Genomic DNA, 50,423 nt, shown 5'->3' on the forward strand with positions numbered 1-50,423 from the left:
GAGCCTTGGACTTGCGGCATAAAACCAGTCCAAGTTTTTATCCGCACCCCCTTACTGCTTCAACTGGGTCAATATTCAGTGGAATTCAACAGGATGCACTGCCATTCCTTCGCCAGTTGATTGAAAACGAACTCAACAGCGCCAATGACAACCCTTTGATCGACCCGGAGGGCGAGCGGGTACTGCATGGTGGGCACTTCTATGGAGGACACATAGCGCTTGCCATGGATACCCTGAAAAATACGGTCGCCAACCTGGCGGACCTCATGGACCGGCAATTGGCGCTGCTGGTCGACCAGCGCTACAACCATGGGCTACCGTCCAATCTGTCGGGCTCCACCGGTCCTCGCGCTGCCATCAACCATGGCCTGAAGGCCCTTCAGATCAGCGTGTCGGCCTGGACCGCAGAGGCGTTGAAGCAAACCATGCCAGCGTCGGTCTTCTCGCGATCCACCGAATGCCACAACCAGGACAAGGTCAGCATGGGAACCATCGCCGCACGCGATGCCTTGCGGGTGCTGGAGCTGACCGAGCAGGTCGCTGCCGGCATGCTCATTGCGGCCCGGCAAGCGCTGGAACTGCGTCTGCGGATCAGCACGCTCCCACTGCCAGCCCCTCTCAGGGACTTCCTGGACGATCTCTCAGGGGCCATTCCACTGGTGGTCGAAGATCGGGCACTGGACAAGGAATTGCAGGAACTGATGCACGGCCTGCGCACGGGCAAGTGGGAGGTCTACAGCGCTTGAGCAGGGCACCGGCGCCAATCAGGTGAGCGCAGCTGTCAGGCAGGGGGCTGCCATGGGTTTCTCGCCGCGGATCGATGCGGGAGCGGGGGTTGCGACTGGCAATGGGCGGAACACGCCGAGGCCCTCATCTGCGGCCAACCGATATGGCGGGGCAGGCTTTCATGCGGCTATTTGCAACGGGAATGACCGAGGCCCGGTCTCTGTGCGATATTCACGGGACCTGTTCTAGAACCCGTCATCCCGCAGCACCAGGCGCCATAGACCATGGAACGCACAGACCAACTTCTGGCCGACCTGCAAGACTGCGAAGCAGCCAGTCTGGTGGGGGCGCACGACGCCGGGGCCGAGATCGCTGCGCGGGCCTTGCAAACCGCCAGGGAATGCGGGCTGCGGCCCGAAGCCGCGCTGGCGTCCGCTTGGCTGGCCGAGCACCAGCTGCGCCGGGGCGAGAGCGAAAAGGCGGCAGAGAGTGCCCACGCAGCCCTGGCGGAGGCCGACGCGCTCGAATTGCATGGGGTCGGTATCAAGCTGCGCAACACCCTGACCCGGGCCTGGTGCCAGCTCGGGCGGGCGGACGAGGCGCTGCCCGAGGCGATGTGGGCACTGGGGCGGGCACGCACCCTGGGAGCGCCCGGGCTGGTGTCGCGCAGCCTCTCCAGCCTGGCGGGCGTGGTGGAGTTGCTGGGCGACCCTGCGCATGCGATCACCCTCTTGCACAAGGCGGATGAAGAGGCCCGACGTGACGCTGACAAGGTGGCGCAGTTCGCCGCGGTCGTCAATCTCGCAGGCGCACTGTGCCGATCCGGGCGCCAGCTCGCCCATCTGCCGGGCCCGCTGGCTCCGACCGAAGCGCAGGCTGCGCATCTGCGCGAGGCCCTGGCCGTGGTGCAGAGGGCGAAGGTGCTCGCGCGCGGGCATGTACGCTGGAAAATGGTCTGCGCCGAGATCGAATGCCTGGCCCTGGAGGCCCTGGGGCGGCTTGCGGAGATGCGTGTCGCGGTCGATCGGCACCGCGCATTCGCCATCGAGGCGAAGGCCCCTGATGCCCGTGCAGAAAACGAACTGCTCAACGCGGACTGGCTGTTGGCCAGCGGGCGCGCGGCCGAGGCCTGCGAAGCGCTGGACCACCGGGTGGATGCGGCCGCGGCCCAGCGCAACGAAGGATGCCGCCGGTGGTGGTGGAGATCCCGGTACCGTGCCTTCAAGGCCGCTGGCTCCGATGCGCAGGCCCTGGCGGCACTGGAGTCCATGATGGTGCAGGTGCGCCGCGACCGGGAGCTCAGCCTGAATGCCCAGGCGCGCGTGCTGTTGGGCGAGGTGAGGATGGAAATCGCCCAGCAGGAACTTGCGCAGTTGCGGCTCGAAGCGGAAGAACTGCGCGAGCGCGCCGACGTGGCGACGCAGAAATCCCTGCTGGACCCGCTCACCGGACTGGCCAACCGCCGGGCACTGGATGCCCGCCTGATGGCCGTGCTCCCGATGGGGCATGGCCAGGCGGAGGGCTTTTCGCTGGCCCTGATCGACATCGACCACTTCAAGCAGGTCAACGATGGCTGGGGCCACGACGTCGGGGACGCCGTGCTGCGCGAGACCGCCAAGTTGCTGACCGGCGGCGTGCGAGGGGGCGACTTCGTGGCGCGCATTGGCGGCGAGGAGTTTGTCATTCTGCTGTGGGGACAGGCATTGGGTGATGCCTCCCTGGTGTGTGAACGGCTCAGGCAGCAGGTGCAGGCACATGACTGGTCCCGATTCGTGCCCGGGCGTGGGGTGACCGTCAGCATGGGGCTGACCTGTGCCCAGCCCCTGGACGATGCGGCCCAGCTTCTGCGGCGTGCGGACCAATGGATGTACGCGGCCAAGCGCGAAGGGCGCAATCGGCTGCAGGGAGGGTGAGGTGGGTGGCAGCCCCGTGGCCCGCATGCCCTGGCATGGCGGACCTGCAACTGCCGCACCACCTGCGCGCGCGGCAGGGAGTTTTGTATGGTTTTGTACGCAGCCATGGGCCGGCTACATTGGGTCAAGAAACCGCTGGGGCAAAGCGCCTTCCGGTTCAACAATCCGGCCGTCATTTCGACAAGCACACTCCCCCAAGGACCCCACCATGACTGCTGCAGCAAGCACCCAAGACAACGTTCTCTACACAGGCCGCACCCACACCATCGGCGGTCGCACCGGCGCCTCGCGCAGTGACGATGGCCGGCTGGACATCGCCCTCACGCGCTTCGGCACCGTGGGCACCGGCACCAACCCCGAGCAGCTGTTCGCTGCCGGCTGGTCGGCCTGCTTCATGGGCGCCATGGCCCGCGCCGCGCAGACCGTGGGTGTGCGGCTGCCGGACGACCTGGCGGTGGATGCCGAAGTGGACCTGGTGCAGGGGCCGGACGGCTTTGCGCTGGCGGCACGCCTGAAGGTCAGCGTGCCCGGCGTCGACCGTGACAAGGCCCTGGCCATCGTCGAAGGCGCGCACCAGCTGTGCCCCTATTCCAAGGCGACCCGCGGCAACATCGCGGTCGATCTGTCCGTCGCCTGAACGGCCTGCCTGCGTCCCGCCATGCCCTGGTCCATTTGCTAAGGAAGCCTGTGCCTTCATTCCTGCGGCGGCTCTGGCCGTCCACCCTGCTGGCACGCACCACGCTCCTCGTGGTGCTGGGCATGGCGCTCGCGCAGCTGCTGACCTATGTGGCCATCCGCTACGAGCGGGGCCAGACGCTCATGAACCTGATGGTCAGCGGTGTCGAGCGCGATATCGCCAGCTCGGTGGCCATCCTGGACCGGCTGCCCGCCAGCGAGCGGGAGGACTGGCTCCAGCGCCTGGAGCGGCCCAACTACACCTTCTCCCTGCAAGGTGCCGTGGACACCGCGCCCCCGGCATCGCCGGCCCTGTCGCGCTTCGTCGAAGTCGTGGCCACGGCACTGCGCCCGTTCCCGGTGCTGGCCGTGGGCCAGATCGAGAACATGCCGGAGACGGTGCGCATGCAGGTGCGCCTCGGTGATGGATCCTCGCTCTATGTGCTCGCGCGCCGGGTTCCGATGCCGGTCTCGGACTGGGTCACCTGGCTGCTGCTCGCCCAGTTGGTGGTGCTGGCGGCCTGTGCGTGGGTGGGCATGCGCCTGGTCACGCGGCCGCTGAAGCGGCTGGCGGCCGCGGCGGACCAGCTGGGCCCCGACCTGCAGCCCTCGCTCGTGGCGGAAAGCGGGCCGGCCGAGGTGGCGCAGGCCGCACGCGCCTTCAATGCCATGCAGCGGCGCATCGCCGGTTACCTCAACGAGCGCATGCAGATCCTCGCGGCGATATCGCACGACCTGCAGACACCCATCACCCGCATGCGCCTGCGTGTCGACCTCCTGGAGGGCATGCCCGAAGCCGACAAGTTCCGCCATGACCTCGATGCCATGCGCACGCTGGTCCAGGAGGGCGTGGGCTATGCCAAGACCCTTCAGGGCTCGCAGGAGCAGTTGCGCCGCCTGGACCTGGATGCCCTGGTGCGCAGCATCGCCAACGACTACGCCGACACGGGCAGCCCGGTCACCATGGCGGGCGAGGTCACCGTGCCCGTCACCACGCGACCCCATGCCTTGCGCCGCATCCTCACCAACCTGGTCGACAATGCGCTGAAATATGGCGAGCGTGCAGAAATGCGCGTGCGGCTGGAGCAGGACCACCTGTACATCGACGTCTGCGATGCCGGGCCGGGCATTCCCGAAGCGCAGCTGCTGGCAGTGCTGCAGCCCTTCTACCGCGTCGAGGGCTCGCGCAACCGCGAGACCGGCGGCTCCGGCCTGGGCCTGGCCATCGCGCACCAGCTGGCCCTGTCGCTCGCCGGAGAGCTCAGCCTGCACAACCGCCCCGAGGGCGGCCTGTGCGCGCGCCTGAAACTACCCGCCCATACCCCGACTGCATCCCCATGATGAGCACCACCGTTGCCCCCAGCGACCACATCCTCGTGGTCGACGACGACCGCGAGATCCGCGACCTGGTCAGCGCCTACCTGCAGAAAAATGGCTACCGCGTCACCACCGTGCCCACGGGGCGGCACATGCACCAGACCCTGGAGACGGCCGGCCCCTTCGAACTCATCATCCTGGACCTGATGCTGCCCGGCGAAGACGGCCTGACGCTGTGCCGCGACCTGCGCGCCGGCAAGTTCAAGGCCGTGCCCATCATCATGCTCACCGCCCGTGGCGACGAGGCCGACCGCGTGCTCGGGCTCGAGATGGGCGCCGACGACTACCTGGCCAAGCCCTTTGCCGCGCGCGAGCTGCTGGCGCGCATCAAGTCCGTGCTGCGGCGCACGCGCATGTTGCCACCCAACATGCGCAGCACCGAGGAGGCGCGCTACCTGGCCTTCGGCGACTGGCGGCTGGACACCGTGGAACGTGCCCTGCTGGACAAGGAGGGCACCATGGTGCCCCTGAGCGGGGCCGAGTACCGGCTGCTGCGCGTGCTCGTGGACCACCCGCAAAAGGTGCTGACGCGCGACCAGATCCTGTCCATCACCCAGGGGCGCGAGGCGGAGCTGTTCGAGCGCTCCATCGACCTCATGATCAGCCGCCTGCGCAAATGCCTGGGCGATGACGCGCGCGAGCCGCGCTACATCAAGACCGTGCGCAGCGAGGGCTATGTCTTCGCCGCCCAGGTCGAGGCGCTGGAAGGGTAGGGGCGGGTCATGCGCAGATGGCTGTTTTCGCTGCTGTTCCTGTTCGGTGGCTTGGCCTCGGAGCTCGCCCAGCCCGCGGGCCGGCCCTGTGCCGTGCCGTCCGCCAATGCCTCGCCGCCACCGCGGCGGCGTGGCGCCCTCCCGCCGCCCTAGTTTTCCGGTTTGTCTTCCCCGCATCGCACCACCGCCACCTTCAGGGTGGCGGTGGCGTTTTGGGAGCCCGTTTCTTTGCCGGCGGCGGCTTTGTATGGCTGTGTATCCGGCGTCGGTTTCGCTACACCACCATGCACTTGCAGGGGGTGCATGACACATGCCACATACACCGCGGCGGTGTACTGGAGCCAGCCGCCGACACGGTGTCGGCGCCCTTCACAACCCGCTGGAAAGAACCCACCATGGACACCACCCACACTCCCTTCGCCCGCCGCCGCAGCTTTCTTGGAAGCACGGCCCTCGGCCTGGCCATCGCCCCCCTCGGCAGCCTGCTCAGTGCCCCGTCGCTCGCCGCGGCGGGCAGCGGCGAGGCGACCCGCTTCGATGGGCTCAAGACCGTCGATGCCGGCGACCTGCGCGTCGAATATGCCGAAGCCGGGCCGGCCAACGGCCCCGTCGCCCTCCTGCTGCACGGCTGGCCCTATGACATCCATGCCTTCGTCGATGTCGCGCCGCGCCTGGCGGCTGCCGGCTACCGCGTGATCGTGCCCTACCTGCGCGGCTACGGTGGCACCCGCTTCCTGTCCGCAGACGCCGTGCGCAATGGCCAGCAGGGTGCTGTGGCCCAGGACATCATTGCGCTGATGGACGCGCTCGGAATCCGCCAGGCCGTACTGGGCGCGTTCGACTGGGGTGCGCGCACGGCCTGCATCCTGGCCGCCATCTGGCCCGAGCGCGTCGCCGGCCTGGTCTCCGTGAGCGGCTACCTGATCGGCAACCCCAAGGCCAATGCCAAGCCGCTGCCGCCGGCCGCCGAGTTCGCCTGGTGGTACCAGTCCTACTTTGCGACCGACCGCGGCCGCGATGGCTACGCCGCCAACCCGGCCGCGTTCAACCGCTTCATCTGGCAGCAGGCATCACCGCAGTGGCAATTCGATGAGGCAACCTACCAGCGCAGTGCCCAGTCCTTCGAGAACCCGGACCATGTGGCCATCGTGGTCCACAACTACCGCTGGCGCATCGGCCTGGTGGGCGGCGAGTCGCGCTTCGATGCGCTGGAGGACAAGCTGGTGGCAGCGCCCAGCATCGGCGTGCCCTCCATCACGATGGAAGGCGACGCCAATGGCGCACCCCATCCGGCCCCGGCCGCCTATGCGAAGAAGTTCACGGGCAGGTACCAGCACCGCCACCTGAGCGGCGGCATTGGCCACAACCTGCCGCAGGAAGCGCCCGCCGCCTTCGCGCAGGCGGTGATCGACGTTACCCGGCTCTGACCCCCGCCACCAAGCCGTCTGGAGCTGCTGCCATGACCCTCTATATCCTCGCGTTCGCCGGCGGGATGCTGACCCTGCTCAGCCCCTGCATCCTGCCGGTCCTGCCCTTCGTCTTCGCGCGCCATGACCGGCCCGCTGCGCAGGGCCACCTGCCCTTGCTCGCCGGCATGGTCGTCGCCTTCGCGTCCGTGGCCTCGCTGGGTGCGGTGGCGGGTGCCTGGGCGGTGCACCTGAACCAGGCCGGGCGCTGGATCGCGCTGGCCTCGCTGGCCTGGTTCGCGGTTTCTCTGCTGTTGCCCGGGGTGGCGGGCTGGTGGAGCCGCCCGCTGGTCCGGGCGGGTGAGCGCCTGCTGCGCGTCAAGACCCGAAGCACCTGGCTGGGCTCCGCGCTGCTGGGCGTCGCCACCGGCCTGGTCTGGTCGCCGTGTGCGGGGCCGGTGCTGGGCCTGGTGCTCTCCAGCGCCGCCCTGGCCGGCCCGGATGTGCACACCTGGCTGCTGCTGTTGTCCTACGGCGCGGGTGGCGCCGTCGCCCTCGCGGCCGCGCTGCGGATGGGCGCCCGGCCCCTGGCGGCCCTGAAGGCGCGCTGGTTGCCTGGCGTCGCCGGCCGCCGCCTCGCGGGCGGCGTGATGCTGGCCGCGGTGCTCGCGGTCGCCCTGGGCGTGGACACTGGCGTGCTGGCCCGGCTCACCGGCCCCGGGGCTGCAGGTGGGTTCGAAGCCCGCCTGCTGCAGCGCGTGATGCCGGGGGCCGAGGCGGCAGAGCTGCCACTGGAACGCAGTGGCGCGCCGCGCCCCTCCAGCCTGCCCATCGAATCCACGCGGGCCAGCCTCGATGGCGGCACCCGGTGGCTCAATGCCGCGCCGCAGTCCATTGCCGCGCTGCGCGGCAAGGTCGTGCTGGTGAACTTCTGGACCTACTCCTGCGTCAACTGCCTGCGCACGCTGCCCTACGTCAAGGCCTGGGCGCACAAGTATGCGGACCGCGGTTTGGTGGTGGTGGGCGTGCACACCCCGGAGTTCGCGTTCGAGAAGGACCCCGGCAACGTCCAGCGGGCTTTGCGCGATCTCGGTATCCCCTACCCCGTGGTGCAGGACAACGACTTTCGCATCTGGCGCAGCTTCAACAACCGCTACTGGCCGGCGCTGTACTTCGTCGATGCGCAAGGCCGGGTGCGGCACCACCAGTTCGGCGAAGGCGGCTACGCGGCCTCCGAGCGCGTGATCGAGGAGCTGCTGCGCGAGGCCGGTGCCTCCTCCCTCGCCAGCACCGGCGCCGTGTCACCGGATGCCAGGCCGGACACCCGGGGCCTGGGCATGGCTGCCGATGCGGACACGCTGCGCAGCCCCGAGACCTACCTGGGGTATGAAAAGGGGAGCCGTCCGCGCGTGGCCGGCAGCGTCGTGGCCGACCAGCCGGCGCACTACACCGCTGCACCGCTGCAGACCAACACCTGGTCGCTCGCCGGCAATTGGACGTTGGGCCCCGAGTTCGTGCAGGCCCAGCAGCCGGGCGGCCGCCTGGCGGTGCGCTTCGAGGCCCGCGACGCCAACCTCGTGCTGGGCGCTGCCACCGGGCAGCCCGTGCGCTTTCGGGTGACGCTGGACGGCCAGCCCCCCGGCATCCACCATGGCACGGACGTGGACGCCGAAGGCAACGGGGTGGCGGACGCGACGCGGCTCTACCAACTGATCCGCCAGGGCGGCGCGGTGAAGCCCCGCACCGTGGAGATCCAGTTCCTGGATGCGGGCGCGCGCAGCTATGCCTTCACCTTTGGCTGAACGGCCCTGCGGCGACCTGTTCAGTGTTTGCGCCATGCCCGCCAACGGACCCCGGTGCGGGGCCTCGCCGGTATTGAAGACAGACCTATCTGCTAGGCGCCATCTGGCGTAGCGGGCCGGGCACCGGCCGTTCAGAATGGAGCGGTACCGTCGCGGCCCGCGACAGGACAGGACGACAACGACAACGCCAGGAGACTTCATGCGCTTTACCTTTCCCCCCGCACGCCGATCGGTGCTGGCCCTGCTCGCCGTGCTGGCACTGCCAAGCGCCTGGGCCCAGGCGCCGGCCTACCCCGACAGGCCCATCAAGCTGGTGGTGGGCTACCCGGCGGGCGGTGCGGTCGACATCATCGCGCGCACGGTGGGCCAGGCCATGGCCACCAGCATGGGCCAGCCCATCGTCGTCGAGAACAAGCCCGGCGCCGGCACCAACATCGCGGTGAAGTCGGTGATCGGTGCTGCGCCCGATGGCTACACGCTGATGCTCGCCGCCAACGCGCTGGCGGCCAACATGGCGCTGTACCAGCCCGCGCCTTTCGACGCCGAGAAGGACCTGGTGCTGATCTCGCAGGTGGGCCGGGTGCCCGTGGTCATTGCCGCCAACCCCGCGGTGCCGTACAACACCGTGGCCCAGCTCATCGCGGCGGCCAAGGCCCGGCCTGGTGGCATCTCGTTCGCCAGCCCGGGCAACGGCGCCACGCCGCACATGGCCGTGGAGCTGTTCGCCAAGGCGGCCGGCATTTCCTTGCAGCACGTACCCTACCGCGGCGGCGGCCCGGCCATCACCGACACCATCGGTGGCCAGGTGCCGCTGGTGGCGGTCAACGCGCTGGAGGCCCTGCCGCACGTGAAGAGCGGCAAGCTCAAGGTGCTGGCCGCGCTGAGCGCCAACCGCACCAGCATCTTCCCGGACGTGCCGACCATCGCCGAATCCGGCTATCCCGGCTTCGAGGCCTCGGTCTGGTACGGCCTGGTCGCGCCCGCGGGCACGCCCAAGCCCATCACCGACAGGCTGCATGCCGAAGTGCAGAAGGCCCTCGATCAGCCCGAGGTCAAGGCGCGCATGACCGGCGTGGGCGGCGAGGTCACGCCCGGCAGCAGCGCCCAGTTTGCCGCGCTGGTGCGCTCCGAACGCCAGCGCTACGAAAAACTGGTCAAGGAAACCGGCATCAAGCCGGATTGATCCCATGGCGGCCCTCTGGCCTCGGCGCCGATTCCTGCCCCTGCTCGGCCTGCCCTTGTTTGCCGGGGCGCGGCCGGCGCAGGCAGCGGCCGATTTCCCATCGCGGCCCGTGCGCATCATCGTGCCCTTCACGCCCGGGGGCTCCAGCGACATCCTGGCGCGGGCCGTGGGGCTGGAACTGGGGCAGTCGCTGGGCCAGCCGGTCATCGTCGAGAACGTGCCCGGCGCGGGTGGAACCCTGGGCTCCGAGCGGGCCCTGCGTTCGCCACCCGACGGCCACACCCTCTTCATGGGCCACACCGGCACGCTGGCGGTCAACCCCTGGCTGTACCCGCAGCTCGGCTTCGATCCGCTCAAGGCGTTCGCGCCCGTGGCGCTGGTAGCCCGGGTGCCCAACCTGCTGGTGCTCCACCCCTCGGTGCCAGCCAGCAACCTGACCGAGCTGGTGGCGTACTCGCAATCGCACCCTGAGCGGCTGGTCTATGGCTCCGGCGGCAATGGCAGTGCTGCGCACCTGGCGATGGAGTTGCTCAAGCTGCAGACGGGCCTGAAGGCCCTGCACGTGCCCTACAAGGGCACGGCACCCTCGGTGAACGACCTGCTCGCGGGCCAGGTGCAACTGCTGTTCACCGGCGTGCCGGCGCTGCTGCCGCACATCAAGGCCGGCAAGATCCGGCCCCTGGTGGTGTCGGGCCGCCAGCGCTTGGTACAGCTGCCCGAGGTTCCCACGGTCGGGCAGTCCGGTGTGCCAGGCGCACAGGGCTTCGAGGCCGACCAGTGGTACGGCATGGTCGCTCCCGCGCGCACGCCGGCCGATGTGGTGCAGCGGCTCAACGCGCGCACCAACGACGCCCTGAGGGCGCCGGCCGTGGCCCAGCGCCTGGGCAGCGAAGGGGCCGAGCCGACACCGACCACGGCCCAGGCGTTCGGTGCCCTGATCACGAGGGAAAAGGCCCGCTGGGAATCGGTGGTCAAGGCCGCCGGGGTGAAGGCCGAATAGGGCCGCGCAGCCTATCAGATCACCCGGTTGCGCCTGCGGTCTCGAACTCCACCGCCTTGAGGTCGCCCAGCGGTGACAGCAGGGCCGGATCGAACGCGCGCGGCGCCAGGCCATCGCGCAGGCGCTGCGGCCAGTCGGGGTTGGCCAGCGCGCCGCGGCCCAGGGCCACGAGGTCGGCACCATCGCCCAGCGCGTTCGCCGCGCGTGCGGGGTCGTGCAGGCCGCCGTTGGCGATGAGGGCGATGCTGGGGGCATGGCGGCGCGCCAGCTGCACCAGGCTGGCATCGGCATCGGCATCGGCGAAGGCCGGCCGCCAGGCCTCGAACTCGGTGACGTGCAGGCAGTCCGCGCCCGACTGTGCCAGGGCGCTGAACACGGTGGCCGCGCCGCCCTCGGCCTCGGGCCAGCGGTGGGTGAAGTCGTTGACCTTGCCCTGCGAAATGCGCACCCCGATCGGCACTGCGTTGCCCAGCTCCTGCCTCACACCCTGCACCACCTCGCAGGCCAGCCGCACGCGCTGGCCGATGGGGCCGCCCCAGGTATCGCCGCGGATGTTGGTGTGGCCCGTGAGGAACTGGTCGAGCAGGTAGCCATTGGCGCCATGGACCTCCACGCCGTCGAAGCCGGCCACCTCCACGGCCAGCCGTGCCGCCCGGCGAAAGCCGGCGATGGCCTCGCCGATCTCGGCCTCGCTCATCGCCACGGGCAGCGGGTAGAGGCCTTCGCCGCGGTACAGCGCCATCTGCTGCCCCAGCGGGCGCACGGCCGAAGGCCCTGCCGTGTGACCGCGAAAGCGGTTGAACTGCGACAGCGCGCCCGCATGCATGAGCTGCGCGAACACGCGCCCGCCTGCCGCGTGGATGGCCTGCACCACGGGGCGCCAGGCCAGGGCCTGGGCCCGGTCGCTCAGGCCCGGCTGGTGGGCATAGCCCTGGGCGTAGGCCTGGTCGGTGTAGATGCCCTCGGTGACCACCAGGCCGAAGCCACCCTCTGCAAAGCGCGCGTAGTAGCGTGCCATGCGCTCAGTGGCCTGGCCTTCGGCCGTGGCGCTCACGCGCGTCATGGGCGCGACGACCAGCCGGTTGGGCAGGGCGAGGCCGCCGATGCGGGTGGGCGACAGCAGGGGCCTCATTCGCGCACCCCGGGGATGGTGGCGATGGCCTCGATCTCGATCATCGCGTCGGGCGAGTACAGGCCCGAGACCTCGACGATGGTGTCGGCCGGGTAGGGCGCGCTGAACCATTGGTGGCGCAGCTCCACGATCTTCGGGAAGTGCGCCATGGAGGTCAGGAAGATCGTGACCTTGGCCACGTGGCGCAGGTCCGAGCCGGCGGCCCGCAGCACGCGGTCGAGGTTCTTGAAGGCCTGTTCGGCCTGGGCATCGAAGTCGCCCTTGCCGACGATGGCGCCATCGTCGCCGATGGCCGCCTGGCCCGAGACGAAGACCAGGTTGCCCAGCGCAATGGCCTGGGACAGCAGGAAGGGGGCATAGGGATCGGGCTGGGTATGGACTTGCGTGAGAGGCATGGTGGCTCCTTGATGGATGAAAAGGGTTGGGTCATGTGACGCGCGAAGGCAATGACGTGCCGCCAGTTTCTCCAAATGAATGGCACCCGACAAAGGTCGATTTTTCAGGCGACAGATGAATAGAACTACACTGTCGCGATGCGCAGACTTCCCCCCTTGGGTGCCATGCGGGTGTTCGAGGCCGCCGCGCGGCGGCTGAGCTTCAAGGACGCGGCCGACGAGCTGCATGTCACCCCCACGGCCGTGAGCCACCAGATCAGGCTGCTGGAGGAGCACCTGGCCGTGCGCCTGTTCGAGCGCGGCACGCGCCAGGTGGCGCTGACGGCGGCGGGGCACCAGCTGTTTCCCGTGCTGCGCGATGGGCTGGACAGCTTCGAGCGCGCGGTCGAGCGCGTGCGCCGCACGCAGGGCCAGGCGCAGGCGGCCACGCTGTCATCGACCGTGGCCTTCATGGCCAAAGTGCTGGCGCCCCGGGTCGGCTCGTTCAGCGCACAGCACCCGGGCTGGAGCCTGCGCCTGGATGCCAGCCACCGCGTGGTGGACCTCGATACCGAGGCCGATGCCGCCATCCGCTACGGCAGCGGGCGCTATGCCGGCCTGGTGGTGGAGCCGCTGTTCCAGGACCGCTTTGCCCCCGTGTGCACACCGGCCCTGGCGGTGGCTGCGCGGCGCGATCTGGGCGCCGTGCCGCTGATCCACTTCGAGTGGGGCCAGGCGCCACGCGACGAGTCCCTGGCGCCGGTGTGGCGAACCTGGCTGGCGCGCGCCGGCCTGGGCGGCGACGCGCCCCCGGATGCCGGGCTCTCCTTCACCGAAGAGATGCATGCCGTGCAGGCCACCGTGGCGGGCCAGGGTGTGGGCCTGCTCAGCCTGACGCTGGTAGCCGACGAGCTGCGCTCGGGCGTGCTGGTGCAGCCCTTCGAGCTCGCGGTGGACAGCTACCGCTACGACCTGGTCTACAGCCCGCGCGCGGCCGACCGGCCGGCCACGCGCGTGCTGCGCGAGTGGGTGCACGGCCAGTTCGGCAACCGGGCGTGACAGGTCTTAGCGCAGCCCCATGTAGCTGGTCCACTTGCGCTCGTAGCCGTTCTTCTCGAACTCGTCGGCCATGAAGTCGATGAAGGAGCGCACCTTGGCCGAGAGGTGCTTGCGGCTCGGGTAGGCGATGTTGATCTGGATGCGCGGCAGGTCCCAGTCGTTGAGCACGGGCACCAGCCGCCCGGCCACGATGTCGTCGTAGACGATGTAGCTCGGCTGCACCAGGATGCCCAGGCCGCTGAGCGCCGCGGCGCGCAGCACCTGGCCGTCGTTCGATTCGAGCAGGCCCTGGATCGGCACCACGCAGCTGTCCGCGCCGCGGGCCAGCCGCAGCTCGTGCGCGTGGTTGGCGTACACGTAGATCAAAAAGTCGTGCGCGGCCAGTTCATCCGGCGACTTCGGCATGCCGCGCGATGCCAGGTAGGCCGGCGATGCGCACAGCACCCGGCGCGTGGAGGCCAGCTTGCGGATGGTGATGCTGCTGTCGGGCTCGAACTCGCGGTTGCGGATCGCCACGTCGATGCCGTTCTCGATCATGTCCAGGTAGCGGTTGGCGGCCTCGATGTGCACGCGCACCTGCGGGTACTGGCGGTGGTACTGCGCCAGGCGCGGCGCGATCAGCTGCATCGAGAACGACAGCGAGGCGCTGACGCGCAGCACGCCCGAGGGCTTGAGCGTGCTGGAGTTGATGGCCGTCTCCGCGTCCTGCAGCTCGGCCAGCACGGTGCGCGCGCGCTCGTAGAACTCCTGGCCCTCGCTCGTCAGGTACAGGCGCCGGGTGTTGCGCTCCACCAGCCGCGCCTTGAGCCGGCCTTCGAGCGACGCCAGGTGGCGGCTGGCGGCGGGGTTGGACAGCCCCAGCGCCTCGGCCGCGCCGCCCATGCTGCCCACCTCGGCGACCTTGATGAACAACTCCAGCTCGGTAAGGCGGTCCATATTTTCATTTAACGGAAATCTTCATTCCATTTTGACCTGTTTATGTTCTTTTGTGGAAATCATAAAGTTCGCATCCAGACCCCACGAACACGGCAAGGCGGAGACAACAACCATGCGCAACCTCGACCAGGACAACATCACCCAGGCGGTCATCGCCAGCTTTGCCGGCACGGCCGACCCCCGCCTCAAGCAGGTGCTCATCAGCCTGGTGCAGCACCTGCATGCCTTCGCCCGCGAGGTGGAATTGACCGAGGACGAGTGGTTCAAGGGCATCGAATTCCTCACCCGCTGCGGCCAAATCACCGACGACAAGCGCCAGGAATTCATCCTGCTGTCGGACGTGCTGGGCCTGTCCATGCTCACCGTGGCCATGAACAACCACAAGCCCGAGGGCTGCACCGAGGCCACGGTGTTCGGCCCCTTCTACGTGAAGGACGCGCCCACCTACGAGCTGGGCGCCGACATTGCCAACGGTGCCAAGGGCACGCCCTGCCAGGTGCGCGGCACGGTGCGCGGCACAGAGAGCGAAGCCATCCCGGGCGCCACACTCGATGTCTGGCAGTCCGACGACGACGGCCTGTACGACGTGCAGCACGAGGCGCTGGAACAGGCGCAGGCGCGCGGGCAGCTGCGTGCCGACGCCGAGGGCCGCTACCACTTCCGCTCCATCGTCGCCGTGCCCTACGCCATTCCGCACGACGGCCCGGTGGGCGCCATGCTGCAGGCCACGGGCCGCCACCCCTGGCGCCCGGCGCACCTGCATTTCATGGTGAAGGCGCCGGGCTACGAGACGCTGATCACCCATGTCTTCCGGCAGGACAGCGACTACCTCGACTCCGACGCGGTGTTCGGCGTGCGCCAGTCGCTGGTCTGCGACTGGACGCAGCAGCCCGATGGCAGCTACCTGCTCGCCTACGACTTCGTGCTCAACCCGGCGAAGGCGGGGTGAGGCCCATGCTGTTCAGCTTTCTCCTGCTCGACCGGCCGGATGCCGGCGACCTGCGCCAAGCTGTGCGCCCGCAGCACAAGGCCTACCTGGGTTTGGTGCAGCAGCGCATCGCGTTCGCCGGGCCCCTGGTGCACGACGACGGCAGCACCATGCTCGGCAGCCTGCTGGTCATCGACTTCGAATCCCGTGAAGCGGCGCTCGCCTGGCTGGCGAACGAGCCATTCACCCAGGCGGGCCTGTACGCCGGCACCACCGTCCACGCCTTCATCAACCTCTGGCCTCAGAAGACGGGGTTCCCTGCATGAGCACCTACCCGCAAACCATCCGCCACATCGTGATGTGGAACGTGCAGGGCGACACCCCTGCCGAGCGGCAACGCAACATCGAGCGCCTGTGCACCAGCTTCGACAGCCTCAAGGGCCGCATCCCCGGGATGCGGCACCTGGAGATCGGCGTGGACGTGAGCCGTACCTCGTACGCCTGCGACGTGGTGCTCTACAGCGAGTTCGATTCGCCCGAGGCCCTGGCCGCCTATGCCGAGCACCCCGAGCACCTGCGCGTACGGGCGGAGCTGGGCGCGATGCGCACCGCGCGCTACCAGGTGGACTACCCGGTCACCCCGGCATGAATCCGCCGCTGGAGAAGAACCCCATGCACGACTTCATCCACCGCCACCAGTCCCCGCGCACCGTGTTCGGCGCCGGGTCGCTGGCCCACCTCGAACGCGAGATCGACCTGCTGGGCGCGCGGCGCGCCCTCGTGCTGTGCACGCCCGGCCAGGTGGGCCAGGCGCAGCAGGTGGCCGACCGCCTGGGTGCGCGCGCGGCCGGCGTCTTCGCCCGGGCCGAGATGCACGTGCCCATCGAGGCTGCGCGTGCCGCACGCGACGAGGCACGCCGGCTGGGGGCGGACTGCGCGGTCGCCATTGGCGGCGGCTCCACCATCGGCCTGGGCAAGGCCATCGCGCTCGACGCGGGCCTGCCCATCCTGGCCATACCGACGACCTATGCGGGCAGCGAGATGACGCCGATCTACGGCATCACCGAAGCCGGCCTCAAGACCACGGGCCGCGACGCCCGCGTGATGCCACGCACGGTGATCTACGACCCCGAGCTCACGCTGTCGCTGCCCGTGCCGCCGAGCATCACCAGCGGCATCAATGCCATCGCGCATGCGGTGGAGGGCCTGTATGCACAGGACGGCAACCCCGTCATGGACCTGATGGCCGAGGAGGGCATCCGCGCCCTGGCCCAGGCACTGCCGGCCCTGCACCGGGACGGCGGCGACGTGCAGGCACGCGGCGATGCCCTGTACGGCGCCTGGCTCTGCGGCAGCGTGCTGGGCAACGTCAGTGTGGCCCTGCACCACAAGCTGTGCCACACGCTGGGCGGCAGCTTCAAGCTGCCGCATGCCGAGACCCACACCGTGGTGCTGCCCCATGCACTGGCCTTCAACCTCCGCCATGTGCCGGCTGCCGCCAGGCGCATCGCCCGCGCCCTGGGCGGCGTGGAACCGGGCGATGTGGCCGGTGCGCTGTTCGACCTGGCGCATGCCGCGGGCGCGCCCGTGGCCCTGCGCGACCTGGGCCTGCGCGAGGCCGACCTGGACACCGTCTGCGACCTGGCCCTGACCCAGCAGTACCCCAACCCCCGCCCGCTGGAGAAGGGGGCCGTGCGCCACCTGCTGCAGATGGCATACGAGGGGCGGCGGCCCGAACCCATGCCATTGCCGTAACGAACCACCATTCCACAGGAGACAAGCATGACAACGAGAACCACCCAGCCATCCCCCCGCCGCCGCCTCATGGGCCTGGCGCTGCTCGCGCTGGCGCCCTGCCTGGCCGCACCGGCCCTGGCGCAAGACAAGTACCCGAGCCGCACCATCAAGGTGATCGTGCCCTTCCCGGCCGGCACGGCGCCCGACGTGATGGCCCGCTTCTGGGCCGAGCGGCTGGCCAAGGTCGTGGGCCAGGGCGTCATCGTCGACAACAGGCCGGGCGCCAGCACCATCGTGGGCACGCAGCAGTTCGCCGCAGCGCCGGCCGACGGCTACACCTTCCTCTATACCGCCAGCGGCACGATCTCGATCAACCCCTACGTCTACAAGAAGCTGCCCTACCAGGTGGGCGACCTGGTGCCGGTGATCCAGACCCTGTCGATCCCGCTGGTGATCACGGTGGCCAACAGCTCGCCGTTCAAGACCCTGCCGGACCTGATCAAGGAGGCGAAGGACAAGCCGGGCAAGGTGAGCTATGCCTCCTACGGCGTGGCGACCGCGCCGCACGTGTCCATGGCGCATTTCGCCAACAGCGCCAACGTCTCGATGAACCATGTGCCCTACAAGGACGGCGGGCTCAACGACATCGTGGGCGGCACGGTGGACACGGCCTTCAGCCCGATTGCCGACGTGCTGCAGTTCATCCGCACGGGCCGGGTGCGGGCGCTGGCCGTGTCGAGCCGCCAGCGCCTCGAATCGCTGCCCCAGGTGCCCACTGTGGCGGAGACCTTTCCGGGCTTCGAGGGCGATTCCTGGCACGGCATCTTCGCCCTGAAGGGCACGCCGCAGGCCGCCATCGACCTGGTGGCGGCCGCGTCGCAGAAGATCGTGGCGTCGGACGAGTACAGGAAGTACCTGGGCAGCATGGGCCTGGTGCCCATCGGCGGCACGCCCGAGGCCTTTGCCAGCGTGCTGCAGGTGGACGGCAAGCGCTGGGTCAACGTCATCAAGGGCAACAACATCACCCTGGACTGAGACCGGTCAGAGTAGGTGCTCCAGCCGGATCGGCAGGTCGCGCAGGCGCTTGCCCGTGGCATGGAAGATGGCGTTGGCGATCGCCGGTGCCACGCCCGTCATGACCACCTCGCCCAGGCCCTTCACGCCCAGGTGGTTGATGCGCGGGTCGGGCTCGTCGATGAAGTCGGCTTCGATGCTGCCGATATCGAGGTTCACCGGCAGCACGTACTCGGCCAGGTTGGCGTTGAGAAAGCCGCCGTAGCGCGGGTCCACCTCGCTGACCTCGCGCAGCGCGGCGCCGATGCCCCAGACCACGCCACCCTGCACCTGGCTGCGCGCAGTGCGCGGGCTGGCCACGCGGCCGCAGTCGGCCACGCTCACCACGCGCGGCACGCGCACCCGGCGCGTGTGGGGCTCGATGCGCACCTCCACGAAATGCGCGATGTAGCTGAAGGCCGCGAACTCCGGGTAGTGCGGGCCGGCCGCCGAAGGCAGGCCCTGGGCCAGCCGCGCATAGATCTGCTCGGGCTGGCCCGGAGCGCGGTGGCGGCTTTCCACCTCGATGAAGGGTGTGCGCGCGGCCTTCAGGATCTGCGCCGGCGTGCGGGCGCGCCGCGAGGGGTTGAGCGCCGCCAGCTCTGCCATGGCCTGCTCGGCCGCCTGGAGCGCTGCCGGCAGGGCCGTGGCCGTGCCCCAGGAGCCGGCGGTCAGGTGCTGGGGCACGCTGCGCGTGTCGCCCAGCACCACGCTGACCTGGCGCACAGGCACCTGCATCACGCCGGCCACCGTGTTGGCCACGGCCGTGCGGATGCCCTGGCCCATCTCGTGCCCGCCGATGTCGATGCGCACCCGGCCGTCGTCCGATACGCGCAGCCGCGCGACGGCCGGCGCCGTGGCCGCCTTGTAGGCCCCGGCGGCCACGCCCCAGCCGATCAGCGTGCCATCGGCCGCCTGCATGGAGCCGGGTGCCGGGCTGCGGCGTGCCCAGCCAAAGCGATCGGCACCGCGCGTGAGGCACTGCGCCAGGTGGCGCGAGGAGAAGGGTTTGCCCGACTGCGGGTCGACCTGCGTGTCGTTGGCCAGGCGCAGCGCCACGGGGTCCTGGCCCAGCGCATGGGCCAGTTCGTCCATGGCGCTTTCGAGCGCGAAGCAGGTGAAGTGCTCCCACGGCCCGCGCATGAAGCCCGGCGTGTGGGTGTCGGTGCGCACCAGGCTCTCGCGCCCGCGAAAATTTGCACAGGCATACATGCTGGCCGAGATCTCGGTGCACGACGAAGGGAACAAATCGTGCTGCGAAGTCTGCTGCTGCACCTCGTGCGTGATGGCCTGCAGCCGGCCTGCGGCATCGGCCCCGAGCTGCAGCCGGTGCGTGCTGGCGGGCCGAAAGCCCGAGGCATTGAACACCTGCCCGCGCGTCACCCCCAGTTTGACCGGGCGGCCCAGCCGGCGCGCCGCCAGCGCCACCAGCACCGTGTGGCCCTGCAGCGAATTCTTCTGGCCGAAGCCGCCGCCGACCGAAGGTGAGACCACGCGTACCTGCTCGGGCGCCACGGCCAACTGCCGCGCCAGGCCGTGGCGCAGCGCACCGCTGTTCTGCGTGGATTCGTAGACCGTGAGCGCATCGCCCTGCCAGTGCGCCACCGTGCCCAGCAGCTCGATGGGGTTGGCATGCTGGGCGGGGCCGCGGTACTGCGCCTCGATGCGCACGGGGGCTGCGGCATAAGCCGCATCCGCGTCGCCGCGCAGCTTGTCGGCAAAGGCCGGCTTGGGCAGCGGCAGGTCGGCCTGTGGGAGGGCTCGGTTGCCGGGTGCGGCGAAATCCACGGTGAACGGCGCTTCGTCGTATGTGGCGCGCACCTGCGCGGCGGCCTCGGTGGCCGCCTCCAGCGTATCGGCCACCACGATGGCGATGGGCTGGCCGCTGTAGGCTATGGCCGTGCCGGCCAGCGGCTGCAGGCTCTGCACGCCATAGCCCCCGCCCAGGATGAAGCCGGCCGAGGCCAGGCCCTGCACGTCCTCGTGCGTGAGGATGAGGCGCACGCCGGGCACGGCCTGGGCCGCGCTGCGGTCGATGGAGCGCACGGTGCCGCGGCCGATGCGCGCCACCGCGAGCATGGCGTAGGCCATGCCGGGCAGGTTCTGGTCCGTGCCGTAGCGCGTGGCGCCGCGCACCTTGTCATAGGCATCCACGCGCGCGGTGTCGGGGAATTCCCTGGGGGTCTGTGTTGTCGTCGTGGTCATGCCGTGCCTGCCCGTTCCCTGGCGATGAAGAGTGCGTCGGCCACCGTCTGGCGGCCGAGCTCGATGCGAAAGCCGCTGTGCTGCCCGGCCCGCGCATCCGCGAAGGCGATGGAGCCGGCGCGCAGCGCGCTCTCGCGCGTGAGCGGCTGGCCGAGCAGCGAATCTTCGGCCTGGCGCGCGCGCCAGGGCCGGGTGGCCACGCCGCCCAGCGCAATGCGTGCGGCGCGCACGACGCCGCCCTCGATCTGCAGCGCCACGGCGGCCGATGCCAGTGCGAAGGCATAGGACTCGCGGTCGCGGACCTTGTGGTACGTGGAGGCGCGACCCAGTGGCGAGGCCGGCACGCGGATGCGCGTGACCAGCTCGTCGGGGGCCAGCGTGGTCTCGATGTGCGGCGTGCTGCCCGGCTCGCGGTGCAGCGCCTCGATGGGAATGCTGCGCATGCCGCGCGGGCTGATGGTGTCCACCACGGCGTCGAAGGCCGTGAGCGCAATCGCCCAGTCGCCGGGGTAGACGGCATTGCAGGCGTCGCTGGCGCCCAGCAGGGCCTGGCCGCGGTCGGCGCCGTCGATGGCGGCGCAGCCGCTGCCGGGCTGGCGCTTGTTGCAGGGGTAGGCCTCGCCGCCGCGAAAGTACGCGCAGCGCGTGCGCTGCAGCAGGTTGCCGCTCACGCTGGCCATGTTGCGCAGCTGCTGCGAGGCGGCCTTCCACAGCGATTCGGCCAGCGCCGGGTAGAGCACCATGACGCGCGGATCGGCGGCCACCCGGGCCATGGGCGCGAGCGCGCCGAAGCGCAGCTCGGCGCCCGTGGTGTGGATGGCCGAGAGCTCGCGCACACCGGTGATGTCGATCACGGCGGGCGGCGCCATCACGTCCAGCTTCATCAGGTCGTACAGCGTGGTGCCGCCGGCCAGGAAGCGCGTGCCCTCGGGGGCTGCGGCCATGGCGCGCACGGCATCGGCCGCCGTGGCGGCGCGGGAGTAGGCGAAGGGGCGCATGCTCAGAACCTCCGCACCAGGGGGGCCGCCTGCTGGATGGCGCCCACGATGCCCACATAGGCGCCGCAGCGGCACAGGTTGCCGCTCATGTACTCGCGGATCTGCTCGGGCGTCTTGGCGTGCCCTTCGCGCACGCAGGCGATGGCCGCCATGATCTGGCCCGGCGTGCAGTAGCCGCACTGCAGCGCATCGTGGTCGATGAAGGCCTGCTGCATGGGGTGCAGTGCGCCGCCGGGGCCCTCGATGCCCTCGATGGTGGTCACCGCGCGCCGGTCGGCCTGCGCCGCCAGGGTGAGGCACGAGGCCACACGCTGGCCATCGAGGTGCACCGTGCAGGCGCCGCACTGGCCGTGGTCGCAGCCCTTCTTGGCGCCCGTGAGGGCCAGGTGCTCGCGCAGCGTGTCGAGCAGCGAGGTGCGCGCATCGACCACCAGGGTGACCGGCTGGCCGTTGACCTGCAGGCGGATAGGCAGCTCGTAGGCCGGGGCCGAGGCGGGCAGGGCCGGCGCGGCGGTGGCATCGGGGGCGATGCCGGCGGCCAGCGCGGCCGCCGCGCTGCCGACCACCATGTCGCGGCGGTTGAGTTCAATGCCGGCCAGGCATGGGGATGGGGTGCCTGCGGCGTCTGGGAAAGGGGGCTTCATCGTCGTCTCCTGCGGTGGAGCGGCCAGCCCAACAGCATGTATGGCCATTGGCTTTTCGCGGTGGGCCGGATCGTATGATCGGCCCGAGCCCATGGGAAGTAGGCACTTGAAAGTGCCTCACTTACCGCGCGGAAACCGCCATGACCCTGCCTGACACCAACTACGCCCACCGCCATCCACTGCACAAGCACCCGCCGGGCCCTACCGACCCGGAGCTCGACCGGCTGGTGCGCGAGATCATCGGCCGCGTGGCCGACAAATGGACCATGCTGGCGCTGGAGGTGCTGGCCGAGCACGGGCGCCTGCGCTTCACCCGCGTGGGCGAACTGGTGGGCGAGATCAGCCAGAAGATGCTGACCAAGACCCTGCGCCAGATGGAGGCCGATGGCCTGGTGGTGCGCACCGTGTTCGCCGTGGTGCCGCCGCGCGTGGAGTACGAACTGACCGAGCGCGGCCAGAGCCTGGGCGCGGCCTTCTGCGGCGTGTGGCTGTGGGCCGAGGAGCACCGCCAGGGCATCCTCGAATCGCGCCAGGCTTTCGAGGACGGCAGCAGCGCTGCAGCGGGTGGGAGCGAGCCTGCTTCCTGACGGCCGGGCTCAGTTCGGCCGTTGGCCCGTGCGGCTGTTGTCGCTGCCGGGCAGCGTGTTCCAGGTGATGGGTTGCCACAGTGCCAGCTGCGCCAGCGCGGGGCTGGTGTTGACCAGGTCGGCGATCGAGTAGCGGTCGAGCTCGCGCAGGAAGACCTCGGTGGCCTGCCGCAGGGCCACCTCCAGGCCGCAGCCGCCGGTCAGCACGCAGTGGTTGTCCTCACCCAGGCACTCGACCAGCGCGAAGTCTGCCTCCAGCCGGCGCACGACCTCGCCGAGCGAGAGCCGGCGCGGGTCGGCCGCCAGGCGCATGCCGCCATTGCGGCCGCGCACCGTGTCCACCCAGCCGGTCTTGCCCAGCGCCTGGGTCACCTTCATCAGGTGGGCCTGCGAGATGCCGAAGGCCTCGGTGATGTCGGCGATGGTCACCAGCGCATCGGTGCGGGAGGCCAGCACCAGCAGCACGCGCAGGGAGTAGTCGGTGAAAACGGTCAGGCGCATGGGACAGGGCGTGGAAGCATTGCGCCCGATTGTCTCAGTTGGCGTGTGGCTGGACTGCCGCGGTGCGGCCCAGCACATCGGCAAAGCCGTGGTTCACGTCGCGGTGGCCGGCTTCGTCGGCGCGCACGGCCAGCACCACGTCGCGCAGGCGGGCATCGGCGGGCAGCTTCCAGTAGGCGATGGCGATGTCGGGGGCGGGCACGTTCTCGACCCGGCCTTCATCGATTTCGGCCAGGTACAGCGTGTAGCTGACCACGGCCTGCTCCTCGAAATAGCCCACCAGGCGGTGCGCCGTGCGCGACGAGACCAGGTACAGCGCGAAGAAGCAGACGAAGAACACGGCCTGCGTGAGCAAAATCACCGCGCGCTCGAACCAGCTGGGCCGGGCGATCTCGATGAAGGTCATGAGGTGCATGCGCTCGTTCTCGGCCTCGTCGAGCAGGGTGCGGATCCAGCCCTCGTCGTCCACCATCCAGCGCAGGCAGCGCAGGTGCACGAGCATGCCGCCCACCATTCCGGGCACGGCGGCCACCGTCTCCAGCACGATGGCGCGGTTGCCATAGCGCTTGGCGAAGAAGGTGTCGGCAAAGAAGCGCAGCGCCAGGGTGATGGCCAGGGCCACGCGGTCGGACAGGCCGTGGGCAGGGTGGTGGGCATCGAGGCTGCGGGCGAAATCGGGGGTATGGGTATCGGTGGTCATGATGGCATTCCAGTGGTGGCGCTGGGATCGAAGGCCAGGTACCTGGATGGCTTGCTGTCTACCGCGCCGCGTAAACATGTATTTAATGTATATATTTAAGTCAATGCTGTCAATGCAGCGGCGCCGCCCGGCCAGGGCGGCTCCCGCGTCAGCCTTTGGACTGCAGCCGCAGCCGTGCGAGCAGGGGCGCGCCGAACAGGTTCACGAACAGGCCCACCATGAGCAGGGCGCCCCCCGCGAAGTGCACCGGCTGCAAGGTCTCGCCGAAGGCGATCCAGCCCGTGGTCAGCCCCACCAGGGGCACCAGCAGCGTGAACGGCGCAACACGGTTCACGGGGTAGCGCGCGAGCAGGTAGGTCCACACCCCGTAGCCGAACAGCGTGGCGGCCCAGGCCAGGTAGGCCACCGAGGCGAACGAGGCCCAGCTGAAGCCCTGCAGTGCCTCCGATATGGCCTGGGGTCCCTCGATCAGGCCCGACAGCGCCAGCAGCGGCAGCGGCGGCACCAGGCTGGCCCAGACCACGAAGGCCAACTGGTTCATCGGCCCGTAGCGGCCCACGGCGCGGCTCACGAGGTTGCCGCAGGCCCACATGGCGGCAGCCGCCACGGTGAGCAGAAAGCCCAGCAGCGGCATGGAGGCGCCATGCGCGCTGCCGATCAGCACCAGCCCGCCGGCGGCCAGCAGCAGCCCCGCGAGCTGGTTGCCCTGCCAGCGCTCGCGCAGCCACAGCACGGTGAGCACCAGCGTGAAGAAGGACTGCGACTGCAGCACCAGCGAAGCCAGGCCCGAAGGCATGCCCACATGGATGGCGCTGAACAGAAAGGCGAACTGCCCCACCGACATGGTCAACCCGAAGACCAGGTACAGCCGCAGCGGCACCTTGGGCGCCTTGAAGAACAGCAGCGCGGGAAAGGCCGCGAGCATGAAACGCAGCGCCCCCAGCAGCAGCGGCGGCACGCCGGCCAGCCCGACCTTGATGACGGCGAAGTTGACGCCCCAGACCAGGATGACGAGCAGCGCCAGCCCCAGGTCGCGCGGGCGCAGGGAAGCAGTTGGGGTCATGGGGCAACCCCTGGGGTTGCGGGAGGGGTGTTGGGGCAGGTCAGGCAGAGCATGCCGGAATCTTAGGCCCCCGGCCGCCAGCCCGCCATGCGCGCGCAAGACGACCGAGGATCAGAATCGGACATTCACTTCGCGTCGATCACGATGGCGCGGAAGTCGTTCACATTGGTCAGCGTGGGTCCGGTCACCACCGCGTCGCCGAGCGCGCCGAAGAAGCCGTGGCCATCGTTGCGTGCCAGTGCATCGGCGGGCCGGATGCCCAGTGCCTGTGCGCGCTGCAGCGTGGTGGGGGTGAGCTGGGCGCCAGCGATCTCCTCCTGCCCATCCACGCCATCGGTGTCGCCCGCCAGCGCATGGATGCGCGGGTGGCCCTGCAGCGCCAGCGCCATGGACAGCAGGCATTCCACATTGCGCCCGCCGCGCCCGTCGCCGCGCACCGTGACCGTGGTCTCGCCGCCCGAGAGCAGCACGCAGGGCGCGGCAAAGGGCTGGCCGCGCTGCGCCACCTGCAGCGCGATGCCGGCCAGCACCCGGCCGACGTCGCGCGCTTCGCCCTCCAGCGCATCGCCCAGGATGTACGGCGTGTAGCCGGCCTGGCGCGCCACTTCGGCAGCGGCCTCTAGGGCCATCTGGGGCGTGGCCACCATGCGCACCGCGCTGCGGGCCAGATGCGGATGGTCGGGTGGGGGCGATTCGCCCTGGCCCGACTCCAGCAGCTCGCGCACGGCGGGTGGCAGCGCAATGCCGTAGCGGCGCACGATGCCGAGCGCGTCGGCGCAAGTCGTGGGGTCGCCCACCGTGGGGCCGGAGGCGATGTCCATGGGCGCATCGCCGGGCACGTCCGACAGCAGCAGCGTGAACACGCGCGCCGGGTGGCAGGCCAGCGCGAGCCGCCCGCCCTTGATGGCCGAGAGGTGGCGCCGCAGGCAGTTCATCTCGGCGATGGTGGCGCCCGACTGCAGCAGCGCGCGGTTCACCTCCTGCTTCATGGCCAGGGTGATGCCGGGCAGCGGCAGGGGCAGCAGCGCCGAGCCGCCGCCAGAGATGAGGCACAGCACCAGGTCGTCCTCGCGCAGCCCGGCCACGGTGCCGAGCATGCGATGTGCCGCCGCCATGCCGGCGGCATCGGGCACGGGGTGGGCGGCCTCCATGATCTCGATGCGCCGGCAGGGCACAGCGTAGCCATAGCGCGTGACCACCAGGCCCGAGAGCGGTCCGTCCCAGTGGTCTTCCACCGCGCGTGCCATCGCGGCCGAGGCCTTGCCCGCGCCGATCACCACCAGGCGGCCCGTGCCCAGGTCCTGCCAGGACGGCAGCTGTGGTGGCACGCACCGCGCAGGCTGCGCGCTGGCGATGGCTGCGTCGAACATGCGGCGCAGCAATTGCTGCTGGGGCGTGGCCGCCATCAGCGGGCCGGCGCCTGGCCGATCTCGAAATGCGCCAGGGTCTCCAGCGCGCGCACCAGGGCCGAGTGGTCCCAGGCCGCGCCGCCCTGCGCCACGCAGCTGTTGAACAGCTCCTGCGCCGTGGCGGTGTTGGGCAGGGCCACGCCCAAGGCGCGCGCGCTGGCCAGGGCCAGGTTCAGGTCCTTCTGGTGCAGCTCGATGCGAAAGCCCGGGTCGAAGGTGCGGCGCAGCATGCGCTCGCCATGCACTTCGAGGATTTTGGACGAGGCAAAACCGCCCATCAGCGCCTGGCGCACGCGCGCCGGGTCGGCGCCGGCCTTGGCAGCGAACACCAGGGCCTCGGCCACCGCCTCGATGTTCAGGGCCACGATGATCTGGTTGGCCACCTTGGCGGTCTGCCCGTCGCCGTTGCCGCCCACCAGGGTGATGTTCTTGCCCATCAGCTCGAACAGGGGCTTGATGCGCGCGAAAGCAGCGTCCGGCCCGCCCACCATGATGGACAGCGTGGCGTTCTTCGCGCCCACTTCGCCGCCCGAGACCGGCGCATCCAGGTAGTCGCAGCCCAGGGCGTTGATGCGCTGCGCGAAGTCCTTGGTGGCGATGGGCGAGATGGAGCTCATGTCCACCACGGTCTTGCCCTTGGTCAGGCCGGCGGCCACGCCGCTCTCGCTGAACAGCACGTCTTCGACATGCGGGGTGTCGGGCACCATGGTGAAAGTGATGTCGGCACGCTCGGCCACGCCGCGCGCGGTGACGCACTGGGTGGCCCGGCTTTCGGCGATGGCGGGAGGCACGCGGCCGCGGGTGTGCACGAAGAGCTGGTGGCCGGCCTGGATCAGGTGCTGCGCCATGGGCGCGCCCATGGTGCCCAGGCCGATGAAACCGATCTTGAGGGAGCTGGTGGTCATTGGAAGGTGTCCTTGAAAATCATGCGTGGGTCAGGGCCGTGCGCCAGCCCAGGCCGGCCTCGGTGGTGGTGGCGGGTTTGTATTCGCAGCCGATCCAGCCCGTGTAGCCGATGGCGTCGATGTGTTTGAAGAGCCATGGGTAATGGATCTCGCCGGTGCCCGGCTCGTTGCGGCCCGGGTTGTCGGCCAGCTGGATGTGGCCTATGCGCGCCAGGTGCTTGCGCAGCGTGACGGCCAGCTCGCCCTCCATGCGCTGGGCGTGGTAGATGTCGTACTGCACGAAGGCGTTGCCCGCATCCACCTCGTCCAGCAGGCTCAGCGCCTGGGCCGTGGTGCTCACGAAAAAGCCCGGGATGTCGTAGGTGTTGATGGGCTCTATCAGCAAGCGCAGCCCGGCCTGGCGCAGCGCCTGCGCGGCAAAGCGCAGGTTCTCCACCAGCGTGCGGTGCAGCAGCGCCGGGTCCGCACCTTCGGGCGCCTTGCCGGCCAGGCAGTTGAGCTGCTGCACACCCAGGGCCTGGGCATAGGCGATGGCCTGCGCCACGCCGTCGCGGAACTCCCCCTCGCGCCCCGGCAGGCAGGCGATGCCGCGCTCGCCCGCACCCCAGTCGCCTGCGGGCAGGTTGTGCAGCACCAGCTGCAGGCCATGGGCGTCGAGCTGGGCACGGATCTCCTCGGCCGGCCAGGCGTAGGGGAACAGGAACTCGACGGCGGTGAAGCCCGCACGTGCGGCGGCGCCGAAGCGGTCGATGAAGGGCAGCTCGGTGAAGAGCATGGTCAGGTTGGCGGCAAAGCGGGGCATGTCGGTCTTTCGTTCAGTATTCAATCCAGCAGGCCGGCGAGTTCCAGCCCGGCGTGGCCGCCGGGGTGGCGGCAATCGATGTCCTCGAACTCGTTGACCTTGTCGATCTCGGTGCCCATGGCGATGTTGGTGACCTTCTCCAGGATCACCTCCACGACCACCGGCACCCGGTGCTCACGCGCCAGGGCTAGGGCTTCGGTAAGGGCTCTGGCGATCTTCTCGGGGTCGGTCACGCGCAGCGAGCGGCAGCCCAGGCCCTGCACCACGGCCTGGTGGTCCACGCCATAGCTGCGCAGGTCGCCCTCGCCCGGCGCCACGTTCTGGTTCTCGAAGGCCAGCTGCACGCAGTAGTCCATGTCGAAGCCGCGCTGGGCCTGGCGGATCAGGCCCAGGTAGCTGTTGTTCACCAGCACCTGCACATAGGGCAGGTTGAACTGCGCGCCCACGGCCAGCTCTTCCATCAAAAACTGGAAGTCGTAGTCGCCCGACAGCCCCACCACCGTGCGCGTGGGGTCGGCCGCCACCACGCCCAGTGCGGCCGGAATGGTCCAGCCCAGCGGGCCGGCCTGGCCGCAGTTGATCCACTGGCGCGGGCCGTAGACGTGCAGGAACTGCGCGCCCGCGATCTGGCTCAGGCCGATGGTGCTCACGTAGATGGTGTCGCGCGGCAGCACGGCATTCATCTCCTCGTACACGCGCATGGGCTTGATGGGCGTCTCGGTGAAGTGCGACTTGCGGTGCATCAGCGCCTTGCGCTCGGCGCAGCGGCCGGCCCAGTCGCTGCGCTCGGGCAGGCCGCGGGCATCCCGGCGCTCGCGCGCCACCTGCACCAGGAGCTGCAGCGCAGCGCGCGCATCGCTGACGATGCCGAAGTCGGGGTTGAACACGCGGCCGATCTGCGTGGGCTCGATGTCGATGTGCACGAACTTGCGCCCCTTGCAGTACACCTCGGGCGAGCCGGTGTGCCGGTTGGCCCAGCGGTTGCCGATGCCCATCACGAAGTCGCTGGCCAGCAAGGTGGCGTTGCCATATCGGTGGCTGGTCTGCAGGCCGCACATGCCGGCCATCAGCGGGTGGTCGTCGGGCAGGGTGCCCCAGCCCATCAGGGTGGGGATCACGGGCACGCCGGTCAGCTCGGCAAACTCCACCAGCAGGTCCGAGGCATCGGCGTTGATGATGCCGCCACCGGCCACGATCAGCGGGCGCTCGGCAGCTTCCAGCATGTCCAGCGCCTTTTCCACCTGCCGGCGCGTGGCGGCGGGCTTGTAGACCGGCAGCGGTTCGTAGGTGTCGATGTCGAATTCGATCTCGGCCATCTGCACGTCGAAGGGCAGGTCGATCAGCACCGGACCGGGCCGGCCCGAGCGCATCAGGTGGAAGGCCTGCTGGAAGGCGCGCGGCACCAGGGCCGGCTCGCGCACCGTCACGCTCCACTTGGTGACCGGCTTGGAGATGGACTCGATGTCCACCGCCTGGAAGTCTTCCTTGTAGAGGCGGGCGCGTGGCGCCTGGCCGGTGATGCACAGGATGGGAATGCTGTCGGCGATGGCCGAGTACAGGCCGGTGATCATGTCGGTGCCGGCCGGCCCGCTGGTGCCCACGCACACGCCGATGTTGCCGGCTTTGGCGCGGGTGTAGCCCTCGGCCATGTGCGAGGCGGCCTCCACGTGGCGGGCCAGGATGTGGGTCAGCGACTGGCGCTCGCGCAGCGCGGCGTAGAGCGGGTTGATCGCTGCGCCGGGCACGCCGAACAACTGCGTGATGCCCTCCTTTTCCATCACCAGAACGGCGGCCATGGCGGCCTTCATTGTTGCCATTGCGGGGTCTCCTGTCGGGGTTGAGTAATTGGTGGACTGGATGCTCCGCCCAATGGCCACCGCCCGGAACCCGCATCCAGGGCATTAGCGTTATTCCCTTTTGGAATGCAATCGGCCGCAGGGCGCTGCCGATAATCGATTCCATGGATCGCCTTCTCGGAGTCAAACTGTTCGTGCGCGTGGTCGACCTGGGCTCGTTCAGCAAGGCCGCGGCCGAGATGGGCGTGGGCCAGCCCTCGGCCACCAAGCTCGTGGCCCAGCTCGAAAAGCAGCTGGGCTCGCGCCTGCTGCACCGCAGCACGCGCGGCGTGTCGCCCACCGAGATCGGCCGCCTGTACTACGACAAGTGCAAGCTCATCACCCACCATGTCGAAGAGGCCGAGACCGTGGCCGCGTTGCTGCAGTCGCAAGTGCAGGGCGGGCTGCGCATCAGCACCTCGGTGGCCTTCGGGCGGCGCGTGCTGGTGCCGCTGGTGATGCGTTTCATGCGCGAGAACCCGCGCCTGCAGATCGACCTGGTCTTCGAGGACCGCTATGTGAACCTGGTGGAGCAGGGCATCGACGTGGCCATCCGCATGGGGCGCCTGGCCGATTCGACGCTGGGCGCGCGCTACCTGGGGCTCAACCCCTGGGTGCTGGTGGCGTCCGGAGACTACCTGGCGCAGCGCGGCACGCCGGCCACGCCGGAAGACCTGGCTCGGCACGATGCGCTGATTTACAGCACCGTACAGGGCGATGCGCGCTGGCATTTCAGCAATGGCACGGGCGTGGCGCATGCGGTGCCGGTGGCGGGCCCGCTGCGCTCCAACAACCTCTCGGCCCTGCTGGCGGCCACGCGCGGCGGCATGGGCGTCGCGGCGCTGCCGACCTACGTGGCGCATGGCTCGCTGGCAAGCGGTGCCGTCGTGCCGCTGCTGCCCGGCTGGACCCTGCCGCCGCAGGAGATCCATGCCGTCTATCCCTCGCCGCGCATGGTGCCGGCCAAGGTGGTGAGCTTCATCGAATGGCTGCAACTGCAGATGGGCGAGCGCTGGTGGGAGATACAAAGCGGCGATCAGGCACCTTGAAAAGAAGCTACGCTTGCAGTCCCTTCACCGATTTGCTGCGGGCATACCACCGCCGTTTCCTGACCATGCGTGAGACCATCCAGACCCTCGAACCTTCCATGATCCGCGAGGTCGCCAATGCCGGCCTGGGGCGCGACGATGTGCTGGCCTTCTGGTTCGGCGAGAGCGACGAGGTCACGCCCGAGGTGGTGCGCAACGCCGCCATCGCATCGCTGCAGCGCGGCGAGACCTTCTACAGCCACAACCTGGGCCTGCCTGCGCTGCGCGAGGCGGTGGCGCGCTACACCAGCGCCCTGCACCCGGCGGTGGACGCGGGCCGCATCGCGATCACCTCGGGCGGCGTGAGCGCGCTCATGCTGGCCGTGCAGACCCTGGTGGATGCGGGCGACGAGGTGGTGGTGGTCACGCCGGTGTGGCCCAACCTGGTGGCGCAGCCGGTGATCCTGGGCGCGCGCGTGCGCACCCTGCCGCTGACTCCCGCCGATGGGCAGTGGACGCTGGACCTGGATGCCCTGTGCCGGGCCGTGACCGCCCAGACCCGGCTGCTCATCCTCAACGCCCCCAACAACCCCACGGGCTGGACGCTCACCCGCGCGGAGCAGCAGCGCATCCTGGACCACTGCCGCAGCACGGGCACCTGGATCCTGGCCGACGAGGTCTACGAGCGCCTGTACTACGAACCCACCGAGAACCGCTGCGCGCCGAGCTTTCTCGACATCGCCAGCGCCGACGACCGGCTGGTGGTGGCGCACAGTTTTTCCAAGAGCTTCCTCATGACCGGCTGGCGCCTGGGCTGGCTGGTGCTGCCGCCCGTGCTGGTGGACGGCATCGCCAAGGTCATCGAGTTCAACACCTCGTGCGCCAGCGTGTTCACCCAGCGCGCCGGCCTGGCCGCGCTGGAGCACAGTGCCGACATCACGCCGCGCGTGGTGGCCCACCTGCAGACCTGCCGCGACACCCTGGTGCCGCTGCTGGCCCAGCTGCCGGGCGTGAAGGTGGCGGCGGCGCGCGGCGGCATGTACGCCTTCTTCCAGATCGAGGGCGTCACCGACTCCCTCGCGCTGGCCAAGCGCCTGGTGGCCGAGGCCGGCCTGGGCCTGGCACCGGGCAATGCCTTCGGCGCCGAGGCGCAGGGCTGGCTGCGCTGGTGCTTTGCCTCCCAGGACCCGGCACGCCTGGTCGAAGGTGTGCGCCGCCTGCGCGCCTGGCTGGAGGCCAACCCGGTGCGCTGATCCCGGCTACTGGGCGTCAGCCTGTTGGGACGGATGCGCCTGCTGGAAGGCCGGCAGCGCCTGGCAGCGCCCGTCGATGGCGACGAGCGTGGGGTAGGGCGACAGATCCACCTCGAAGCGGCGGGCATTGAAGATCTGCGGCACCAGGCAGCAGTCCGCCAGGGTGGGCGTGTCGCCAAAGCAGAACGGCCCGGCGCCGCTGCCGGGGGCCGTGAGTTCGGTCTCCAGCGCCGCAAAGCCCTCGGCGATCCAGTGCTTGATCCAGTCGCTCTTGGCGGCATCGGCCACGCCCAGGGTACCGCTCAGGTACTTGAGCACGCGCAGGTTGTTGAGCGGGTGGATCTCGCAGGCGACCACCAGCGCAAGCTGGCGCACGCGCGCGCGGTCGGCCGCCGCAGCGGGCAGCAGGGGTGTGCCGGGGTACTGCTCTTCCAGGTATTCGAGGATGGCCAGCGACTGGCTCACGCGCATGCCGTCCTCGCCGAACACCGGAACCAGGCCCTGTGGGTTGATGGCCTTGTACTCGGGCTTCAGGTGCTCGCCCCCGTCGCGCACCAGGTGCACGGGGATCTGGGTGGCCGTGAGGCCCTTGAGGTTGAGCGCGATGCGCACCCGGTAGGCGGCCGAGCTGCGGAAGTAGGTGTAGAGAATGCGGTCCATGGCAGAGATGATAGTGCGCGGCTTTCAGTCCAGGGCCAGGTAAACCCGTCCAGCTTCGATGCGCACGGGGTAGGTGCGCACGGCATCGGTCACGGGCTGGCAGGTGGGCGCGCCGGTGCGCACGTCGAACTTGCCCTGGTGCAGCGGGCATTCGATCTCGTGGTCATCGAGAAAGCCGTCGCACAGCCGGGCATGGCCGTGGGTGCACAGGTTGTCGGTGGCGTAGACCGTGCCCTCCACGCCGTAGAGCGCGATGTCGCGCCCGTCGACGGCCAGGGCTATCACGTCGTCCTGCGGCACGTCGTCGAACGCGGCCGCATCGGTCCATTGCAGGGTGGTGGTGTCGCTCATGCTGGAACTCTCTAGATGGGGTAGATGATCGAGTTGGGGATCATTTCGCTGTCGTAGACAACGAGCTTCTTCGCAAACTTCAGGCCTTCGGGCGTGCGCACCACCTCGTCGATGTAGCGGCCCGTGTTGAATACCGTGGACACCTGCGAGAGCTTGGTGCGCAGCACGGCGTAGTTGGCCTCGCAGTGGATGCGCTCGCCGTCGAGAGTCCGCACCACCGGCGCGCCGATGATGTGGCGCTGGTAGTAGGGGTCGTGGAACAGGGTTTCCTTGATGCCGTAGACCCGGTCCCGCAGCATGCCCTTGCTCTCGAAAGACAGCGTGGCCAGCGGAAAGCCACGCTCATGGTTCTCGCGCGGCTGCAGGCGGTAGCTGCAGTCGTCGGTGAAGAAGCCGGGCCACAGGTCCCAGTCGCCCGAGTCGACGGCGCTCGCGTAGTCGGCATAGAGCTGGGTCAGGGCGTAGTAGGTGGTGAAGTCCATCTCAGTCCTCCATCACTTCGCGCCAATACTGGTACATGCCGCGGATCAGCGTCTCGGTGACCATGTGGTCGGTGTCGCCCACCTCGCGCCCGCCCAGTTCGGCCAGCGCGCGGTGAAAAGGCTTTTGCTCGAAGCCCTGCTGCGAGAACTCGATCACCTCTCCATCGTCGGCCGAGACAAAGCCCGCCGGGCCGAACAGGTTGGCCTGGCGCAGCCGGCGCTGGGTCATCTCCTCGGTGTCGTCCGCGAAGCCGAAATGCGTCCACACGAAGTCGAAAGCGCCATGGCCTGCGGGCTGGATGTGGCGCGTGGAGACGCTGTTGACCTGCTGCTGCAGGATCACGCTGGGGAACAAGGTCATCATCACCGCCGTGGGCCCGCCCCACCAGGGCTCGGGCACGATGTCGAGGAAGCGCGGGTCTTCGAGTTGCATGCTTTCCTTGAAGCTCGACACCTGCGTGACCTGGCCGGCCTTGCCTGCCTGCCCACGCGTCGAGACCATGGCCGCATGGCGGTGGCGCGCGTCCATCCTGAGCTCGCTCTTGTTGTCCGCACGCCAGAGCCCGAAGGTTACGAACCAGGTGTGCAGCAGCCCGGGGTGGTAAGGGTCCTTGATGTTCTCCTGCATCAGCTTCCAGTTGCCGGGGATGCGCTGGCGGCTGTAGCCCAGCAGGGTGAGCTGGCGGCCGTTGAACAGGCGGTCGAAGTAGGCCAGGATCTCGGGGCCGAGGAAATCCTCGAACGGTTCCACGGAGTGGTCGAACGATGCGAACACCACACCGCCGCGCGTGGCCACCTTGAGCCGGTTGAGCCCGTGGTCGGCGGGGTTGAAGTCGGCCGGCATGCCGCCGTGGACCTTGCCGTCCTGCTTCACACCGCGGCGAAACGGCACGCCCTGCAACTCGCCCTTGAGGCTGTAGTTCCATTGGTGGTAGGGGCAGACCAGCTCCTTGCGGTTGCCCGAGCGCTCGCGGCAGAACTGCATGCCGCGGTGGGCGCAGACGTTCTCGATCACGTTGATGCCGCCCTCGGCATCACGCACCATGACCACCGAGCGTTCGCCGATCGCCGTGCGCTTGAAGTCGCCCGCGTTGGGGATCTCGGCTTCGAGGCCCACATAGCACCAGTGCTTCTGGTAGAAGAAGCGTTCTAGCTCCTTGCGGTGCAGTTCCTCGTCGGTATAGACCTTGAAGGGCACGCGGCTGGTGCCCGGGCCCTCCCACCGGGCCTGCGTCGGGAAGATGGTGTGGGGTTCGCTGCTCATGGCTGTCTCCTTGTTTCTTGTGGTGGGCGGTGCCGCGGTATCACAGCCGCTCCTCGCGCCACAGGCCCAGGGCCTTCTGTACCGGACGGTCCGAGTACGAGAAGAGCATGGTGTCGGCCCGCGCGCGCAGCGCCAGCGTGTGCCAGGATGGCACCACGAACACATCACGCTCCTCGAAGGGGTGGACCTGGCCCTCGATCTCGGCCTCGCCCCCGCCCTCCAGGCACACATACACCGTGCCATCGGTGCAGCGGCAGGGCCGGGTGACAAAGCCGGCCGGCAGCCTCTGGGCGAAGGTGCCCAGGGTGGGCATGGGCGATGCGCCCGTGGCCGGGTTCACGAAGCGCTGCTTGAAGCCCCGATGCGCATCGGGCGTGCCATGGGACAGGGCGAGCAGCGCCGCCCGCGTCTGCGCGTAGGGGTAGATGAACAGCCGGGTCGGATCGCCAGGACGCGGGCTGTCTTCGTCCACGGGCAGCATGTTGGCGCCGTAGCGCGCCAGGGCGTCGCCCTCGGGCCGCTCCACGCCCTGTGACCGCTCCAGGGACTTTTCGGCAAAACCCGCATCCAGGAAGCGCACCAGCGGAATATCGAGACCATCGAGCCAGACCACGGGCTCGCTGCCCAGGTTGCCATGGTCGTGCCAGGTCCAGGCCGGGGTGATGATGAAGTCGCCTCGGTGCATGGTCACGCGCTCGCCGTTCACTGCCGTGTAGGCGCCTTCACCGTCGAGCACCAGGCGCAGGGCCGACTGGGTGTGGCGGTGCGCGGGCGCCACCTCGCCCGGCAGGATGAGCTGCAGCCCCGCATACAGCGACTGCGTGATGCACGACTGCCCGCGCAGGCCCGGGTTCTCCAGGATCAGCACGCGGCGCTCGGCCTCCTCGGCGCTGATCAGCCGGCCTGCTTCCATCACCTGGTCGCGCACGGCCGCGTAAGACCAGTGGTGCGCCACGGCGGGCGAGCGCGGCCGGGGCGGCACCAGCGCGCCCAGCACCTCCCACAGCGGGGTCATGCTGTCGCCACCGATGCGCTCGTAGTAGGCCTTGCGGGCGGCCAGGGTCTCTGCGGAATGGGTGTGGGGCTGTTCCATGGGGCTTCCTTGTGCGTTCAGGTGCCGCTGGCGTAGAAGGCGTCGGCATACACGTGCTCGGGCAGCACGCCCAGTCGGCGCACCAGCAGCGCGGTGGCCTCCACCATCGGTGGCGCGCCGCACAGGTAGGCGCGAAAGCCGGCCAGTCTCGGCCAGTCCTTGGCGATGGCCTCGGTGACCAGGCCCGTGCGGCAACCCGGCACGCGGCCCGAGGCCAGCACGGTGTGCACCGTGAGGGCAGGGTGCTCGCGCTGCAGCGCGGCCAGCCAGTCCATGCCGTAGACATCGCGCTCCGAGCGCACGCCGAAGTACAGGTGCACCGGGTTGCGCATGCCGGCCGCGAGCGCACCGCGCACGATGGACAAAATGGGCGCCAGGCCCGTGCCGCCCGCCACGCAGAGCATGGGCCCGTCGTGCCGGCGCCGCAGGTAGGCGGAGCCCAGTGGGCCGCTCACGCGCACCGCGTCACCCACCTTCAGCTCCCGGGCGATGTAGCCCGTCACGCGCCCCTCGGGCACCAGCCGCACGTGGAACTCCAGCCCGCCATCACCGGCCAGGCCCGCCATCGAGTAGGGGCGCACATGCGCGGGCGTGAACTGCAGCTGCGCGTACTGGCCCGGCGAGAAATCGAGCGGCTTGGCTGGCAGCAGCCGCAGGCGCTTGATGTCGTGGGTGGCATCCTCGATGGCGAGCACGGTGGCCTTGAGGGTGCGCGCGGTGTGCACCACCACCTCGTCGGGCTCGGCGATCTCTACCGTGCAGGGCTCGGTCACGAAGGTCTGGCAGGCCAGCACATAGCCGGCATCGCCATCGGTGGCAGCGCCCAGGGGGCGCTGGGCCTCGCGGCCCGATTCAAGCACCTCGCCTTGCACCACCTTGCAGCGGCAGGTGCCGCAGCGCCCTGCCATGCAGCTGTACGACACGGGCACGTCGTTCGCGCGCAGGGCCTCCAGCAGGTTCACGCCGGCCGTGGCTTGCAGGGTGCGCCCCAGCGGGCGGACGTGGATTTCCATCGTGCGTTGTCTCTTCTTCGTTCTGGATCGCGGTGCTCCCTGCGGGAGTCATGGCCGCGATGATCCGGGCCCCTTGAAAATCAGTCAACGCAATGGGGTGAATGTTGAATATCATTGAAATCAATATTCATCGGGGCAGGCCATGGAGCTCAAGGACATCGATCTCAATTTGCTGGTGGTCTTCAACCAACTGCTGGCCGAGCGCAAGGTCTCCAAGGTGGCGGAGAACCTGGGCCTGGGCCAGCCTGCGGTGAGCAATGCCCTGGCGCGCCTGCGCCGGCTGTTCGATGACGAGCTGTTCCTGCGCACCGCCAGCGGCATGCAGCCCACGCCGTTCGCCGAGCAACTGGCCGAGTCGGTGGGCTATGCGCTGGGCATGATCCATGGCGCGGTGAATGCGCGCAACGCCTTCGATCCCGCCAGCAGCCAGCGCAGCTTCACGGTGGGCATGACCGACATCGGGGAGATCTATTTCCTGCCGCAGCTCATGCAGCGCATCGGCGAGCTGGCGCCGGGTGTGGCCATCAGCACCGTGCGCAACACCGCGGTCAACCTCAAGGACGCGATGGAGGCCGGCCAGGTGGACCTGGCCATCGGCCTGTTGCCGCAGCTCAAGGCCGGCTTCTTCCAACGCCGGCTGTTCGAGCAGGACTACGTGGTGCTGCTGCGCCAGGGCCACCGGCTCGCGCAGCGCCGGCAGTTGCGTGCGGTGGACTTCTTTGCGGCCGAGCATGTGGCCGTCGTCTCGGCCGGCACCGGCCACGGCCAGGTCGACGAGATCCTGGACAAGCATTCCCCCGAGCGGCGCGTGAAGCTCAAGGTGCCGCACTTCGTGGCCATCGGCCACATCCTGCAGTCCACCGACCTCATCGCCACCGTGCCCGAGCGCCTGGCCGGGCGCATGGTGGAGCCCTTCGGCCTGGTGGCGCGCCCGCACCCGGTCAAGCTGCCGCGCATCGCCATCAACCTGTTCTGGCACGCCAAGTACCACAAGGACCCTGCGAACCAGTGGCTGCGCACGCTGGTCTTCGACCTGCACTCGGACTATGCGGGCCGGGCGCAAGGGCCGGCGCTTCAGTAGCGGTCGTCCTCGTCGCTGCCGTTGCCCCAGGTGCCCACGTTGGCGGACTTGAGCAGCGGCGAGGCCTGGCCCGCCATGGCCAGCTCGTCCGCGGCGGCCATGAGCTCGGGGCCGAAGCGGGCCATGCTCTTGGCCGTGAGCCGGGCCGAGGGGCCGGCGATGACCAGCACGCCCGTGGTGGGCTCGCCCTTGCGGCGCACGGGGGCCGCCATGGAACTCATGCCGGGCGCATAACCATCCTGGATCAGGCTGTAGCCGCGTTTGGCATGCGCGCGCAAGGCCGTCTGCAGCGCCTTGAGCGTGGTGGGCGCGTTGGGCCCGAACTGGCGCGGGCTGCCCAGGCCCTGTTTGGACACGCGTGCGGCGGCCTCGTCTTCGGGCAGGGTCATGAGCCAGGCATGGCCTGCGGCGCTGCACGACAGGCGCAGGTCGATGCCCATGTCCGGGTCGTACAGCAGGCCCGACTTGGCGCCCTGGGCCTTGGCCACCAGGGTCAGCCGCTCGCCGTCGACGATGGCCAGGCGCACGAGTTCCTCGGTGGTGCGCGCGAGCCGGTCGATCACGGGCTGGGCGATGTCCACCACGCCCGAGCGGCTCAAAAAGCTCAGCCCCATCGAGGCCATCTTGGTGGTGAGCGCGTAGTCGCCCTTGTGCGGCATCTGGCGCACGTAGCCATAGCCGATGAGCTCGTGCAGCGTGCGGTGGCAACCGCTGCGCAGCATGTTGAGCTCGGTGGAGATGCGCGCCAGCGCCACGCCATCGGGGTGCGCGACCAGGTATTCCAGGATGGCCAGGGATTTTTCGAGCGCTCCGCTCATGGGGTCTCCTTCGGGTGGATGGCCACGATCATACGCAGGCTTTCAGAATTTGAATGAGTTGTAAATGTTGAATGACGTTCAGAAAATGCGAATACCATGCGCCGTCGCACCGCGAAGAACGCCCCGTTGAAGGCGCGCCGCAGCGATCACCTCCCAAGACAGAAAGGAAGAGACAAGCATGACCACATCGAACCTGCGCCGCGCGGCGCTGGCCACCATCGGCGCCCTGGCCCTTGCCTGCACCACACCTTCGGCGCTGGCCCAGGACATCAAGGAGCGCAACCTCAAGTTCGCCTTCAGCCTGGCCAAGGACCATCCGCTCGGGCAGGGCGCGCAGAAGTTCGCCGACCTGGTTGCGCAAAAGAGTGGCGGCAAGATCAAGGTCACGCTGTTCGCCAACGCCGTGCTCGGCAGCGACACGCAGAACCTGTCGGCCGTGCGCGGCGGTACGCTCGACTTCGCCTCCATGGCCACGGGCCTGCTCGCGGGCATCGACAAGCAGTTCATGGTGTTCGACTTTCCTTTCCTGTTCGACAGCCCGCAGGAGGCCTATGGCCTGGCCGACGGCCCGGTAGGCACCCGGCTGCAGGCGGGCCTGGCGGCGCACGGCATTGTCGGCATGGGCATCTGGGACCTGGGCTTTCGCAACATGACCAACAGCAAGCGCCCCATCGCGCGGCACGAGGACCTGCAGGGCCTCAAGCTGCGCGTGATCGCCTCGCCGATCTACCTGGACATGTTCAACACCCTGGGCGCCAACCCCGTGCCCATGACCTTCGGCGAGGTCTACGGCGCGCTGGAGTCCAAGGCCATCGACGGCCAGGACAACCCGGTGGGCGTGATCGAGTCGGCCAAGTTCGCCGAGGTGCAGAAGTACCTCTCGCTCACGCGCCACGTCTATACCGGCATGCCCGTGCTCATGAGCAAGAAGACCTGGGACGGCATGTCCGAAGCCGAGCGCAAGCTCATCACCGACGCCGCCAACGAGGCGAAACAGGAGGAGCGCCGCATCGCCCAGGCCAAGGAGGCCGAGTCCATCACCAACCTGCGCAAGACCATGCAGGTCAACGATGTGGCGCCAGCCGAGCTCGCGCGCTTGCGCCAGAAGGTGCAGCCCGTGGTCGACAAGTTCGCCAAGGAAGTTGGCGAGCCGCTGATGACCCAGGTCAACGCCGAGCTCGCGCGCATGCGCGGCGCCGGCAACAAGTGAGGGCCGGCCATGGCACTGTTGGGGCAGGCCGCCCTGGCTATGTGGTGGGACATCGCGCCCGAGCGGCGTGCCGAGTTCGAGGACTGGCACACGCATGAACACTTCCCTGAGCGCATGGGCATCCCCGGCTTCCACCGGGGCTCGCGCTGGTCCGCGGTGGATGGCGGCGAGGGTTTTTTTGTGCTGTACGAGCTGGCGGCGTACGAGACCTTGTTCTGTGATGCCTACCTGGAGCGCCTGAACGCGCCCTCGCCCTGGTCCACGCAGATGATGCCGCACCACCGCCACATGGTGCGCAGCCAGTGCCGCGTGCTGGAAAGCCGCGGCGGCGCGCTGTCACGGTATGCGCTCACGCTGCGGCTGTCGCCGGCCGAAGGTGCTGCGGATCGCCTGCGCGGCCATCTGGGTGGGCTCGCGGGGTTGCTGGTGTCGCGCCCCGGCACCACTGCGGGCCACCTGCTGCGGAACCAGACCCCGCAGATCGCGGCCACCACCGAGCAGCAGATCCGCGGCGGCCCCGATCCGGCAGCCGACTGGGTCTTCATCGCCTGCGGGTACGACCGGGCGGCGCTGCAAGCGCTGGCAGGCACTGGGCTGTCGGAGGCTGCGCTGGTGGCCGCCGGCGCGCAGGCCGGCGCGCTGCGCGGCCTCTATGCACTGGCGCACTCCAACACGGCGCAGGACCTGGGTTAGCGGCCCCGCAGCGCGCGGAGGTCAGACGATGCGCAGCTTCAGGTTGGGGAAACGGTCGATGTGGATCTCGATCTCGTCGCCCTTGACCACCGGGCCCACGTTCTCGGGCGTGCCCGAGTAGATGATGTCGCCGGGCTTGAGCTCGAAGGCACGTGACAGGCGGCTGATCTGCTCGGCCACCGACCAGATCATGTGCTGCAGGGTGGCGCTCTGCTTGGTGGTGCCGTTGACCTTGAGCCAGATGTCGCCATCCTTGATGTGGCCCACCTGGCTCACGGGATACAGCGGCCCCACGGGCGCGGACTGATCAAACGCCTTGCCGATCTCCCAGGGCTTCTTCTGGTCACCCATCTCGCGCTGCAGGTCGCGGCGTGTCATGTCCAGGCCCAGCGAATAGCCGAACACATGGTCCAGTGCCTTCTCGACCGGGATGTCGCGCCCGCCTTTCGAGAGGGCCACGACCAGCTCCACCTCGTAGTGGTAGTTCTTGGTGAGGGTGGGGTAGGCATGGTCTGCCACCACGCCGGGCTGCACGAACTGGATCGCGTCGGCCGGCTTCTGGAAGAAGAAGGGTGGTTCGCGCGTCGGGTCCGAGCCCATCTCGCGCGCATGGGCCGCGTAGTTGCGGCCGATGCAGTACACGCGGCGCACGGGAAACACCTGGTCGCTGCCCACGATGGGAATCGTGGTCTGCGGCAGGTCGAAGGGGGTGGCGGCCGCTTTGCTGGCGCCTGCGGGCAGGGCGCAGCCGGCGACCGCGCCGGTGGCGAGGAGGGCGGAGTGGGTCAAGATGTTGCGTCGGGGTTGGTCCATGGGCTTTGTCTCCTGGTGGCTGTTGTCGTGTGCACAGCGATTGTTGGTGCCTGCGACCGCCGCAACTTGCACGCAGCTACGCCGAAACTGGACACAGCCACACGCCACTGTGAGGCAGCTACCATTGGCGCATGCCCGCGCCGCCCCGACCGAACGCCCATGCCCGCCTGTACGGCATGCAGGAGCGCGCCGAGCACTTGGACTTCGACATCCGCTTCCAGGGCGCGCGCGACGTGCTCAGCCGTCCGCACCGGCACGAGTATTTCCAGATCCAGGTGAGCCTGGAAGGCGGCGACCGGCAGGTGGTGGGCACGGCCACCAGGACCTTCGGCACGGGCACGCTGAGCTTCGTGCTGCCCTACCGCATGCACGTGGTGCCGCACCCCGTGGGCGCGCGCTATGCCATCATCAACTTCGACCAGCGCTTTCTCTGGCCCGAGCTCGACGTGCCCGCGCTCGACCTGGAGGACGTGGGCATGGCCCAGCACCCGGAGCTGGCGCCCTTCCTGTTCCAGGAGCAGCTGGACTTCGTGTTCGGCCCCGAGGACTTCGCGCAGATCCGCCGGTGGCTTGATGCCCTGGTGGCGCACAACCAGCCGCGCACCTTGGGCTCGGCGGCCAGCATCCGCGGCACCCTGCTGCAGCTGCTGGGCCTGGCCTGCACGCGCTTTGCCGCCGACCTGCACGCCCAGGCCGCGCGCCACCACCGGCAGGGTGGCGTGCACCACGATGCGCTGCAGCGCGCGCTGCGCCACCTGCGTGAGCATTCGCACGAGGACCTTTCGCTCACCGACACGGCCACGGCCGTGGCGCTGTCGCCCAATTACCTCGCGCACCTGCTCAAGAAACAGACTGGGCGCACCTTCACCGAGCTGCTCACCGAGCGGCGCCTGGAGCATGCGCGCGAGCTGTTGGCCGGCTCCGACACGCTGATCCGCGAGATCGCGCACCAGAGCGGCTTCCATGACGAGGCCTACTTCAGCCGCCGCTTCCGGCAGGACGTGGGCTTGACCCCGCGCCAGTTCCGCCAGCAGGCCCGCAGCCGGGGGTGAGCCTCAGGCGGGCAGGGTGTGGCCCGTGCGTTCGCCCAGGGTCTGAAGCTCGGCGCGCAAACCCGCAGGCAGTGGAATGCCATCACGGCTGCGCTGCTGCTCGCACATGGCCTGGCGCTGGCCCGGGTAGCGCACGCCCGGGCCGCCGGCCGACAGGTAGGTCTGCAGCCAGGCGGACACGCTGGCATCGAAGGTCTCGCGCCCGGTGGTCAGCGCCGGGTTGACCACCAGGGCGAAGGCGCTGGCATTCGCCGCGGACCCTGCCGTGCCGGTGACCGCATCCGGCGCCGACGCAATACCGCCCATGCTCGCTGCCAGGCACTCCACCAGCATGGCCAGGCCCAGGCCCTTGTGGCCGGCAATCGGCTGCATGGCGCCTTGCAGCGCCCGCACCGGGTCGGTGGTGGGCTGGCCGTCGGGCCCCAGGGCCCATTCGGAAGGGATGGCCGCCTGGCCCTCGCGCACGGCCTGGGCCGCATGGCCGCGCGCCACCACGCTGTTGGCCATGTCGAACACCAGGGGCGCTCGGCCCGCAACCGGCAGGGCAAACGCCAGGGGGTTGTTGCCGATCACCGGGCCGCTGGCGCCTGGCAGGGCCATCACCGGTGGCGTGCGCTGGCACAGGAAGGCGAAGAAGCCTTGCTCTGCCGCGGCCGCCACGTACGCGGACAGCGCGCCCAGGTGCCCCGTGGCGCGCACATGGCAGGCCACCAGCGGCTGCTGGCGCGCCCGCGCCATGGCTTGCTCGAAGGCATGGTGGGCCACCACCTGGCCCAGGCCGCCCTGGCCATCGCAGCGCAGCCAGCCAGGGCCTGCCTCTTCGGTGCGGGGGGTGGCGTGTGCGTTCACCTCGCCGCTGGCCAGCCGGTCCACATAGCCGGGCAGGCGCGCGATGCCATGGGTGTCGATGCCGCGCAGGCTGGTGCGCACCAGCAGCCGCGCGGTGAGCGCAGCGTCGGCGCTGTCCACGCCCTGGGTGGCCAGCACTGCGCTGGCCCAGTCCTGCAAGGCAGTTGCATCCGCCGCACTCATTCCACGGTCACACCGGCTTTCTTCACCAGCCGCGCATAGCGATCCTGCTCGGTCTTGAAGAACTGCAGCGAGGCTTCGGGCGACATGGGGTTGATGATGTTCTCCTGCTTGGCCATGGCATCCCGGGTCTCGGGCATGGCGAAGGCTGCCACCACGGCGGCATGCAGGCGCTTGACCTCGGCGGGCGGCAGCTTGGCCGGGCCGACCACGGCGAACCAGCCGGCCACGTCCACGTCGGGGAAACCCTGCTCGGCAATGGTCGGCAGGTCGGGCAGCGAGGCCACGCGCTGCTTGCCCATGATGCCGATGGCGCGCAGCGCGCCGCTCTTGAGCTGGCCCTGCACGGCGGGCAGCGCCACCGCGCCGATCTCGACCTGGCCGCTCATCAAATCCGTGACCATGGGGCCCACACCCTTGTAGGGGATGTGGCGCACCTCCACGCCCGCGGCCTCCATGAACATGGCGCCCGCCAGGTGGATGATGGTGCCGTTGCCCGAAGAGGCGTAGTTGTAGCCATCGGGCTTGGCCTTGAGCAGGGCCTGCAGCTCCTTGGCGTTCTTCGCCGGGATCTTGGGGTTGACCACCAGCACGAAGGGCGTGGCACCGACCACCGAGATCGGCGTGATGTCGCCCACGGCATCGAACGGCATCTTCTTGAACACGCTGGGGTTGACCACGTGGTTGTTGGACACCACGCCCAGCGTGAGCCCGTCGGCTGGCGCGCGCACGATCACCGAGGCGCCGGTGATGCCGCCGGCGCCGGGCAGGTTCTCGATGGCCACAGGCTGGCCGTTCAGCGCCTTGATCAGCTGCGGCGCGGCCGCGCGCATGATGGTGTCCACCCCCGAGCCGGCGCCCACGGGCAGCACCATGCGGATGGGCTTGTCATTGGCGCGCACCGATACGGCAGCGCCGCACAGGGCCAGGCCGGCCAGCCAGAGGGCGGCGCGGCGGTGCGGTTGGAAGGACGGGGTAGAGGTCGTGGCTTTCATGGTGCTTGTCTCCTGTGGTTCTTGTCGATTGCGAAAAGGGGTCAGGCCGGAACCCGGCTGGGCAGGCCGGCGAGGATTTCTTCGGTGTGCTCGCCCACCCGCGGCAGCGGGCGGCGCACGCCGGGGCGGCGCCCGTCCATGCGCAGGGGCAGCAGCACCACGTCGGTGGTGCCGCCGTCCTCGGTCTGCATGGGTACCAGGCCGCCGCTGGCCTTGAGGTGCGGGTCGTCCATCAGCTGGTCCGGGCGCACGATGGGCGCGTAGGGAATGCCGGCGGCTTCCAGCCGGGGGGCCAGGTCCTGCACGCGGTGGTGCTGCAGGATGGCGCCGAGCTTTTGCAGCAGGGCCGGGCGCACGCCCACGCGCAGGGTGTTGGTGGCCAGGGCCGGGTCGGCTGCGAGCTCGGGCGCCTCGATCACGCGGCACAGCGTGAGGAACTGCTTGTCGCTGACCGCGCCGATGAACAGTTGCTCGCCGTCGGCCAGCGTGAACACGTCGTACACGCTCCAGGCCGACACGCGCGAGGGCATGGGCGGTGGCGCCTCGCCCGTCATGGCGAACTGCTGCATGTGCTGGGACGACAGGAACACGCAGTTCTCGAACAGCGCGCTCTGGATCTCCTGGCCGCGGCCGGTGAACTCGCGCTCGCGCAGCGCGGCCAGCACGCCGATGGCGCCGAACATGCCGCCCATGATGTCGTTGACCGAGGTGCCCGCGCGCAGCGGCCGGCCCACGGGCCCCGTCATGTACGACAGGCCGCCCATCATCTGCACCACCTCGTCCAGCGCCAGCCGGTTCTCGTAGGGGCCGGGCATGAAGCCCTTGTGCGTCACGTAGATCAGGCGCGGAAAGCGCTGCGACAGCGTCTCGTAGTCGAGCCCGAAGCCGGCCATCAGCCCGGGGCGGAAGTTCTCCAGCACCACGTCGCACTCTCCGGCCAGTTCGGCCGCGGTGGCGCGGCCGTCCTCGGTGGCGATGTCGATCACCACGCTCTTCTTGTTGCGGTTGAAGGAGCGGAAGAATCCGATCCCCAGGCCCGGCAGCTCGCGCGTCTTGTCGCCGCCGGGCGGCTCGACCTTGATGACCTCGGCCCCCAGGTCGGCCAGCACCATGCCGCAGGTGGGGCCCATGACCATGTGGGTGAATTCGAGGACGCGGACGCCCGTGAGGGGCAGGCGAGGTTCGGGGGTGGGGCTCATGGCAGGTTCCTTGGGCTGTGCAATTCAGGCAGCAATCGCTGCCTGGGGAAAGGTCTTGGGCAGGCCCGCGCGCCACAGGGTGCCGTGCAGCGTCTCGCCGGCCAGCCACCCGGCCACCTGGCTGCGCAGGTCCAGCAACCGGGCGATGTCGATGCCGGTGGCAACGCCCATGCTGCCGAGCAGGTAGGCCAGGTCCTCGGTCGCCACATTGCCGCTGGCGCCGGGCGCATGCGGGCAGCCGCCGATGCCGGCCAGGCAGGCATCGAAGCGGGCCACGCCCACGTCCAGCGCCGCGGCCACATTGGCCAGGCCGAGGCCGCGCGTGTCGTGGAAGTGCCCGCACCAGAAGCGCTCGCCCGCGATGCGCACGGCGTCCTCGAACAGGTCGCGCACCATGGCCGGGTCGGCGTAGCCCACGGTGTCGGCCAGGCTCACACGGTCGGCACCGGCGTCGAGCAGGGCCTGCATCAGGCGCAGCACCTCGGCCTTGTCCACCGTGCCCTGCAGCGTGCAGCCAAAGGCCGTGCCCACGCCGCCTTCGATCAGCGTGCGCGAGCCCGCGGCATCGCGCGCGGCGCGGATGCGCGCCACCTCGGCCACCACCTCGTCGGGCGTCTTGTGCAGGTTGGCCAGGCTGTGCGCGTGGCTGGCCGACAGGGGCACGATCATCAGGTCGGCACCGCCTGCAATCGCACCCTCGGCGCCGCGCAGGTTGGGCACCAGCACCGAGGCGAACAGCCCCGGCAAGGTCTTGGCGTAAGCCAGCAGCTCGGCCGTGTCGGCCAGCTGCGGCAGCAGGCGCGCGGGCACGAAGGACCCCACCTCGATCTCGCGCTGGCCGGCTGCGTGGGCAGCGCGTATCCATGCGCGCTTGTGCTCGGTGGGCAGGATGGTGGCAATGCTCTGCAGGCCGTCGCGCAGGCCGACTTCGCGGATGACGGCAGTGCGCGGCAGGCGCTCGCTCGTGGGGGGCATGGGGTGTCTCCAGGTCGGGCGCACTGCAATGTGGGCCCTCGGATGGGACTGTAGGCATTCCCGATCCATCGATAAAGCGGTATTCTGGAAGCAATAGCGTTCCCGTTGGGAACGGCAGGAGCACCCCTCCCCATGCGCGACCTGGACCTGACCACCCTGCGGCTGTTCGTCGCCGTCTGCGAGGCGCGCAACATCGCCCGCGCCGCGCAGCAGCACCACATCGTGCCCTCGGCCATCAGCAAGCGCCTGGCGTTGCTGGAGCAGACCGTGGGCAACACCCTGATCGAGCGGCGCCGACGCGGCGTGGTGCCCACGGGGGCCGGCGAGATCCTGCTGGAGCATGCCCGGGCCATGCTGGCAGCGGCCGACCGCGTGGGGCGCGACATGGCGGCCTATGGCAATGGCATCACGGGCCAGGTGCGCATACTGGCCTCGGTGTCGTCGATCGCGGAGTTCCTGCCCGACGACATCGCCGCCTTCCTGCAGGTGCCCGCGCACCGCGACATCCGCATCGACATCGAGGAGGCGGTCAGTAGCGAGCTGGTGCGCAGCCTGCGCGAGGGCGTGGTGCCCGTGGGGGTGTGCTGGGATGCGGCCGACCTGGCCGGGCTGCAGACGCGCAGCTACCGGCGCGACCACCTGGCCATCGTCACCCCGCTGTCGCACCCGCTGGCCCGGCGCCGGCGCTGCGCGTTCGAGGACACGCTGGGCTTCGACCAGGTGGGCCTGCCGGCATCGACGGCCGTGCACACCATGCTGGCGCGGGCCGCGGCCATCATCGGGCGGCCCATCAACTACCGGGCGGTGGTCAGCACCTTCGATGCCTCGATGCGCTGCGTGCGCGCCGGCCTGGGCATCGCCGTGGTGCCGCGCGAGGTGGCCGAACCGGTGGCCGCCAGCCTGGGCATCCGCGTGCTGCCGCTCACGGACGACTGGGCCCAGCGGCGCTTCGCCATCTGCTTCAACGATGAAAAGCGGCTCTCACCGGCCGCGCGCATGCTGGTGGAGCACCTGCACCAGGTGGCCCTGGACGAGGCTCAGGCCGCGGGATAAATGCTGCGCACCCGGCCGAAGAGGCGCACCAGGCCCAGCAGGGCATCGATGTTCGGCGAAGGCTCGCCCACGCGGCGGCCGATCTCCTGCACCGCCGCCACGATGGCGTCGATCTCCAGCGCGCGGCCGGCCTCCGCGTCCTGCAGCATCGAGGTCTTGAACGCGCCGAGCTTGCGCGTCACGGCGTGGCGCTCCTCGGGGCTCTGTGCGATCGGGCAGCCGATGTGTGCGCCGATGCGCCCGGCCTCCTGCATGGCGGCGGTGCAGAAGCCGCGCACCAGCTCGTCGTCGAGCAGGCGGTCCACGGTGGCCCCGGTGATGGCCGAGACCGGGTTCATGGTCATGTTGCCCCACAGCTTGTACCAGATGTCGTAGCGCACATCGGCCGAGTGCGTGGCCTCGAAGCCGGCGTGGTTCAGCAGGTCCGCCAGGCGCTGCACGCGCTCCCTGCGGCCGCCACCGGGCTCGCCGATGACCAGGCCCCGGCCCATGCGGTGCTGCACCAGCCCGGGCTCGGGCGTGGAGGTGGCGGCATGCACGACGCAGCCCACCACGTGGTGCAGAGGGATGGCGCTGGCGATGCGCCCGCCCGGGTCCACGCTGGCCAGCGGCTCGCCGCCCCAGCCCGGCAGGCCCTGGCAGAACCACCAGGGAACGCCGTTCATGGCGGGCAGCACCAGCGTCTCGGGCCCCAGCAGCGGGGCGATGCCCTGCGCCACGCCCGCCAGTGCCGGGCCCTTGACGGCGATGACCACCAGGTCCTGCACGCCCAGGTCCGCCGGCCGGTCCGTGGCGTGCGCTGGCGCCTGCACCAGCCCGTCCGCGGTCTGCAGGCGCCAGCCGTGGTGGTTGAGCGCGGCCAGCGTGGCGCCGCGCGCCACGGCACTCACCTGGGCACCGCCGGCCGCCGCCAGCCTGGTGCCGATGAATCCGCCGATGGCGCCCGCGCCGATGATGCAGACCTTCATGGATGTTGCCTCTGTAGTGGATGAGGCGCGCGAGTCTGCCCGGCTTTGTGGCGCCACACAATCAATCCTTTCTGATCGATTGATTAGCGCAGCTCAACAGTGGCCTACCCCTTGGCCATCTGCGCCAGCATCAGGTCCAGGTTCTGCACGGCCGCACCCGAGGCGCCCTTGCCCAGGTTGTCGAACACCGCGGCCAGCAGCATCTGGCCGTGCTGCTGGTTGGCGAACACGGACAGGCGCAGCTGGTTGCTGCCGTTCAGCGCCTCCGGGTCCAGGTGCTCGGTGGACTCGGCCTCGGCCAGCCCCGTCACCTCCACATGGCGCTGGCCTGCATAGTGCTGCGCCAGGGCCTGGTGGATCTTCTCGGCGCTGGTGCCTGCGGGCAGGCTGCGCAGTTGCAGGGGAATGGTCAGCACGATGCCCTGGCGGAAGGCGCCATAGGCCGGCAGGAAGAAGGGGCGCGCCGACAGGCCGGCGTAGCGCTCGATCTCGGGCGTGTGCTTGTGCGCCAGGCGCAGGCCATAGACCTGGAAGGCGGGCGCCTTTGCTCCTGGGGCCTCGTGCTCCTGCACGCGGGCCCGCCCGCCGCCGGAATAGCCCGACACGGCATGGATCGCCAGGGGGTGGTCCGCGGGCACCAGGCCGGCCTGCACCAGCGGGCGCAGCAGCGCGATGGCGCCCGTGGGGTAACAGCCGGGGTTGGTCACGCGCTTTGCACTGGCGATGCGCTCGGCCTGGCCGGCGTCCATCTCGGGAAAGCCGTAGACCCAGCCGGCATCGGTGCGGTGTGCCGAACTCGCGTCGATCACGCGCACGGCTGGGTTGGTAACCGAGGCGGCAGCCTCGCGCGCCGGGCCGTCGGGCAGGCACAGCACGGCGATGTCGCTGGCGTTGATGGCCTCGGCGCGGCGCGCGGGGTCCTTGCGGTCCTGCTCGGGCAGGGTCAACAGGCGCAGGTCGGTGCGGCCGTGCAGGCGTTCGTGGATCTGCAGGCCGGTGGTGCCCTGGTCGCCATCGATGAAGACGAGGGGTGCGTTGCTGTTCATGCGGGATGCTCCTGGTGCGTGCCAAATGGGGGATGCGCAATCTTCAGGCGCTGCATAGAATTTGAAAAGTTGAATTTCACAAACATATGGATCAGGATTTCTGAACGACATGCGTGAACTGAACCTGGACCGATTGCGCACCCTGGTCACCATCGCCGACCTCGGATCGTTTGCCGAGGCCGCGCGCGTGCTGCACCTGGCGGCCCCCACGGTGAGCCTGCACATGGCCGACCTGGAGGCGCAGGTGGGCGCGCCGCTGCTGCTGCGCAAGCGCGGCGAGGTGCGCGCCACCGGCGTGGGCGAGGCCCTGGTCGAGCGCGCCCGGCGCCTGCTGGCCGATGCCGATGAAACCCTGGCCCTGGTGCAGCGCCAGGTGCAGGGCCTGGCGGGCCGGGTGCGGCTCGGGGCCTCCACCGGCGCCATCGCCCACCTGCTGCCGCAGGCGCTGGAGGTGCTGGGCCGGGAGCACCCGGACATCGACGTGCAGGTGGCGGTGCTGACCTCGCAGGACACCATGGTCCGCCTGGCCGGTGGCACGCTCGATGTGGGCCTGGTGGCGCTGCCCCAGCCCACCGTGCAGGGGGTGCAGGTGGAGCCCTGGCGGCGCGACCCGGTCATGGCCTTCGTGCCCGCCAAGTGGCAGGCGCCGACGCGCGCCACGCCGCACTGGCTGGCGGGCCAGCC

51 protein-coding genes are annotated in these 50,423 nt (G+C 69.6%); 24 read left to right on the forward strand and 27 right to left on the reverse strand.

What is annotated here, in order from left to right:
* From PMI14_RS13025 to PMI14_RS13065, 9 genes are all read left to right on the forward strand, one after another.
* On the forward strand, positions 1-746 hold a 746-nt coding region (locus PMI14_RS13025; protein ID WP_157405891.1), incomplete at its 5' end, for an aromatic amino acid lyase.
* 264 nt (positions 747-1,010) lie between these two features.
* Positions 1,011-2,639 carry a diguanylate cyclase gene (locus PMI14_RS33540; RefSeq protein WP_007855025.1) on the forward strand — a complete coding sequence of 543 codons (1,629 nt, stop codon included), beginning with the start codon at positions 1,011-1,013 and terminating at the stop codon, positions 2,637-2,639.
* Positions 2,640-2,847: 208 nt separating this feature from the next.
* A complete protein-coding gene (locus tag PMI14_RS13035) occupies positions 2,848-3,276 on the forward strand; it encodes an organic hydroperoxide resistance protein (RefSeq protein WP_007855027.1) in 429 nt (142 codons plus the stop codon).
* Positions 3,277-3,326: 50 nt separating this feature from the next.
* Positions 3,327-4,655, forward strand: coding sequence for an ATP-binding protein (locus PMI14_RS13040; RefSeq protein WP_007855028.1), 1,329 nt, complete (start codon positions 3,327-3,329; stop codon positions 4,653-4,655).
* The gene (locus PMI14_RS13045; protein ID WP_007855029.1) at positions 4,652-5,404 is read left to right on the forward strand and encodes a response regulator; all 753 of its coding nucleotides are present in this window, start codon (positions 4,652-4,654) and stop codon (positions 5,402-5,404) included. Before PMI14_RS13040 ends, PMI14_RS13045 begins: the two co-directional genes overlap by 4 nt.
* A gap of 395 nt (positions 5,405-5,799) precedes the next feature.
* Positions 5,800-6,831 carry an alpha/beta fold hydrolase gene (locus PMI14_RS13050; RefSeq protein WP_035203641.1) on the forward strand — a complete coding sequence of 344 codons (1,032 nt, stop codon included), beginning with the start codon at positions 5,800-5,802 and terminating at the stop codon, positions 6,829-6,831.
* A 32-nt stretch (positions 6,832-6,863) separates the two neighbouring features.
* Positions 6,864-8,612 carry a cytochrome c biogenesis protein DipZ gene (locus PMI14_RS13055; RefSeq protein WP_007855032.1) on the forward strand — a complete coding sequence of 583 codons (1,749 nt, stop codon included), beginning with the start codon at positions 6,864-6,866 and terminating at the stop codon, positions 8,610-8,612.
* Between the two features lie 199 nt (positions 8,613-8,811).
* On the forward strand, positions 8,812-9,795 hold the full coding sequence (locus PMI14_RS13060; protein ID WP_007855033.1) for a tripartite tricarboxylate transporter substrate binding protein: 984 nt from the start codon (positions 8,812-8,814) through the stop codon (positions 9,793-9,795).
* Positions 9,796-9,799: 4 nt separating this feature from the next.
* Positions 9,800-10,795: a tripartite tricarboxylate transporter substrate binding protein gene (locus PMI14_RS13065; RefSeq protein WP_007855034.1), complete on the forward strand. Its 996-nt coding sequence runs from the start codon at positions 9,800-9,802 to the stop codon at positions 10,793-10,795.
* A gap of 19 nt (positions 10,796-10,814) precedes the next feature.
* Here PMI14_RS13065 and PMI14_RS13070 read toward each other — a convergent pair whose 3' ends face one another.
* Positions 10,815-11,927 (reverse strand): NADH:flavin oxidoreductase, encoded by a 1,113-nt coding sequence (locus tag PMI14_RS13070; protein ID WP_007855035.1) that lies wholly within the window; start codon positions 11,925-11,927, stop codon positions 10,815-10,817.
* Entirely contained in the window at positions 11,924-12,322 is a 399-nt protein-coding gene (locus PMI14_RS13075; protein ID WP_007855036.1) for a RidA family protein, read from the reverse strand. Before PMI14_RS13075 ends, PMI14_RS13070 begins: the two co-directional genes overlap by 4 nt.
* Before the next feature lie 138 nt (positions 12,323-12,460).
* On the opposite strand from PMI14_RS13075, the gene PMI14_RS13080 reads away from it, so the two are divergent.
* Positions 12,461-13,360, forward strand: coding sequence for a LysR substrate-binding domain-containing protein (locus PMI14_RS13080; RefSeq protein WP_035203644.1), 900 nt, complete (start codon positions 12,461-12,463; stop codon positions 13,358-13,360).
* Positions 13,361-13,366: 6 nt separating this feature from the next.
* Here the strand turns inward: PMI14_RS13080 and PMI14_RS13085 are convergent, their stop codons facing one another.
* Complete coding sequence (locus PMI14_RS13085; protein WP_007855038.1) at positions 13,367-14,296, reverse strand: LysR family transcriptional regulator; 930 nt, start codon at positions 14,294-14,296, stop codon at positions 13,367-13,369.
* 112 nt (positions 14,297-14,408) lie between these two features.
* On the opposite strand from PMI14_RS13085, the gene PMI14_RS13090 reads away from it, so the two are divergent.
* The 5 genes from PMI14_RS13090 to PMI14_RS13110 are packed head-to-tail and all read left to right on the forward strand — an operon-like array spanning position 14,409 to position 17,996.
* Positions 14,409-15,245, forward strand: a complete 837-nt coding sequence (locus tag PMI14_RS13090) for an intradiol ring-cleavage dioxygenase (RefSeq protein ID WP_007855039.1) — start codon at positions 14,409-14,411, stop codon at positions 15,243-15,245.
* Positions 15,246-15,250: 5 nt separating this feature from the next.
* Positions 15,251-15,550 carry a YciI family protein gene (locus PMI14_RS13095; protein ID WP_007855040.1) on the forward strand — a complete coding sequence of 100 codons (300 nt, stop codon included), beginning with the start codon at positions 15,251-15,253 and terminating at the stop codon, positions 15,548-15,550.
* Complete coding sequence (locus PMI14_RS13100) at positions 15,547-15,873, forward strand: Dabb family protein (protein ID WP_007855041.1); 327 nt, start codon at positions 15,547-15,549, stop codon at positions 15,871-15,873. Before PMI14_RS13095 ends, PMI14_RS13100 begins: the two co-directional genes overlap by 4 nt.
* Positions 15,870-16,979, forward strand: a complete 1,110-nt coding sequence (locus PMI14_RS13105; protein WP_007855042.1) for a maleylacetate reductase — start codon at positions 15,870-15,872, stop codon at positions 16,977-16,979. The genes PMI14_RS13100 and PMI14_RS13105 overlap by 4 nt, the downstream gene beginning before the upstream one ends.
* Positions 16,980-17,006: 27 nt before the next feature.
* The gene (locus PMI14_RS13110) at positions 17,007-17,996 is read left to right on the forward strand and encodes a tripartite tricarboxylate transporter substrate binding protein (protein WP_007855046.1); all 990 of its coding nucleotides are present in this window, start codon (positions 17,007-17,009) and stop codon (positions 17,994-17,996) included.
* A gap of 6 nt (positions 17,997-18,002) precedes the next feature.
* Here the strand turns inward: PMI14_RS13110 and PMI14_RS13115 are convergent, their stop codons facing one another.
* Genes PMI14_RS13115 through PMI14_RS13125 form a run of 3 tightly spaced genes read right to left on the reverse strand, consistent with a single transcriptional unit; the run spans position 18,003 to position 21,861 of the window.
* On the reverse strand, positions 18,003-20,219 hold the full coding sequence (locus tag PMI14_RS13115; protein WP_007855047.1) for a xanthine dehydrogenase family protein molybdopterin-binding subunit: 2,217 nt from the start codon (positions 20,217-20,219) through the stop codon (positions 18,003-18,005).
* The gene (locus tag PMI14_RS13120; RefSeq protein ID WP_007855048.1) at positions 20,216-21,217 is read right to left on the reverse strand and encodes a xanthine dehydrogenase family protein subunit M; all 1,002 of its coding nucleotides are present in this window, start codon (positions 21,215-21,217) and stop codon (positions 20,216-20,218) included. Before PMI14_RS13120 ends, PMI14_RS13115 begins: the two co-directional genes overlap by 4 nt.
* A gap of 2 nt (positions 21,218-21,219) precedes the next feature.
* Positions 21,220-21,861, reverse strand: a complete 642-nt coding sequence (locus tag PMI14_RS13125; protein WP_007855050.1) for a (2Fe-2S)-binding protein — start codon at positions 21,859-21,861, stop codon at positions 21,220-21,222.
* Between the two features lie 140 nt (positions 21,862-22,001).
* On the opposite strand from PMI14_RS13125, the gene PMI14_RS13130 reads away from it, so the two are divergent.
* The gene (locus PMI14_RS13130) at positions 22,002-22,448 is read left to right on the forward strand and encodes a helix-turn-helix domain-containing protein (RefSeq protein WP_007855052.1); all 447 of its coding nucleotides are present in this window, start codon (positions 22,002-22,004) and stop codon (positions 22,446-22,448) included.
* Positions 22,449-22,457: 9 nt separating this feature from the next.
* Here PMI14_RS13130 and PMI14_RS13135 read toward each other — a convergent pair whose 3' ends face one another.
* The 7 genes from PMI14_RS13135 to gcl form a co-directional block, all read right to left on the reverse strand.
* A complete protein-coding gene (locus PMI14_RS13135) occupies positions 22,458-22,949 on the reverse strand; it encodes an Rrf2 family transcriptional regulator (protein WP_007855054.1) in 492 nt (163 codons plus the stop codon).
* A gap of 34 nt (positions 22,950-22,983) precedes the next feature.
* Positions 22,984-23,649, reverse strand: coding sequence for an alternative oxidase (locus PMI14_RS13140; RefSeq protein WP_007855056.1), 666 nt, complete (start codon positions 23,647-23,649; stop codon positions 22,984-22,986).
* A gap of 148 nt (positions 23,650-23,797) precedes the next feature.
* On the reverse strand, positions 23,798-24,712 hold the full coding sequence (locus tag PMI14_RS13145; protein WP_007855057.1) for an O-acetylserine/cysteine exporter: 915 nt from the start codon (positions 24,710-24,712) through the stop codon (positions 23,798-23,800).
* A gap of 125 nt (positions 24,713-24,837) precedes the next feature.
* On the reverse strand, positions 24,838-26,118 hold the full coding sequence (locus PMI14_RS13150; RefSeq protein WP_007855058.1) for a glycerate kinase: 1,281 nt from the start codon (positions 26,116-26,118) through the stop codon (positions 24,838-24,840).
* A complete protein-coding gene (glxR, locus tag PMI14_RS13155) occupies positions 26,118-27,026 on the reverse strand; it encodes a 2-hydroxy-3-oxopropionate reductase (RefSeq protein WP_007855059.1) in 909 nt (302 codons plus the stop codon). Before glxR ends, PMI14_RS13150 begins: the two co-directional genes overlap by 1 nt.
* 19 nt (positions 27,027-27,045) lie before the next feature.
* Entirely contained in the window at positions 27,046-27,828 is a 783-nt protein-coding gene (hyi, locus tag PMI14_RS13160) for a hydroxypyruvate isomerase (protein WP_007855060.1), read from the reverse strand.
* A 20-nt stretch (positions 27,829-27,848) separates the two neighbouring features.
* Positions 27,849-29,645, reverse strand: a complete 1,797-nt coding sequence (gene gcl, locus PMI14_RS13165; RefSeq protein WP_007855061.1) for a glyoxylate carboligase — start codon at positions 29,643-29,645, stop codon at positions 27,849-27,851.
* A 143-nt stretch (positions 29,646-29,788) separates the two neighbouring features.
* On the opposite strand from gcl, the gene PMI14_RS13170 reads away from it, so the two are divergent.
* Both PMI14_RS13170 and PMI14_RS13175 read left to right on the forward strand, forming a co-directional pair.
* Positions 29,789-30,712: a LysR family transcriptional regulator gene (locus tag PMI14_RS13170; RefSeq protein ID WP_007855062.1), complete on the forward strand. Its 924-nt coding sequence runs from the start codon at positions 29,789-29,791 to the stop codon at positions 30,710-30,712.
* Between the two features lie 65 nt (positions 30,713-30,777).
* On the forward strand, positions 30,778-31,944 hold the full coding sequence (locus tag PMI14_RS13175; protein ID WP_007855063.1) for a pyridoxal phosphate-dependent aminotransferase: 1,167 nt from the start codon (positions 30,778-30,780) through the stop codon (positions 31,942-31,944).
* Positions 31,945-31,950: 6 nt separating this feature from the next.
* Here the strand turns inward: PMI14_RS13175 and maiA are convergent, their stop codons facing one another.
* The 6 genes from maiA to PMI14_RS13205 are packed head-to-tail and all read right to left on the reverse strand — an operon-like array spanning position 31,951 to position 36,807.
* Positions 31,951-32,604, reverse strand: coding sequence for a maleylacetoacetate isomerase (gene maiA / locus PMI14_RS13180; protein ID WP_007855064.1), 654 nt, complete (start codon positions 32,602-32,604; stop codon positions 31,951-31,953).
* A 24-nt stretch (positions 32,605-32,628) separates the two neighbouring features.
* Entirely contained in the window at positions 32,629-32,955 is a 327-nt protein-coding gene (locus PMI14_RS13185; protein ID WP_007855065.1) for a non-heme iron oxygenase ferredoxin subunit, read from the reverse strand.
* Positions 32,956-32,966: 11 nt separating this feature from the next.
* Positions 32,967-33,437 carry a nuclear transport factor 2 family protein gene (locus tag PMI14_RS13190; protein ID WP_007855066.1) on the reverse strand — a complete coding sequence of 157 codons (471 nt, stop codon included), beginning with the start codon at positions 33,435-33,437 and terminating at the stop codon, positions 32,967-32,969.
* A gap of 1 nt (position 33,438) precedes the next feature.
* On the reverse strand, positions 33,439-34,701 hold the full coding sequence (locus tag PMI14_RS13195; RefSeq protein ID WP_007855072.1) for an aromatic ring-hydroxylating dioxygenase subunit alpha: 1,263 nt from the start codon (positions 34,699-34,701) through the stop codon (positions 33,439-33,441).
* A gap of 40 nt (positions 34,702-34,741) precedes the next feature.
* On the reverse strand, positions 34,742-35,794 hold the full coding sequence (gene gtdA / locus PMI14_RS13200) for a gentisate 1,2-dioxygenase (RefSeq protein WP_007855074.1): 1,053 nt from the start codon (positions 35,792-35,794) through the stop codon (positions 34,742-34,744).
* A gap of 17 nt (positions 35,795-35,811) precedes the next feature.
* A complete protein-coding gene (locus tag PMI14_RS13205) occupies positions 35,812-36,807 on the reverse strand; it encodes a 2Fe-2S iron-sulfur cluster-binding protein (protein WP_007855076.1) in 996 nt (331 codons plus the stop codon).
* Positions 36,808-36,949: 142 nt separating this feature from the next.
* Here PMI14_RS13205 and PMI14_RS13210 point away from each other — a divergent pair, with 142 nt between their 5' ends.
* Positions 36,950-37,888 carry a LysR family transcriptional regulator gene (locus PMI14_RS13210; RefSeq protein WP_007855077.1) on the forward strand — a complete coding sequence of 313 codons (939 nt, stop codon included), beginning with the start codon at positions 36,950-36,952 and terminating at the stop codon, positions 37,886-37,888.
* Here PMI14_RS13210 and PMI14_RS13215 read toward each other — a convergent pair.
* A complete protein-coding gene (locus PMI14_RS13215; protein ID WP_007855079.1) occupies positions 37,882-38,706 on the reverse strand; it encodes an IclR family transcriptional regulator in 825 nt (274 codons plus the stop codon). The two genes, PMI14_RS13210 and PMI14_RS13215, sit on opposite strands and share 7 nt — an antisense overlap.
* A 178-nt stretch (positions 38,707-38,884) precedes the next feature.
* On the opposite strand from PMI14_RS13215, the gene PMI14_RS13220 reads away from it, so the two are divergent.
* Together PMI14_RS13220 and PMI14_RS13225 are read left to right on the forward strand one after the other, a co-directional pair.
* The gene (locus PMI14_RS13220; protein ID WP_007855081.1) at positions 38,885-39,916 is read left to right on the forward strand and encodes a TRAP transporter substrate-binding protein; all 1,032 of its coding nucleotides are present in this window, start codon (positions 38,885-38,887) and stop codon (positions 39,914-39,916) included.
* Positions 39,917-39,925: 9 nt separating this feature from the next.
* Entirely contained in the window at positions 39,926-40,609 is a 684-nt protein-coding gene (locus PMI14_RS13225) for a hypothetical protein (protein WP_007855083.1), read from the forward strand.
* A 21-nt stretch (positions 40,610-40,630) separates the two neighbouring features.
* Here the strand turns inward: PMI14_RS13225 and PMI14_RS13230 are convergent, their stop codons facing one another.
* Positions 40,631-41,422 (reverse strand): fumarylacetoacetate hydrolase family protein, encoded by a 792-nt coding sequence (locus PMI14_RS13230; protein WP_007855085.1) that lies wholly within the window; start codon positions 41,420-41,422, stop codon positions 40,631-40,633.
* Positions 41,423-41,553: 131 nt separating this feature from the next.
* On the opposite strand from PMI14_RS13230, the gene PMI14_RS13235 reads away from it, so the two are divergent.
* Positions 41,554-42,474 (forward strand): AraC family transcriptional regulator, encoded by a 921-nt coding sequence (locus PMI14_RS13235; RefSeq protein ID WP_007855087.1) that lies wholly within the window; start codon positions 41,554-41,556, stop codon positions 42,472-42,474.
* Between the two features lie 3 nt (positions 42,475-42,477).
* On the opposite strand, the gene PMI14_RS13240 is transcribed toward PMI14_RS13235, so the two are convergent.
* Genes PMI14_RS13240 through PMI14_RS13255 form a run of 4 tightly spaced genes read right to left on the reverse strand, consistent with a single transcriptional unit; the run spans position 42,478 to position 46,672 of the window.
* Positions 42,478-43,482 (reverse strand): Ldh family oxidoreductase, encoded by a 1,005-nt coding sequence (locus PMI14_RS13240; RefSeq protein WP_157405892.1) that lies wholly within the window; start codon positions 43,480-43,482, stop codon positions 42,478-42,480.
* 20 nt (positions 43,483-43,502) lie between these two features.
* A complete protein-coding gene (locus PMI14_RS13245; RefSeq protein WP_007855090.1) occupies positions 43,503-44,498 on the reverse strand; it encodes a tripartite tricarboxylate transporter substrate binding protein in 996 nt (331 codons plus the stop codon).
* A 41-nt stretch (positions 44,499-44,539) separates the two neighbouring features.
* Positions 44,540-45,697 (reverse strand): CaiB/BaiF CoA-transferase family protein, encoded by a 1,158-nt coding sequence (locus PMI14_RS13250; RefSeq protein WP_007855092.1) that lies wholly within the window; start codon positions 45,695-45,697, stop codon positions 44,540-44,542.
* Between the two features lie 24 nt (positions 45,698-45,721).
* On the reverse strand, positions 45,722-46,672 hold the full coding sequence (locus tag PMI14_RS13255; protein WP_007855094.1) for a hydroxymethylglutaryl-CoA lyase: 951 nt from the start codon (positions 46,670-46,672) through the stop codon (positions 45,722-45,724).
* Positions 46,673-46,804: 132 nt separating this feature from the next.
* Between PMI14_RS13255 and PMI14_RS13260 the strand changes: the two genes are divergently transcribed.
* Positions 46,805-47,725: a LysR family transcriptional regulator gene (locus tag PMI14_RS13260; RefSeq protein WP_007855096.1), complete on the forward strand. Its 921-nt coding sequence runs from the start codon at positions 46,805-46,807 to the stop codon at positions 47,723-47,725.
* Here PMI14_RS13260 and PMI14_RS13265 read toward each other — a convergent pair.
* Positions 47,710-48,693, reverse strand: a complete 984-nt coding sequence (locus tag PMI14_RS13265; protein WP_007855098.1) for a 2-dehydropantoate 2-reductase — start codon at positions 48,691-48,693, stop codon at positions 47,710-47,712. The two genes, PMI14_RS13260 and PMI14_RS13265, sit on opposite strands and share 16 nt — an antisense overlap.
* Positions 48,694-48,797: 104 nt before the next feature.
* On the reverse strand, positions 48,798-49,739 hold the full coding sequence (gene argC, locus PMI14_RS13270) for an N-acetyl-gamma-glutamyl-phosphate reductase (RefSeq protein WP_007855103.1): 942 nt from the start codon (positions 49,737-49,739) through the stop codon (positions 48,798-48,800).
* Between the two features lie 109 nt (positions 49,740-49,848).
* Between argC and PMI14_RS13275 the strand changes: the two genes are divergently transcribed.
* A partial coding sequence (locus PMI14_RS13275) for a LysR family transcriptional regulator (protein WP_007855104.1) occupies positions 49,849-50,423 on the forward strand: 575 nt, incomplete at its 3' end.

This window comes from Acidovorax sp. CF316 (assembly GCF_000276605.1).
Taxonomy (GTDB): Bacteria; Pseudomonadota; Gammaproteobacteria; order Burkholderiales; family Burkholderiaceae_C; genus Acidovorax.

What these genes read in the sequence shown, in the direction of transcription:
- PMI14_RS33540 (WP_007855025.1), top strand. Translation starts at nt 1,011, where the DNA reads ATGGAACGCACAGACCAACTTCTGGCCGACCTGCAAGACTGCGAAGCA.
- PMI14_RS13035 (WP_007855027.1), top strand. Translation starts at nt 2,848, where the DNA reads ATGACTGCTGCAGCAAGCACCCAAGACAACGTTCTCTACACAGGCCGC.
- PMI14_RS13045 (WP_007855029.1), top strand. Translation starts at nt 4,652, where the DNA reads ATGATGAGCACCACCGTTGCCCCCAGCGACCACATCCTCGTGGTCGAC.
- PMI14_RS13050 (WP_035203641.1), top strand. Translation starts at nt 5,800, where the DNA reads ATGGACACCACCCACACTCCCTTCGCCCGCCGCCGCAGCTTTCTTGGA.
- PMI14_RS13055 (WP_007855032.1), top strand. Translation starts at nt 6,864, where the DNA reads ATGACCCTCTATATCCTCGCGTTCGCCGGCGGGATGCTGACCCTGCTC.
- PMI14_RS13060 (WP_007855033.1), top strand. Translation starts at nt 8,812, where the DNA reads ATGCGCTTTACCTTTCCCCCCGCACGCCGATCGGTGCTGGCCCTGCTC.
- PMI14_RS13065 (WP_007855034.1), top strand. Translation starts at nt 9,800, where the DNA reads ATGGCGGCCCTCTGGCCTCGGCGCCGATTCCTGCCCCTGCTCGGCCTG.
- PMI14_RS13070 (WP_007855035.1), bottom strand. Translation starts at nt 11,927, where the DNA reads ATGAGGCCCCTGCTGTCGCCCACCCGCATCGGCGGCCTCGCCCTGCCC.
- PMI14_RS13075 (WP_007855036.1), bottom strand. Translation starts at nt 12,322, where the DNA reads ATGCCTCTCACGCAAGTCCATACCCAGCCCGATCCCTATGCCCCCTTC.
- PMI14_RS13080 (WP_035203644.1), top strand. Translation starts at nt 12,461, where the DNA reads ATGCGCAGACTTCCCCCCTTGGGTGCCATGCGGGTGTTCGAGGCCGCC.
- PMI14_RS13085 (WP_007855038.1), bottom strand. Translation starts at nt 14,296, where the DNA reads ATGGACCGCCTTACCGAGCTGGAGTTGTTCATCAAGGTCGCCGAGGTG.
- PMI14_RS13090 (WP_007855039.1), top strand. Translation starts at nt 14,409, where the DNA reads ATGCGCAACCTCGACCAGGACAACATCACCCAGGCGGTCATCGCCAGC.
- PMI14_RS13095 (WP_007855040.1), top strand. Translation starts at nt 15,251, where the DNA reads ATGCTGTTCAGCTTTCTCCTGCTCGACCGGCCGGATGCCGGCGACCTG.
- PMI14_RS13100 (WP_007855041.1), top strand. Translation starts at nt 15,547, where the DNA reads ATGAGCACCTACCCGCAAACCATCCGCCACATCGTGATGTGGAACGTG.
- PMI14_RS13105 (WP_007855042.1), top strand. Translation starts at nt 15,870, where the DNA reads ATGAATCCGCCGCTGGAGAAGAACCCCATGCACGACTTCATCCACCGC.
- PMI14_RS13110 (WP_007855046.1), top strand. Translation starts at nt 17,007, where the DNA reads ATGACAACGAGAACCACCCAGCCATCCCCCCGCCGCCGCCTCATGGGC.
- PMI14_RS13115 (WP_007855047.1), bottom strand. Translation starts at nt 20,219, where the DNA reads ATGACCACGACGACAACACAGACCCCCAGGGAATTCCCCGACACCGCG.
- PMI14_RS13120 (WP_007855048.1), bottom strand. Translation starts at nt 21,217, where the DNA reads ATGCGCCCCTTCGCCTACTCCCGCGCCGCCACGGCGGCCGATGCCGTG.
- PMI14_RS13125 (WP_007855050.1), bottom strand. Translation starts at nt 21,861, where the DNA reads ATGAAGCCCCCTTTCCCAGACGCCGCAGGCACCCCATCCCCATGCCTG.
- PMI14_RS13130 (WP_007855052.1), top strand. Translation starts at nt 22,002, where the DNA reads ATGACCCTGCCTGACACCAACTACGCCCACCGCCATCCACTGCACAAG.
- PMI14_RS13135 (WP_007855054.1), bottom strand. Translation starts at nt 22,949, where the DNA reads ATGCGCCTGACCGTTTTCACCGACTACTCCCTGCGCGTGCTGCTGGTG.
- PMI14_RS13140 (WP_007855056.1), bottom strand. Translation starts at nt 23,649, where the DNA reads ATGACCACCGATACCCATACCCCCGATTTCGCCCGCAGCCTCGATGCC.
- PMI14_RS13145 (WP_007855057.1), bottom strand. Translation starts at nt 24,712, where the DNA reads ATGACCCCAACTGCTTCCCTGCGCCCGCGCGACCTGGGGCTGGCGCTG.
- PMI14_RS13150 (WP_007855058.1), bottom strand. Translation starts at nt 26,118, where the DNA reads ATGGCGGCCACGCCCCAGCAGCAATTGCTGCGCCGCATGTTCGACGCA.
- glxR (WP_007855059.1), bottom strand. Translation starts at nt 27,026, where the DNA reads ATGACCACCAGCTCCCTCAAGATCGGTTTCATCGGCCTGGGCACCATG.
- hyi (WP_007855060.1), bottom strand. Translation starts at nt 27,828, where the DNA reads ATGCCCCGCTTTGCCGCCAACCTGACCATGCTCTTCACCGAGCTGCCC.
- gcl (WP_007855061.1), bottom strand. Translation starts at nt 29,645, where the DNA reads ATGGCAACAATGAAGGCCGCCATGGCCGCCGTTCTGGTGATGGAAAAG.
- PMI14_RS13170 (WP_007855062.1), top strand. Translation starts at nt 29,789, where the DNA reads ATGGATCGCCTTCTCGGAGTCAAACTGTTCGTGCGCGTGGTCGACCTG.
- PMI14_RS13175 (WP_007855063.1), top strand. Translation starts at nt 30,778, where the DNA reads ATGCGTGAGACCATCCAGACCCTCGAACCTTCCATGATCCGCGAGGTC.
- maiA (WP_007855064.1), bottom strand. Translation starts at nt 32,604, where the DNA reads ATGGACCGCATTCTCTACACCTACTTCCGCAGCTCGGCCGCCTACCGG.
- PMI14_RS13185 (WP_007855065.1), bottom strand. Translation starts at nt 32,955, where the DNA reads ATGAGCGACACCACCACCCTGCAATGGACCGATGCGGCCGCGTTCGAC.
- PMI14_RS13190 (WP_007855066.1), bottom strand. Translation starts at nt 33,437, where the DNA reads ATGGACTTCACCACCTACTACGCCCTGACCCAGCTCTATGCCGACTAC.
- PMI14_RS13195 (WP_007855072.1), bottom strand. Translation starts at nt 34,701, where the DNA reads ATGAGCAGCGAACCCCACACCATCTTCCCGACGCAGGCCCGGTGGGAG.
- gtdA (WP_007855074.1), bottom strand. Translation starts at nt 35,794, where the DNA reads ATGGAACAGCCCCACACCCATTCCGCAGAGACCCTGGCCGCCCGCAAG.
- PMI14_RS13205 (WP_007855076.1), bottom strand. Translation starts at nt 36,807, where the DNA reads ATGGAAATCCACGTCCGCCCGCTGGGGCGCACCCTGCAAGCCACGGCC.
- PMI14_RS13210 (WP_007855077.1), top strand. Translation starts at nt 36,950, where the DNA reads ATGGAGCTCAAGGACATCGATCTCAATTTGCTGGTGGTCTTCAACCAA.
- PMI14_RS13215 (WP_007855079.1), bottom strand. Translation starts at nt 38,706, where the DNA reads ATGAGCGGAGCGCTCGAAAAATCCCTGGCCATCCTGGAATACCTGGTC.
- PMI14_RS13220 (WP_007855081.1), top strand. Translation starts at nt 38,885, where the DNA reads ATGACCACATCGAACCTGCGCCGCGCGGCGCTGGCCACCATCGGCGCC.
- PMI14_RS13225 (WP_007855083.1), top strand. Translation starts at nt 39,926, where the DNA reads ATGGCACTGTTGGGGCAGGCCGCCCTGGCTATGTGGTGGGACATCGCG.
- PMI14_RS13230 (WP_007855085.1), bottom strand. Translation starts at nt 41,422, where the DNA reads ATGGACCAACCCCGACGCAACATCTTGACCCACTCCGCCCTCCTCGCC.
- PMI14_RS13235 (WP_007855087.1), top strand. Translation starts at nt 41,554, where the DNA reads ATGCCCGCGCCGCCCCGACCGAACGCCCATGCCCGCCTGTACGGCATG.
- PMI14_RS13245 (WP_007855090.1), bottom strand. Translation starts at nt 44,498, where the DNA reads ATGAAAGCCACGACCTCTACCCCGTCCTTCCAACCGCACCGCCGCGCC.
- PMI14_RS13250 (WP_007855092.1), bottom strand. Translation starts at nt 45,697, where the DNA reads ATGAGCCCCACCCCCGAACCTCGCCTGCCCCTCACGGGCGTCCGCGTC.
- PMI14_RS13255 (WP_007855094.1), bottom strand. Translation starts at nt 46,672, where the DNA reads ATGCCCCCCACGAGCGAGCGCCTGCCGCGCACTGCCGTCATCCGCGAA.
- PMI14_RS13260 (WP_007855096.1), top strand. Translation starts at nt 46,805, where the DNA reads ATGCGCGACCTGGACCTGACCACCCTGCGGCTGTTCGTCGCCGTCTGC.
- PMI14_RS13265 (WP_007855098.1), bottom strand. Translation starts at nt 48,693, where the DNA reads ATGAAGGTCTGCATCATCGGCGCGGGCGCCATCGGCGGATTCATCGGC.
- argC (WP_007855103.1), bottom strand. Translation starts at nt 49,739, where the DNA reads ATGAACAGCAACGCACCCCTCGTCTTCATCGATGGCGACCAGGGCACC.